The 57671-nt window shown below is 66.7% G+C and carries 45 protein-coding genes (2 of these 45 cut by a window edge); 26 read left to right on the plus strand and 19 right to left on the minus strand.

The features are described 5' to 3' along the window. Window positions 1–1315 carry the 3' portion of a DUF3999 domain-containing protein gene (locus tag HWX14_RS35290; protein WP_175886659.1) on the plus strand. The gene continues 38 nt to the left of window position 1, outside the view, so the window shows 1315 of its 1353 coding nt (coding positions 39–1353); its start codon lies beyond the left edge, outside the window; its stop codon occupies window positions 1313–1315. Between the two features lie 174 nt (window positions 1316–1489). Here HWX14_RS35290 and HWX14_RS35295 read toward each other — a convergent pair whose 3' ends face one another. After that, window positions 1490–2278, minus strand: a complete 789-nt coding sequence (locus HWX14_RS35295; RefSeq protein WP_175886660.1) for a GNAT family N-acetyltransferase — start codon at window positions 2276–2278, stop codon at window positions 1490–1492. 294 nt (window positions 2279–2572) lie between these two features. Here HWX14_RS35295 and HWX14_RS35300 point away from each other — a divergent pair, with 294 nt between their 5' ends. The 10 genes from HWX14_RS35300 to HWX14_RS35345 all read left to right on the plus strand — a co-directional run bounded on the left by HWX14_RS35300 (window position 2573) and on the right by HWX14_RS35345 (window position 20002). Next, window positions 2573–2878 (plus strand): NIPSNAP family protein, encoded by a 306-nt coding sequence (locus HWX14_RS35300; protein WP_175886661.1) that lies wholly within the window; start codon window positions 2573–2575, stop codon window positions 2876–2878. Between the two features lie 309 nt (window positions 2879–3187). Then, window positions 3188–3838: an NAD(P)H-dependent oxidoreductase gene (locus tag HWX14_RS35305; protein WP_175886662.1), complete on the plus strand. Its 651-nt coding sequence runs from the start codon at window positions 3188–3190 to the stop codon at window positions 3836–3838. 234 nt (window positions 3839–4072) lie between these two features. Beyond that, window positions 4073–4291 (plus strand): hypothetical protein, encoded by a 219-nt coding sequence (locus HWX14_RS35310; protein ID WP_006480563.1) that lies wholly within the window; start codon window positions 4073–4075, stop codon window positions 4289–4291. Between the two features lie 95 nt (window positions 4292–4386). After that, the gene (locus tag HWX14_RS35315; protein WP_175886663.1) at window positions 4387–5289 is read left to right on the plus strand and encodes a ferritin-like domain-containing protein; all 903 of its coding nucleotides are present in this window, start codon (window positions 4387–4389) and stop codon (window positions 5287–5289) included. Window positions 5290–6254: 965 nt separating this feature from the next. Next, a complete protein-coding gene (locus HWX14_RS35320; RefSeq protein ID WP_175886727.1) occupies window positions 6255–13343 on the plus strand; it encodes a YadA-like family protein in 7089 nt (2362 codons plus the stop codon). A gap of 121 nt (window positions 13344–13464) precedes the next feature. Continuing rightward, window positions 13465–14133 (plus strand): OmpA family protein, encoded by a 669-nt coding sequence (locus HWX14_RS35325; RefSeq protein WP_175886664.1) that lies wholly within the window; start codon window positions 13465–13467, stop codon window positions 14131–14133. Window positions 14134–14524: 391 nt separating this feature from the next. Then, complete coding sequence (locus tag HWX14_RS35330) at window positions 14525–15670, plus strand: DUF2827 domain-containing protein (RefSeq protein WP_175886665.1); 1146 nt, start codon at window positions 14525–14527, stop codon at window positions 15668–15670. A gap of 14 nt (window positions 15671–15684) precedes the next feature. Beyond that, complete coding sequence (locus tag HWX14_RS35335) at window positions 15685–16839, plus strand: DUF2827 domain-containing protein (RefSeq protein ID WP_175886666.1); 1155 nt, start codon at window positions 15685–15687, stop codon at window positions 16837–16839. A gap of 28 nt (window positions 16840–16867) precedes the next feature. Then, entirely contained in the window at window positions 16868–18004 is a 1137-nt protein-coding gene (locus tag HWX14_RS35340) for a DUF2827 family protein (protein WP_175886667.1), read from the plus strand. A gap of 24 nt (window positions 18005–18028) precedes the next feature. Further along, a complete protein-coding gene (locus HWX14_RS35345) occupies window positions 18029–20002 on the plus strand; it encodes an FkbM family methyltransferase (RefSeq protein ID WP_175886668.1) in 1974 nt (657 codons plus the stop codon). 60 nt (window positions 20003–20062) lie between these two features. Here HWX14_RS35345 and HWX14_RS35350 read toward each other — a convergent pair whose 3' ends face one another. The 3 genes from HWX14_RS35350 to HWX14_RS35360 form a co-directional block, all read right to left on the minus strand. Next, complete coding sequence (locus HWX14_RS35350) at window positions 20063–20479, minus strand: hypothetical protein (RefSeq protein WP_175886669.1); 417 nt, start codon at window positions 20477–20479, stop codon at window positions 20063–20065. 70 nt (window positions 20480–20549) lie between these two features. Then, window positions 20550–21353, minus strand: coding sequence for an EAL domain-containing protein (locus HWX14_RS35355; protein ID WP_175886670.1), 804 nt, complete (start codon window positions 21351–21353; stop codon window positions 20550–20552). Window positions 21354–22140: 787 nt separating this feature from the next. After that, window positions 22141–23283, minus strand: coding sequence for a DUF2827 domain-containing protein (locus tag HWX14_RS35360; protein ID WP_175886671.1), 1143 nt, complete (start codon window positions 23281–23283; stop codon window positions 22141–22143). 263 nt (window positions 23284–23546) lie between these two features. Between HWX14_RS35360 and HWX14_RS35365 the strand changes: the two genes are divergently transcribed. Then, complete coding sequence (locus HWX14_RS35365; RefSeq protein ID WP_175886672.1) at window positions 23547–23693, plus strand: hypothetical protein; 147 nt, start codon at window positions 23547–23549, stop codon at window positions 23691–23693. Then, window positions 23690–25009, plus strand: coding sequence for a galactosyl transferase GMA12/MNN10 domain protein (locus HWX14_RS35370; RefSeq protein ID WP_175886673.1), 1320 nt, complete (start codon window positions 23690–23692; stop codon window positions 25007–25009). The genes HWX14_RS35365 and HWX14_RS35370 overlap by 4 nt, the downstream gene beginning before the upstream one ends. A gap of 87 nt (window positions 25010–25096) precedes the next feature. Here the strand turns inward: HWX14_RS35370 and HWX14_RS35375 are convergent, their stop codons facing one another. The 8 genes from HWX14_RS35375 to HWX14_RS35410 form a co-directional block, all read right to left on the minus strand. Further along, window positions 25097–27211, minus strand: coding sequence for a phospholipase C, phosphocholine-specific (locus HWX14_RS35375; protein WP_175886674.1), 2115 nt, complete (start codon window positions 27209–27211; stop codon window positions 25097–25099). A gap of 42 nt (window positions 27212–27253) precedes the next feature. Continuing rightward, window positions 27254–27457, minus strand: coding sequence for a hypothetical protein (locus HWX14_RS35380; protein WP_011694854.1), 204 nt, complete (start codon window positions 27455–27457; stop codon window positions 27254–27256). A gap of 186 nt (window positions 27458–27643) precedes the next feature. Beyond that, window positions 27644–27982, minus strand: a complete 339-nt coding sequence (locus HWX14_RS35385) for a DUF1493 family protein (RefSeq protein WP_175886675.1) — start codon at window positions 27980–27982, stop codon at window positions 27644–27646. After that, window positions 27982–28413: an STM2901 family protein gene (locus HWX14_RS35390; RefSeq protein ID WP_175886676.1), complete on the minus strand. Its 432-nt coding sequence runs from the start codon at window positions 28411–28413 to the stop codon at window positions 27982–27984. The genes HWX14_RS35385 and HWX14_RS35390 overlap by 1 nt, the downstream gene beginning before the upstream one ends. A 523-nt stretch (window positions 28414–28936) precedes the next feature. Then, window positions 28937–30937 carry an acetyl/propionyl/methylcrotonyl-CoA carboxylase subunit alpha gene (locus HWX14_RS35395; RefSeq protein WP_175886677.1) on the minus strand — a complete coding sequence of 667 codons (2001 nt, stop codon included), beginning with the start codon at window positions 30935–30937 and terminating at the stop codon, window positions 28937–28939. Between the two features lie 36 nt (window positions 30938–30973). Then, window positions 30974–31759 (minus strand): enoyl-CoA hydratase/isomerase family protein, encoded by a 786-nt coding sequence (locus HWX14_RS35400; RefSeq protein ID WP_175886678.1) that lies wholly within the window; start codon window positions 31757–31759, stop codon window positions 30974–30976. Window positions 31760–31778: 19 nt separating this feature from the next. After that, complete coding sequence (locus tag HWX14_RS35405) at window positions 31779–33386, minus strand: carboxyl transferase domain-containing protein (RefSeq protein ID WP_175886679.1); 1608 nt, start codon at window positions 33384–33386, stop codon at window positions 31779–31781. 31 nt (window positions 33387–33417) lie between these two features. Next, window positions 33418–34599 (minus strand): isovaleryl-CoA dehydrogenase, encoded by a 1182-nt coding sequence (locus HWX14_RS35410; RefSeq protein ID WP_175886680.1) that lies wholly within the window; start codon window positions 34597–34599, stop codon window positions 33418–33420. A 170-nt stretch (window positions 34600–34769) separates the two neighbouring features. Here HWX14_RS35410 and HWX14_RS35415 point away from each other — a divergent pair, with 170 nt between their 5' ends. After that, window positions 34770–35516, plus strand: coding sequence for a TetR/AcrR family transcriptional regulator (locus tag HWX14_RS35415; protein WP_175886681.1), 747 nt, complete (start codon window positions 34770–34772; stop codon window positions 35514–35516). A gap of 60 nt (window positions 35517–35576) precedes the next feature. Here HWX14_RS35415 and HWX14_RS35420 read toward each other — a convergent pair whose 3' ends face one another. Then, on the minus strand, window positions 35577–36065 hold the full coding sequence (locus HWX14_RS35420; protein ID WP_126368719.1) for a MarR family transcriptional regulator: 489 nt from the start codon (window positions 36063–36065) through the stop codon (window positions 35577–35579). Window positions 36066–36266: 201 nt separating this feature from the next. Here HWX14_RS35420 and HWX14_RS35425 point away from each other — a divergent pair, with 201 nt between their 5' ends. The 5 genes from HWX14_RS35425 to HWX14_RS35445 all read left to right on the plus strand — a co-directional run bounded on the left by HWX14_RS35425 (window position 36267) and on the right by HWX14_RS35445 (window position 42142). Then, a complete protein-coding gene (locus HWX14_RS35425) occupies window positions 36267–37346 on the plus strand; it encodes an aromatic ring-hydroxylating dioxygenase subunit alpha (protein WP_175886682.1) in 1080 nt (359 codons plus the stop codon). Further along, the gene (locus tag HWX14_RS35430; RefSeq protein WP_175886683.1) at window positions 37343–38308 is read left to right on the plus strand and encodes a PDR/VanB family oxidoreductase; all 966 of its coding nucleotides are present in this window, start codon (window positions 37343–37345) and stop codon (window positions 38306–38308) included. Before HWX14_RS35425 ends, HWX14_RS35430 begins: the two co-directional genes overlap by 4 nt. 63 nt (window positions 38309–38371) lie before the next feature. Then, window positions 38372–39433 (plus strand): aromatic ring-hydroxylating dioxygenase subunit alpha, encoded by a 1062-nt coding sequence (locus tag HWX14_RS35435; protein ID WP_175886684.1) that lies wholly within the window; start codon window positions 38372–38374, stop codon window positions 39431–39433. Between the two features lie 163 nt (window positions 39434–39596). Next, entirely contained in the window at window positions 39597–40940 is a 1344-nt protein-coding gene (locus HWX14_RS35440; RefSeq protein WP_175886685.1) for an MFS transporter, read from the plus strand. Window positions 40941–41044: 104 nt separating this feature from the next. Further along, window positions 41045–42142: a porin gene (locus tag HWX14_RS35445; protein WP_175886686.1), complete on the plus strand. Its 1098-nt coding sequence runs from the start codon at window positions 41045–41047 to the stop codon at window positions 42140–42142. 26 nt (window positions 42143–42168) lie between these two features. Here the strand turns inward: HWX14_RS35445 and HWX14_RS35450 are convergent, their stop codons facing one another. Continuing rightward, window positions 42169–42615 carry a hypothetical protein gene (locus tag HWX14_RS35450; protein WP_175886687.1) on the minus strand — a complete coding sequence of 149 codons (447 nt, stop codon included), beginning with the start codon at window positions 42613–42615 and terminating at the stop codon, window positions 42169–42171. Between the two features lie 397 nt (window positions 42616–43012). Here HWX14_RS35450 and HWX14_RS35455 point away from each other — a divergent pair, with 397 nt between their 5' ends. Further along, window positions 43013–45190, plus strand: coding sequence for a TonB-dependent siderophore receptor (locus HWX14_RS35455; RefSeq protein ID WP_175886688.1), 2178 nt, complete (start codon window positions 43013–43015; stop codon window positions 45188–45190). Between the two features lie 12 nt (window positions 45191–45202). Here the strand turns inward: HWX14_RS35455 and HWX14_RS35460 are convergent, their stop codons facing one another. Further along, complete coding sequence (locus tag HWX14_RS35460) at window positions 45203–47125, minus strand: SMP-30/gluconolaconase/LRE-like region family protein (RefSeq protein ID WP_175886689.1); 1923 nt, start codon at window positions 47123–47125, stop codon at window positions 45203–45205. Between the two features lie 627 nt (window positions 47126–47752). Next, window positions 47753–48946 (minus strand): porin, encoded by a 1194-nt coding sequence (locus HWX14_RS35470; RefSeq protein WP_175886690.1) that lies wholly within the window; start codon window positions 48944–48946, stop codon window positions 47753–47755. A 301-nt stretch (window positions 48947–49247) separates the two neighbouring features. Between HWX14_RS35470 and HWX14_RS35475 the strand changes: the two genes are divergently transcribed. The 3 genes from HWX14_RS35475 to HWX14_RS35485 all read left to right on the plus strand — a co-directional run bounded on the left by HWX14_RS35475 (window position 49248) and on the right by HWX14_RS35485 (window position 51264). Beyond that, window positions 49248–49880 (plus strand): LysE family translocator, encoded by a 633-nt coding sequence (locus HWX14_RS35475; protein ID WP_175886691.1) that lies wholly within the window; start codon window positions 49248–49250, stop codon window positions 49878–49880. 12 nt (window positions 49881–49892) lie between these two features. Next, entirely contained in the window at window positions 49893–50429 is a 537-nt protein-coding gene (locus HWX14_RS35480; protein ID WP_175886692.1) for a GNAT family protein, read from the plus strand. A gap of 100 nt (window positions 50430–50529) precedes the next feature. Further along, entirely contained in the window at window positions 50530–51264 is a 735-nt protein-coding gene (locus HWX14_RS35485) for a metallophosphoesterase family protein (RefSeq protein ID WP_175886693.1), read from the plus strand. 43 nt (window positions 51265–51307) lie between these two features. Here HWX14_RS35485 and HWX14_RS35490 read toward each other — a convergent pair whose 3' ends face one another. Together HWX14_RS35490 and HWX14_RS35495 are read right to left on the minus strand one after the other, a co-directional pair. Continuing rightward, on the minus strand, window positions 51308–52630 hold the full coding sequence (locus HWX14_RS35490) for an ATP-binding protein (RefSeq protein ID WP_175886694.1): 1323 nt from the start codon (window positions 52628–52630) through the stop codon (window positions 51308–51310). Continuing rightward, a complete protein-coding gene (locus HWX14_RS35495; protein WP_175824079.1) occupies window positions 52627–53367 on the minus strand; it encodes a response regulator in 741 nt (246 codons plus the stop codon). The genes HWX14_RS35490 and HWX14_RS35495 overlap by 4 nt, the downstream gene beginning before the upstream one ends. Before the next feature lie 245 nt (window positions 53368–53612). On the opposite strand from HWX14_RS35495, the gene HWX14_RS35500 reads away from it, so the two are divergent. Continuing rightward, window positions 53613–54194 (plus strand): thioredoxin family protein, encoded by a 582-nt coding sequence (locus HWX14_RS35500; RefSeq protein WP_175886695.1) that lies wholly within the window; start codon window positions 53613–53615, stop codon window positions 54192–54194. A gap of 52 nt (window positions 54195–54246) precedes the next feature. Here HWX14_RS35500 and HWX14_RS35505 read toward each other — a convergent pair whose 3' ends face one another. Then, a complete protein-coding gene (locus tag HWX14_RS35505; protein WP_175886696.1) occupies window positions 54247–54885 on the minus strand; it encodes an FMN-binding negative transcriptional regulator in 639 nt (212 codons plus the stop codon). Between the two features lie 123 nt (window positions 54886–55008). Here HWX14_RS35505 and HWX14_RS35510 point away from each other — a divergent pair, with 123 nt between their 5' ends. Both HWX14_RS35510 and HWX14_RS35515 read left to right on the plus strand, forming a co-directional pair. Then, the gene (locus HWX14_RS35510) at window positions 55009–56544 is read left to right on the plus strand and encodes a PLP-dependent aminotransferase family protein (RefSeq protein ID WP_175886697.1); all 1536 of its coding nucleotides are present in this window, start codon (window positions 55009–55011) and stop codon (window positions 56542–56544) included. Window positions 56545–56641: 97 nt separating this feature from the next. Then, window positions 56642–57671, plus strand: the beginning of a protein-coding gene (locus HWX14_RS35515) for a transglycosylase domain-containing protein (protein ID WP_175886698.1). Its footprint extends 1199 nt past the window's final position; the window shows 1030 of its 2229 coding nt (coding positions 1–1030); its start codon is at window positions 56642–56644; its stop codon lies beyond the right edge, outside the window.

Here is a 57671-nt window from a genome sequence, read left to right on the forward strand (position 1 = left end):
CGCGTCGGTCGCGGCGGCCGACGGCGCACCGAACGCCGGACGCGTCACGCAGCGCTTCGCACTCGACCTCGACGGCAGCGCCGCGTATTACCAACTCACCGTGCCGCAGCCCGTGTATGCGGCGAGCCGGCGCGACGATCTTGGCGACGTGCGCATCTTCAACGGCGCGGGCGAGCCGGTGCCGTATTCGCTCGACGCGCCCGCGGCGGCCGCCGTGCCGCCGTCGCGTATGCCGGTGCACTGGTTCCCGCTGCCGCCCGCGCGCGCCGAGAACGGCAACGCGCCGCTCGGCGTGACGGTCGGCCCGGACGGCGCGCTGCGCGCGGCCGTCGCGACGCCTTCGCGCGTCGGGCGCGGCGCGGATCTCGTCGACCTGTCGCATACCGACGGCAGCATCGACGCGCTGCTCGTGCACGTGGACGACGACAGCTACCAGGGGCGTGTGTCCGTCGAGGCCAGCGACGACCTGCGCAGCTGGCGGCCGCTCGGCAGCACGCAGCTACTGAAGGTCGGCCGCGGCAACGACATGCTGGTGCAGGAGCGCATCGCACTCGATGGCGCGGCGCCGCGCTACCTGCGGCTGGACTGGCTCGACGGCGCACCGGCGATCGCGTCGGTCGACGTCGAGACGCATCCGCGCGATGCACGCGGCACCGACACGGCATCCGTGCCGCGCCAGTGGCGCGACGCCGTGCGGACCCGCGCCGGCGGTGCGCCGGGCGAGTATCTGTTCGACACCGACGGCGCGTATCCGGTCGACCGCGTGCGCATCGACCTGCCGCAGCCGAACACCGTCGCGCGCGCGACGCTGCAAAGCCGTGCCGATGCGCAGGCGCCGTGGCGCGACGTCGCGGCCGCCGTGCTGTTCCGGTTGCAGGGCAAGGGCGGCGAGCAGCGCAATCCGCCGCTCGAGTTCGCGGCGAATACGGATCGCGCGTGGCGCATCGTCGTCGACATGCGTAACGGCGGGCTCGGCGGCGGCCAGCCGGCGGTCGCGATCGGCTGGCATCCGGCCGCGCTGACCTTCGTCGCGCGCGGCACGCCGCCGTTTACGCTAGGCGTCGGCGACGCGTCGCTCGTGTCGTCGGCCGTGAGCCGCGACGCGCTGCTGGTCGGCATGGTGCCCGAAGTGCGGCCCGCCCGCGTCGGCGCGGCGCTGCCCGTATCGGCGGTCGCGCCGGCCGCAGCCGCCGATGCGGATGCCGGGCGTCGCTACGTGCTGTGGGGCGCGCTGATCGTTGCGGTCGGCGTGCTCGGCACGATCGCATGGCGCCTCGCGAAAGGCGGCGGCGACACGCGCGGCCGCGACGAGTGACGTCGACACGTGTTTGCATGCCGCTTGACGCCCCGTTCGCGTTCGTCGAACAGGTTCGTTCTTTGGGTCATCGCCACGCGCGATCATCGCGCCGATTCATCGAGTGGCTCGCCTTCTGCCTTTGCGTAAAGACCACGCAACGAGCCAGCCGCACGAGCCGGAATCCGCCCGCCGCTATCGCGCCACGAAGCGGCCGTGCTGACGCGGCCGCCACGGCGACGACCGGCAACTGGCCGCGCCGGCCGCGCGACGCGCGGCGAAACGCCCGGTGCGACGCAGGCCCGCATCGCGCCGGGCCATCGCGACGACGCGCGGCGCCCACGCATGCATCACACGCCGCACGGCCGCCACACGCGCCGCCAGCCGCGACGCCGGCGACACGCGGCGCGCGACACGTGCAACGGGCCGCTTGCAGAGGATCGCGCTGTCGTAGCGCTTGCCGGCGAAGCGCATCACGTCGATCACCTCGAAACCCTGTGCGCCGTAGAACGCCAGCAGGTGCGCAGCCGGATGCGGCGTATCCAGCGCGAGCAGCGCATAGCCGCGCGACGCGGCCCACTGCTCGGCGAACGACAGCAGCAACGCGCCGATTCCGCGGCTCTGGCAAGCCGGGTCCACCGCCACCTGGCGCACGCTCGCGACGCCTTCGCGCCGGTACAGCAGGCAGGCCGACGACGGATCGGTCGCATACAGCGTGGCCGTACCGACGACACGCCCGCCGCACCCGGCGACATAGCACTCGCCCGCTTCCGCGCGGCGACGCGTGACGTCTTCGTCCTGATCGACGCACGTGCAGTTGAGCCCCATTGCACCGAGCCGCGCGAACGCACGATGCAGCATCGGCGTGAGTTGGGCATAGCTGTCGAATGCCGGATCGAAACGCCGGACGATCACCCGATCGGCGCACCCGGAAGGCGGCGCGGCAGGGGTGCGTTCGGCGATCGCGTTCCAGGGTATCGACATGGCCATGCTCCGTGGTGAAGATGCACGAAGTCTAGGAGCGCGCCGGTGGCCGTCGCAAGAAAAAATGTCGTAAAAATCCTGCGGGTAACGCGGCTGCCGGCGGCGACGAGTACGGTGCGTTCCGATGCCGTGCGCACGTCGTGGCGAACGCCTCGAAGCACCGATCGTTGCTCGCGCAAGCAACGCGTCACGCAATGAAGTCGAACGGTGATGTCCCTACCCGGCGCGCACGCCGTTGACACGTACCGCCCCGCGCTCCAGACTCGCGGCTCCGTCACCGCATCGCGAGCGCCCATGATCACCTGCTTCCTTCGCTACGTCGTCGATCCGTACAAACTCGTCGAATTCGAAACCTACGGCAAGATGTGGATTCCGCTCGTCGAGCAGTTCGGCGGCACGCATCACGGCTACTTCCTGCCGTCCGAAGGGGCGAGCAACATCGCGCTCGCGATGTTCTCGTTCCCGAGCCTCGCCGAATACGAGCGCTACCGCGAACGCTCGAAGGACGATCCGGCCTGCCAGGCCGCGTTCCGCTACGCGGAGGACACGCGCTGCATCGTCAGCTACGAGCGCAGCTTCTTCCGGCCGGTGTTCGAGTAACGAGCCGCGTCGCCGCGCATCGCGCCCCGTTTTCCGGCCGAGGACGAAAAAAAGCCCCGCCTGCATCCGCGCGGCGGGGCCAACCCATGTCAGTAGAGACATCATGGAGGAGACGGGCCCATCTTATCGAGCCCGACGCACCGCCCCAACCAAGCATTTCTGCTATCTATCTGCGGGGCCGCGCACACGATTGCGTCGCCGCACGGCATATCGATAGAACGAAAAGTCGTTTTCAGAGTGGCGACAGGGTCGTTACCATCTGGTTTTAAGCCTGTGCTTAGCCGGGCAAGCCAATCCCAGGAGCGCCCCTTGACTGCATTCGATCAACACCGCCGCCCGTTCGTCGTCGGCATCGGCGGGACCACCCGAGCCGCGTCGTCCACCGAACGCGCGCTGTCGTTCGCACTGCGCGGCGCGCAAGCCGCCGGCGCACGCACGCGCCTGTTCGACGGCCCGTTCCTGCATACGCTGCCGCACTATGCACCCGAACACAAGACGCTGACCGACGCGCAGCGCGAGCTGATCGACGCCGTGCGCCAGGCCGACGCGATCATCATCGCGACGCCCGGCTATCACGGCGGCGTGTCCGGTCTCGTGAAGAACGCACTCGACACGCTCGAGGAACTGCGCGCGGACGAACGCCCGTATCTCGACGGCCGCGCGGTCGGCCTGATCGTCACCGCGTACGGCTGGCAGGCGGCCGGCACCGTGCTGACGTCGCTGCGCTCGATCGTGCATGCGCTGCGCGGCTGGCCGACGCCGTTCGGCGCCACCGTCAACACGCTGGAAACGCGCTTCGAAAGCGCCGACAGCTGCTCGGATCCGAAGGTCGTCGCGCAACTCGAGACGGTCGGCACGCAAGCGGCCGAATTCGCGCTCGCGTTCGCGTCGCATCGGGCGGCCTCGCATGCGGCATCGGTCGATGCGCTCGCGCCCGTGCTGAAGGTCGCCAACCACTAACCTCCGCATTCCGCCGCGCGCCCTCGGTCGACAGGATTCGACGAGGGCGCGCGGCGCGTCTACCGACGCGTCGCGATGTACCGGGCGCGTCATCGCTCCATCCGTAAGTAGTATTCCCGCACACCGCTCCGATAACGATTCAGCCCGCCGCGTGATTTGCATTGGCCGAAAGATTGGTTCACGTAGCCGGCCGGTTTTCGTACGCTGAAAGTCCGAACTTTTTCCGCGCACGCCATGAACCGTACGATCCGCTACAAGGGCTATGAAGTCGCTCCCGCTGCCGCCCGGTTGCCGAACGGGCTGTTCGCCGCCAACCTGACGATCGAACGCGCGAGCGGCGGCCCGTCGCCGCGCTCCGTGTCGTTCGACGCAATCGATTTCTTCTTCGAGGAAGAGCACGCCCTCGCGTACGCATCGCGCTGGGGCCGCCTCTGGGTCGACACGAACGCGTGACACGCGCGGGGCCCGCGTGCACATGGCCGCCCGAAAATACGCGATGACGGAAGCTGTGCAAGAATCTTTCGATCCGTAATCGCATAACAATAGCCATGACCGACACGCTGCAGGAAGAGCATGCAGCCGCAGATCACGCGATGCGCAACTGGACCTTCGAGAGGCAAGGTCCGGTCCGGATCGGTTCCGATGCGCACAAGCAGATGTTCTGTCGGATGCTGCTCGACACACACAACCCGTACAAGCCGGCGGTCATCGACTGGCCGGCGCTCCAGCCGGCCGAACTCCGGCGGCTCACGTCACTGCCGATCTGGGACATCGCGGTGCAGACCGAAGGCCGCGCGTCGATCCGCGTGGCGACCTACGCCGCGACGGTCGACGATCCGCTGCTGCGCCGCGCGCTCGAGATGGACGGCGGCGAGGAAGCCCGCCACAAGGTCGTGCTGTCGAAGCTCGTCGAGGCGTACGGCATCCGGCTCGCACCCGAGCCGGCCTACCCGGCGCCGACCGACCCCGAATGGTCGTGGATGATGACGGGCTTCAGCGAATGCATCGACAGCTTTTTCGCGTTCGGCCTGTTCCGCTCCGCGCAGCGCTCCGGTTACTTCCCGCCCGAACTCGTCGAGACCTTCGAGCCCGTGATCCAGGAAGAAGGCCGCCACATCCTGTTCTTCGTGAACTGGTACGCGTGGTACTGGCGCACCATGCCGTGGTGGCGCCGGCCGTGGTTCTTCGCACGCGTCGCGGCCGTGTGGGTGCAACTGATCCGCGACCGCATGAACATCGCGCGCGGCATCGATGCCGACGGCGCCGCGCGTGACGCGAATTTTCCGGCGACCGGCACCGCCGACATCGGCGATGCGCTGAACCCGCGCGAGCTGATCGAGCTGTGTCTCGTGGAGAACGACCGGCGGATGGCCGGTTACGACGAGCGCCTGCTGCGGCCGATGTTCGTGCCGCGGATGGCGCGGTTCGCGCTGCGGTTTCTGAAGAAGTAAAGTCGGGCGCTTGCCGCGAGTCAGGCGGCAAGCGGTAGGCCGCCGGGCGCTCCACGCCCGTGGGCCGAATGTGGCGCGCTCGATACATTTCATCCATCCCTATTTTTCTCGATGCGCCGGCACACCGGCGGCATGATGGGCAAATTGCCGCCTCCCGGATCTGACATTCAGGCACCCCGCCCCGGCCGCCGATCCGCACGCTTTGACGCCCTGTTCAACACCACGCGAAACCCCTGCCGCGAGCGCGCCCGCTCGACTTCCGGCATGCGCGCCGATTCCGCCTTAACGCCGATGTCGGCGCGATCGTCAATAGGACAAAACCGATAAATTGATGCGGATTGTTTCATCTGGCGCCCTGTAGCATTTTTTTACAACTTCGATGGGCCGGGCGCCCGGAACGCCCGTCAGACGGGCCACTGCGCCGGGCGAGATGCGCAAATCAGCACAACTCCATACGCTCCATATCGAATGAATTTTATTTTCAGATAATCATTAAATTCGAATACAAACTCAATTCGATTAAAAACACCGGCGAGTCGAAAACATGGCGCACGCATTATCTCCCCATGCGCCAATCAACATTACAAAAGTGAAAGACTGCGTCGACGCGCAAACGTTTGCTATTTCATTTGTCTTACTTTTCGACCGATCAAGAGTGTTACCTACCGCACAAAACTCACATAAGCTATTGATTTTTATACACAAACAACGCCGCCTCGGGGAAAATTCAAACCCTACACGACACATTCTTACATCTTTCAAATTCATTCTTCTCAAACACATCAAAACGCGACGTATTAACCATTCTTTAACTTTTAAAACACTTTATTTATCACTGTTTGTCAATCTAAAAAATACACCTCCAATAAACTCCGCCCATCAATTTTGAGATTCGCGCGAGCGCACGGAGTAATCCTCTAACAAAGAGACCGGTGTGTGGCGTGCACATTTGGAGGTAGCAGGGCATGAACCGCACATACCGCTCGATCTGGAACGAAGCTCTTGGCGCCTGGGTCGCGGCATCTGAACACGATTCGGCACGGGGCAAGCCGAACAAGTCGGCTGTCGTGGTCGCAGCCGTCGCAGCGCTGGCGATCAGCCTGCCCGGGTTGGCCGAAGCCAATACGCTCAACACACAGCAAACCTGCGTCACGGGAAGCAACAGCGCGGTCGGCCGCGTCAACCCGGGCGGTACGCAAAACCAGGCCGGCGACGGCTCCGGGACGTATTCGGTCGTAGCCGGCTGTAACTCCAACGGCAACGGCTGGACTGGCGTCACGGTATATGGCTCGTTCGCGCAGGCGACCGGCAACGGCGCTGTCGCCAACGGCATGCAGTCGTCGGCGGGCCTGTGGGGCGTCGCGGCCGGCCTCGAAACTACCGCCAGCGGCGCCGGCGCGACCGCACTCGGCTTCGGCTCGACTGCGAACGCGCTGAACTCCGTCGCGATCGGCGGCGCGGGTGGCAACGGAACGACGCCGCTGTCGCAGGCAAACTCGACCATCGCATCGGGCGCGGGCGCAGTCGCCATCGGCAGCAACGCAACGAAGGGTGCGCAGTCCGCCGCGTCGGACGGTATCGCGATCGGCGGTCAATCGTCCGTCGCATCGACCGCCACGTCGGGTATCGCAGTGGGCCGCGGTGCAACCGTCAGCGGCGCGTACGGCATCGCGCAAGGCGATGGTGCGACGGCAAGCGGCGCCTCGTCGGTCGCCCTGGGTCAATCGGCAACCGCCGGTTCGAATGGGGGCACGGGCGGCGGCATCGCAATCGGCAGCAGCGCGAATGCAGGCACCGCTTCTTCGGGCACCACAATCGCAATCGGGAACGGTGCAACCGCGACGTCGCCGACGGGTTCCGGCGATTCGCTGGCATTCGGCACAAGTGCGTCGGCCACGGGGTTAGACTCGACGGCGATCGGCGCCCAAACTACCGCCAACGGCACGAACACGATCGCCATCGGCAACAACGGCACGCTCGCCACCGGCACGGGGGCGCAAGTCGTCGGCGTCGGCTCGACGGCAAGCGGCACGAACGCGACGACGTTCGGCACGGGTTCAACGGCGACGGGTACCGGTGCGCTTGCGCTCGGCGCAGGCAGCAACGCGAAGTATGCTTCGAGCGTCGCGCTCGGCGCGGGAAGCGTCACCGGTACGGCCGCGCCGACCGGAACGGGCTATCTGACGGGCAGCGCCGCGCCGCTTTCGGAAGTGTCGGTCGGCAGCTCGAGCGCACTGCGCCGCATCACGAATGTCGCCGACGGCTCGGCGCTGCAAGACGCCGTCACCGTCGCGCAGCTCAGCACCGGCATGAGCACGACCACGAGCGCGATCGGCAGCCTGTCGACGTCGGCGTCGACGGGTCTTTCGTCGGCCAATAGCTCGATCTCGTCGCTGTCGACTTCGACTTCGACCGGCATCAATTCGCTTTCCACCGGCCTCAGCTCGGCAAACAGCTCGGTTGCGTCGCTTTCGACCTCCACGTCGACGGGTCTGTCGTCGGCTAATAGCTCGATCACTTCGCTGTCCACGTCGACTTCGACCGGCATCAACTCGCTGTCGACTGGTCTCAGCTCGGCTAACAGCTCGGTGACGTCACTTTCGACTTCCACGTCGACGGGTCTGTCGTCGGCCAACAGCTCGATCTCGTCGCTGTCGACCTCGACTTCGACGGGCATCAACTCGCTGTCGACCGGCCTCAGCTCGGCAAACAGCTCGGTGACGTCGCTTTCGACTTCTACGTCGACGGGTCTGTCGTCGGCTAACAGCTCCATCACTTCGCTGTCGACGTCGACTTCGACCGGTATCAACTCGCTGTCGACCGGCCTCAGCTCGGCAAACAGCTCGGTGACGTCGCTTTCGACTTCTACGTCGACGGGTCTGTCGTCGGCTAACAGCTCCATCACTTCGCTGTCGACGTCGACTTCGACCGGTATCAACTCGTTGTCGACCGGCCTCAGCTCGGCAAACAGCTCGGTGACGTCGCTTTCGACTTCCACGTCGACGGGCCTGTCGTCGGCTAACAGCTCGATCACTTCGCTCTCCACCTCCACTTCGACGGGCATCAACTCGCTGTCGACCGGCCTCAGCTCGGCAAACAGTTCGGTGACGTCACTTTCGACTTCCACGTCGACGGGTCTGTCGTCGGCCAACAGCTCGATCACGTCGCTGTCGACGTCGACTTCGACCGGCATCAACTCGCTGTCGACTGGCCTCAGCTCGGCTAACAGCTCGGTCACGTCGCTTTCGTCTTCCACGTCGACGGGCCTGTCGTCGGCTAACAGCTCGATCACTTCGCTCTCCACCTCCACTTCGACGGGCATCAACTCGCTGTCGACCGGCCTCAGCTCGGCAAACAGTTCGGTGACGTCACTTTCGACTTCCACGTCGACGGGTCTGTCGTCGGCTAACAGCTCGATCACCTCGCTGTCGACGTCGACTTCGACCGGCATCAACTCGCTGTCGACTGGCCTCAGCACGGTCTCGACGAAGACAGACAACCTGGGTAGCAGCACCGCGTCGGCACTTGGCGGTGGTTCGACGTACGACCCGACGACGGGCAAGGTCTCGGCTCCGGCGTACACCACGTACAACGCGAACGGCACGACATCGACGGCCAACAGCGTAGGCTCGGCGATCAACAACATCAACAGCCAGGGCATCAAGTACTTCCACGCGAACTCGACCGGCGCCGACAGCACCGCGACGGGCACCGACGCCGTCGCCATCGGCACCGGCGCTGTCGCCGGCACGAACAACTCCGTCGCGCTCGGCGCGAACGCGAAGACCGCTCCGGCCAATCCCACGAGCAGCGCGACCGTCAACGGCGTGACGTTCGGCGGATTTGCCGGCGCCACGCCGGTCGGCACCGTCAGCGTCGGCGACCTCAACAAGGAACGGCAGATCACCAACGTCGCTGCCGGCCAAGTGACCCAGACCAGTACCGACGCGATCAACGGCAGCCAGCTTTATTCCGTCGCCCAACAAGTCGGTACCGCGACCAGCGCCATTTCGTCGCTGTCGACGTCGACTTCGACGGGTCTTTCGTCGGCCAATAGCTCGATCACGTCGCTGTCAACCTCGACCTCGACGGGTCTTTCGTCGGCCAACAGCTCGATCACCTCGCTGTCGACTTCGACCTCGACGGGTCTTTCGTCGGCCAATAGCTCGATCACGTCGCTGTCGACCTCGACTTCGACGGGTCTGTCGTCCGCTAACAGCTCGATCACCTCGCTGTCGACTTCCACTTCGACCGGCTTGTCGTCGGCCAACAGCTCGATCACCTCGCTGTCGACTTCCACTTCGACCGGCTTGTCGTCGGCCAACAGCTCGATCACCTCGCTGTCGACTTCGACTTCGACGGGCCTGTCGTCGGCTAATAGCTCGATCACGTCGCTCTCGACTTCGACGTCGACCGGTCTTTCGTCGGCTAACAGCTCGATCACGTCACTGTCGACTTCGACCTCGACGGGTCTGTCGTCGGCCAACAGCTCGATCACCTCGCTGTCGACTTCGACCTCGACGGGTCTGTCGTCGGCCAACAGCTCGATCACCTCGCTGTCGACTTCGACTTCGACGGGTCTTTCGTCCGCCAACAGCTCGATCACGTCACTGTCGACCTCGACTTCGACGGGTCTGTCGTCCGCTAACAGCTCGATCACCTCGCTGTCGACATCGACTTCGACCGGCTTGTCGTCGGCCAACAGCTCGATCACCTCGCTGTCGACTTCGACCTCGACGGGTCTGTCGTCGGCCAACAGCTCGATCACCTCGCTGTCGACTTCGACCTCGACGGGTCTGTCGTCGGCCAACAGCTCGATCACCTCGCTGTCGACTTCGACCTCGACGGGTATCAATTCGCTGTCGACGGGCCTCAGCTCGACCAATAGCTCGGTGACGTCGCTGTCGACCTCCACGTCGACCGGCCTGTCGTCCGCGAACAGCTCGATCACGTCTCTGTCGACCTCGACCTCGACCGGCTTGTCCTCCGCGAACAGCTCGATCACCTCGCTGTCGACCTCGACTTCGACGGGGCTGTCGTCGGCTAACAGCTCCATCACGTCGCTCTCGACCTCGACGTCGACCGGTCTGTCGTCGGCAAATAGCTCCATCACGTCGCTGTCGACCTCGACCTCGACCGGCTTGTCCTCCGCGAACAGCTCGATCACGTCTCTGTCGACCTCCACGTCGACCGGCCTGTCGTCCGCGAACAGCTCGATCACGTCCCTGTCGACCTCGACCTCGACCGGCTTGTCCTCCGCGAACAGCTCGATCACCTCGCTGTCGACCTCGACTTCGACGGGGCTGTCGTCGGCTAACAGCTCCATCACGTCGTTGTCGACTTCGACGTCGACCGGTCTGTCGTCCGCGAACAGCTCGATCACGTCTCTGTCGACCTCGACCTCGACCGGCTTGTCCTCCGCGAACAGCTCGATCACCTCGCTGTCGACCTCGACTTCGACGGGGCTGTCGTCGGCTAACAGCTCCATCACGTCGCTCTCGACCTCGACTTCGACGGGCCTTTCGTCGGCTAACAGCTCGATCACCTCGCTGTCGACTTCGACTTCGACTGGCTTGTCGTCGGCTAACAGCTCGATCACGTCGTTGTCGACTTCGACCTCGACTGGTCTGTCGTCCGCGAACAGCTCGATCACTTCGCTGTCCACCTCGACCTCGACTGGCTTGTCGTCGGCCAATAGCTCGATCACGTCACTCTCCACTTCGACTTCGACGGGTCTGTCGTCGGCTAACAGCTCGATCACGTCCCTCTCGACTTCGACGTCGACCGGTCTGTCGTCGGCCAACAGCTCGATCACCTCGCTGTCGACCTCGACCTCGACCGGCCTCTCGTCCGCGAATAGCTCGATCACGTCGCTGTCCACGTCGACTTCGACCGGCATCAACTCGCTGTCCACCGGCCTGAGCACTACGAACAGCTCGGTGTCGTCGCTGTCGACCTCCACGTCGACGGGCCTGTCCTCGGCCAACAGTTCGATCACGTCCCTGTCGACCTCGACTTCGACGGGTCTCTCGTCAGCCAACAGCTCGATCACCTCGCTGTCGACTTCGACCTCGACCGGCATCAACTCGCTGTCGACCGGCCTGAGCTCGACCAACAGCTCGGTGACGTCGCTGTCGACCTCGACGTCGACGGGCCTGTCGTCGGCCAACAGCTCGATCAGCTCCCTGTCGACCTCGACCTCGACCGGCCTGTCGTCCGCGAACAGCTCGATCACGTCCCTGTCGACTTCGACCTCGACCGGCATCAACTCGCTGTCCACGGGCCTGAGCAGCACGAACAGCACGATCCTGTCGCTGTCGACCTCGACGTCGACCGGCATCGGCTCGCTGTCCACCGGCCTGAGCAGCACGAACAGCTCGGTGACTTCGCTGTCCACGTCCACCTCGACCGCCATCAACGCCGCGAAGACGCACTACTACAGCGTCAACGACAACGGCGTGCAGCAAGCCAACTACGCGAACGACGGCGCCACGGGCACCAACGCCCTCGCCGCCGGCGTGAACGCCAGCGCGGCGGGCGCCAGCAGCGTGGCAGTCGGCGACGGCTCGAACGCGCAGACGGCAGGCGCGGTCGCGATCGGCCAGAACGCGTCGGCAACGGGCGGCAAGGCGGTATCGATCGGCTCCGGCAACACGGCATCCGGCGATGGCGCGGTCGCGATCGGCGATCCGAACGTGGCGACGGGCACCGGCGCCGTGGCGATGGGTGCGAACAATACGGCGACCGGCGACGGCGCGGTGTCGCTCGGCAACCAGAACACGGCAACCGGCGCCAGCGCGCTCGCCCTCGGCAGCGCGAACCAGGCCACCGCGGACAACACGATCGCGCTGGGCAGCCAGGCCACGGCCAGCGCCACCGGCGCACAGGCCTACGGCTCGGCCGCCAAGGCCACGGCCGCCGACGCGCTCGCGTTCGGCACGAACGCGCAAGCGAACGTCGCGAACTCGATCGCACTCGGCGCGAACTCGGTCACGGCCGCGGCCGTCGGCACGTCGAGCGCCACGATCGGCGGCGTCACGTATCCGTTCGCGGGCGGCTCGCCGGTCGGCGTGGTGAGCGTCGGCGCACCGGGCCAGGAACGCCAGATCACGAACGTCGCCGCGGGCCGGATCTCGGCCACCAGCACGGACGCGATCAACGGCAGCCAGCTGAACGCGACGAACAACGCGATCAACACGCTGTCGACGTCCACCGCGTCGAACGTCGCGTCGCTGTCGACCGGCATCAACTCGCTGTCGACCGGCCTGAGCGCGACCAACAGCAACGTGGCGTCGCTGTCCACGTCGACCTCGACCGCGATCAACTCGCTGTCGACGGGCCTCAGCACGACGAACAGCAACGTCACGTCGCTGTCCACGTCGACCTCGACCGGCATCGGCTCGCTGTCGACCGGCCTGAGTTCGACCAACAGCACGGTGGCTTCGCTGTCGACCGGGGTGACGAACCTCGGCGATCAAGTGAGCCAGTTGTCGACGACGATCAACAACAACACGACGCGTACGGCAAACAACAACGGCGTCGCCGCCGACCTGAACGGCAAGGGCAACGACCTTCCGGTGGTCACGGCCGGCTCGAACTCGGTGGCGATCGGCGCGGCGTCGAACGACGGCGGCCGCTCGAACGTGGTGTCGGTCGGCAACGACCAGCAGCAGCGCCAGATCACGAACGTCGCGCCGGGTACGCAAGGCACCGACGCGGTGAACGTGAACCAGCTGACGCAGGTGCAGACGACGCTGTCGACGGCACTGTCGGGCCAGCAGGCGCAGATCAACTCGCTGGGTTCGCAACTGCAGCAGACCGACCAGATGGCGAAGCAGGGTATCGCGGCCGTCGGCGCGATGGCGTCGATCCCTCAGCTCGATCGCGACGCCAACTTCGGGATGGGCGTGGGCACGTCGACCTTCCTCGGCCAGAAGGCGATGGCGGTCAGCATGCAGGCGCGTATCACGGAGAACCTGAAGGCGTCGGTCAACGGCGGCTTCAGCGGCGGTCAGAAGGTGATCGGCGCCGGCATGCTGTACCAGTGGAAGTAACGCGTCGCGCCGCCCGGCCGTCCGGCTCGCCAGCCGGGCGGCCGACTGCTCCGACGGCAGGACGAGCCCGCTGCGCACCGCGCGGCGGGCCTCGGTCAACTCAAGTTTTAAGGACGTCACCGTGAACAAACTCGCTCTTGCGCTCGCGTTTTCCGCAACGGCCCTCGCCGCGTGCTCGACTGCATCCGGCCCGACCTTCAGCGCCTCCGAACTGCAACCGCGCGACGGCGTGCGCACCTTCCAGGTGGACTGCCACGGCCTGCTGTCGGGCCCGCAGACCTGCATGAAGGCTGCTCGCAAGATCTGCGGCGACGAGCCCGTGCGCGCCGTCGACTCGGCCCGCGCGCTGCGCGACCAATCCGATCCGGCCACGCTGGTGTTCCAGTGCGGCGCCGCGCCCGCCGAAGCGGCTTCGGCCGCCACACCCGCACCCGCTGCCGCCGTCGTCGAACGCGTGAACCTGTCGGGCGACGCGCTGTTCGCGACCGACCACGCGACGCTCGCGCCGACCGCGCGCGAATCGCTGGATCGGCTGCTGAGCGAACGCGCCGACCGCACGTACTCGCTGGTGACGGTCACCGGCTTTACCGACTCGGTGGGCAGCGACGACTACAACCTCGCGCTGTCGAAGCGCCGCGCCGAATCGGTCGCCGCCTATCTGAAGGCGCACGGGCTGAAGACCGACTCGATGACGGTCTCGGGGCGCGGCAAGGCCGATCCGGTCGCCTCCAACGCGACGCCGGAAGGCCGCGCCAGCAACCGCCGCGTCGAAATCCGGTTGCAGCACTGACCCGCCCGCGGCCGCCCATGCGGCCGCCGATCCGGCAGGCCGCCCGCGCCGCGCCGGAATGCCGCCGGACCACCGGGCGCCGCAACGCCGGCGCCCGCTCCCGTTGGCCGGCGGGCTATGTCAAAGTTCGTCACGTCCTGCCAAAACCGGCGGTTTCCATGCCACAATCGCCGCAGACAGTCGCCGGGGCAGCCTGCCCGACTCGCGCGCCGTGCCAGGCGTGCCCGGCGACACGCCGGAATCCGGCTGCCGCCTTCGCGAATCTCGTCGCCCGATTCGCGCATCGCGGCGCACCGGCGCGAATCCAACCAAGACAATCCACGGCGCGCCGCTGCCGGCCAGACGCTCGACGCGATGCCCGGACGCACGACGCCGCAGAGGAAACCAACCGGTGACGGACATCAATGAAGCCGCCGCGGGCGGCACCCGCAAGCAACGGCCGGCGGTCGGCATCTCGCTGTTTGCGCGCGACGGCCAGGCGATCTGGGAAAACGGCATTCACCAGAACATCGCGTTCCTCGCGATGATGCTCAAGCGCTCGGATCGCGTCGGCCCTGTCTATTTCCTGAACGGCGGCGACGCCAACGCGCTGCCGGCCGGCCTCGAACTCGACGGCCTCGACATCCCGCTCGTGAAACCCGCCGACGTCACGCACGAACTCGACGTCGTGATCGAAATGGGCGCGCAGTTGCCGGTCGAATGGCTCCGGCACATGAAGGCGCTCGGCAAGAAGATCGCCGCGTTCTTCTGCGGGCACGTGTATGCGGGCCTGTGCGAAACGCCGATCTTCGGGAAGCCGTCGGGGCACGTGTTCAACGGCGCACCGTTCGACGAAGTATGGCTGCTGCCGCAATACGACAAGACCGCCGCGCCGATGCTGCAGACGATCCTGCGCGCGCCCGTCCACCTGATGCCGCACATCTGGTCGCCGTACTTCCTCGAGCGCCGCGTGGCCGTGCTCGCCGACGAAGGCGCGACGTTCGGCTATCAGCCCGGCCAGCGGCCGTGGAAGCTGGCGATGCTCGAGCCGAACATCTCGGTCGCGAAGTCCTGCCACTACCCGATGCTCGCGTGCGACGCGTTCTACCGCGCGCGGCCTGACGCGGTGCAGCACATGTTCGTCGTCAATTCGATGCACATGAAGGAGCATCCGACGTTCGTGCACTTCGCGAACAGCCTCGATCTCGTACGCCAGCACAAGGCGACGTTCGAACCGCGACTCGACCTGCCCGGTTTCATGGCCCGTCACGCGGATGCGGTCGTGTCGCACCACTGGGAAAACGGGCAGAACTATCTGTATTACGACGTGCTCTACGGCGGCTATCCGCTGATCCACAACTCGACGCTGATCGGCGACGCCGGCTATTACTACCCGGACTTCGATTCGGCCGCCGGCGGCCGCGCGCTGCTCGAAGCGTGGCTGCATCACGACGAACGCCTCGACGACTACCGTGCGAAAGCCGACCGGCTGCTGCAGTCGGTCTCGATCGACAACCCCGCGAACCTCGACGCGTTCGTCTCGCGTCTGGTCGCCTGAACCGGAGCATACGCATGTCGGACTCCAATGCCCGTCAAGCGCCCGGCGAGGGCAAGCGTCTCGTCGTCGGCGTGTCGCTGTTCGTGCGCGGCGCCGGCCAGTCGCTGTGGGAAAACGGCATTTTCCAGAACTGCCTGCTGCTGATCCTGCTGCTGCGCCAGTCACCGCTCGTCGCGGATGCCGTGATGGTGAACGGCGGCGAACAGGTCGCCGATCCGCAGATGATGCTCGGCGAGTGGAACGTGCCGCTGCTGTCGATGGATGAAGCGCTCGAGCGCTGCGACGTACTGATCGAAATGAGCGCACAGTTCGGCGCGGACTACCTGCGCGCGTTCCGCGAGCGCGGCGGCAAGGTGGTCACGATGCGGGTCGGCAACGACTACGTGATCGACATCGAACGCGCGATGTTCGACAAGCCGTCGGGCTTCCTGTTCTCGGGCGCGCCGTACGACGCGGTGTGGACGATTCCCGAGTTCGAGCGCTCGTGCCTGCACTATTACCAGACAGGCCTGCGCGCGCCGGTCACGATCGTCCCGCACATCTGGCATCCGATGCTGTTCGACAAGGCGCGCGCGACGCTCGGCGCCGGTTTGTCGTTCGGCTATCAGCCGGGCAAGCCGCGCTGGCGCGTGACGATGTTCGAGCCGAACATCTGCATGGTGAAGACGAGCATCATCCCGATGCTGATCGCGGAAGAGGCCTATCGCGCGAACCCGGCATTCCTCGAATTCGTGCGCGTGTGCAACACGATCCACCTGAAGGATCACACGACGTTCATCCACTTCGCGAAGAGCCTCGACATCGTGAACCACGGGATCACGACGTTCGAAAGCCGCTATGCGGTGTACGAGTTCATGGCGGCCTACGGCGATGCGGTGGTGTCGCACACGTGGGAAAACGCGCAGAACTACCTGTACTACGAGCTGCTGTACGGCGACTATCCGCTGATCCACAACTCGCCGTTCCTCGGCAAGGCCGGGTATTTCTATCCGGACTTCGACTGCCAGGCGGGCGGCCGCGTGCTGCTGCAGGCGTTCGTCGAGCACGACGCGAATCTCGACGCCTACCGCGAGCAGTCGAAGCACGTGCTCAGCTCGGTCAGCATCTACAACCCCGAGAACGTCGCGGCCTATACGGACGCGATCGCCGCCCTCTATCGCGACGCGTGACAGATCCTCGCCCCACGGAGCCGATCCGATGAAACTCAATGTCGCGATAACGATGAACGTGCAGCGCGACGCGACGCAGTCGATCTGGTACAACGGCGCGAACCAGCACTGCGTGTACCTGTACATGCTGCTGAAGCAATCGCCGCTGATCGGCGAGGTCTGGCTCGCGCACGACAACGGCATCACCGAGTATCCGCCGGCGCTGATGATGGATGCGTTCGGCAGCGCGTTGCGGCCGCTGTCGGCCGTCGTCCACCAGACCGACCTGCTGATCGAGATGAACGCGTTCGTCGACCCGTCGCACACCGAGGTCGTGCGCCAGCGCGGCGGCAAGTGCGTGTCGTACCGCTTCGGCAACGACTACGTGATCGCGGTCGAGACGATCAACTTCGAGAAGAACGACTGGCGGCCGAACCCGCACCGCGTGCAGTTCGACGAGATCTGGACCAATCCGCAGCACATGCACACGTGCGCCGCGTATTTCCAGGCCGTGTACCGCGCGCCGGTGATCGAGCTGCCGCATATCTGGTCGCCGTATTTCATCGAGCGCAGCCTCGACGCCGATCCCGAACTGAAGGCGCGCTTCGGCTATCGCAACCACGGCCCGGCCAAGCGCATCGCGTTCTTCGAGCCGAACCTGAACGTGGTGAAGAGCGCGATCGTGCCGATGCTCGCCGCGAACGCGTGCTACGTCGAGCATCCGGAGCTCGTCGAGCACGTGTACATGACCAACACGTTCGACAAGAAGGAAAACGTCGCCTTCAAGCATCTCGCGCTCGGGCTCGAGATGGTGCGCGACGGCAAGGCGACCGCCGACGTGCGCGCGCCGTTCGTCGCGTGGGCCGCGCATCACACCGACATCGTCGTATCGCACCACTGGGAAAACGGCCTGAACTACCTGCTCTACGACGCGCTGTACGGCAACTACCCGCTCGTGCACAACTCGCCGTTCCTGCGCGACGTCGGCTACTACTACCCGGACTTCGAGATCTTCGATGCGGCGCGCGCGATCGCGACCGCCGCGCAGACGCACGACGCGCGGCTCGATGATTACGCGGCCGCCGCCCGTCGCTGCCTGCATCAGGTCGATACGCTCGCCGAGCACAACGTCCGCGCGTATTCCTCGCAGATCCAGCACCTGTTCGCCGACCGCCCGCTCGGCTGATTGCCTTCGCACGCGCCCCTGCCCATGAATCAGACCGTCCGCAATTTCGTCGTGATCGATTCGATCCACGGCCCGTTCGTCATCAACCGGCACTGCGCATTGCAGGCCGAGGCGCTGATCAAGACCGGCCGGCCGCATATCCAGGGCGAACTCGACACGATCCTGCAGGTGATCGACCAGTTGCCCGACGGCGCGATCGCGGTGGACGGCGGCGCGAACGCGGGGCTCGTGTGCGTGCCGATCGCGCACCGGCTGCGCGAGCGCGGCGGCCGCGTCTATGCGTTCGAACCGCAGCGCACGCTGTTCCACGCACTCGGCGGCACCGTCGCGCTCAACCAGCTCGACAACCTCCATCTGCTGAACATGGGGCTGGCCGCCGCCAACGGCACGATGAAGGTGCCCGATGTCGACTATGGGCAGGATGCCGATTTCGGTTCGGTGTCGCTCGTCGACGGGCAAGCGTCGGGCGGCACGCCCACGCCGGTCGTCCGGCTCGATTCGCTCGGCCTGCCCCGGCTGGACTTCCTGAAGCTCGACATCGAAGGGATGGAAATCGAAGCACTGCGCGGCGCGCGCCGGCTGATCGAAACGCACCTGCCATGGTGCTGGATCGAATACTGGAAAGTCGGCGAGGCGCCGATCATCGACACGTTCGCCGGTCTCGACTACACGTTCTACCGGATCGACGGCCTGAACATGCTGTGCGTGCCGAACCCGCGCTGGGACCGGCAGCGCCTGGTCATCACGGGCGAACCGCTGGCCGTCGGCTCGACGGCCGAACACGGCACGGCTCCCGCGACGGCCGCGCCCGCCGATGCCGACGCACCCGAAACGAACTGGAACCGCGCGCTCGATCACGAATCGCGCTGCGAGTGGGGACACGCGATCGACCGCTGGCAACGCGCCCGCGGCCGCGGGCTCGACGACGATGCGATCGCGCTGCAGCTCGCGTCGTGCTACGGCTTCGCCGGCGCGCCCGAGGCCGGCCTCGCGGCGCTCGACCATTTCGGTGATCCGGCCGCGCTGCCCGACGCGGCGCGCGGGCGCATCGAGCTGGCGCGCTCGGCGCTGCTGCTGCGCGCCGGCCGGCGCGACGAGGCCGCGCGCGCCACCATCGACAGCGAGAACGTGCTGACGGCCGCGCAGTTCGGGCTGCCGACGGAACGGCTTTACCAGGGCCAGCCGCTGCATGGCAAGCGGTTGCTCGTGCTCAGCTATGGCGGCGTCGGCGACCAGCTCCAGTACGCCCGCTACCTGCATGCGCTCGACGCGCTCGGTTGCGCCGGCGTGACCGTCGTCGTGCCCGACGCGCTGACGGAGCTGCTGCGCCATACGTTTCCGCGCATCGAATTCGTCGGCGCGCACGGCGCGTGGGTCGACACGTCGAATCTCGCACACGACTACTGGTGTTCCTTCCTCGTGCTCGCCGCGCAGTTCGGCTACGCGCCGGCGCCGGAAGGCGTGCCGGCGCCCTACCTGACGTGCCCGCCCGCGCATCGGGCCGCATGGCGCGAGCGCGTGTCGCACGACGGCCATGCGCCCGGCACGCGCCGCATCGGGCTGAACTGGCGCGGGCGCGACGAAAGCGACGCGCGCTTCCATCGTGCGGCCAGCCTGCGCGATTTCGCGCCGCTTGCGCGGATGCACGGCTATGCCGCGTACTGTCTGAACCGCGACCTGTCCGCGCAATCCGAGCAATCGGATCTGCCGGTCACCTTCCCTCATCAGGCGATCGGCGATTTCAGCGATCTGGCCGCGCTGATGCTCGCGATGGACGCGGTGGTGACCACCTGCACCGCACACATCCACCTCGCCGGCGCGCTCGGCGTGCCGGCCGTGCTGCTGCTCAGCCCGAAAGCCGACGCACGCTGGGAAACCGGCTCGCGCACCGCGCTCTATCCGGGCATCCGGATCGTGCGCGCCACGCACGTCGGTCAATGGGACGATGCGATCGACCGCGCGATGGCGCTGGTGCTCGGCGGTTTCGGGAAGGACTGATCGATTCGACGGGCCGCGCGACCGGGCCGCGGCAAAGGGCCCGCACCCGCGCCGCTTGCGTTACGCCAGCACCCGATCGCCGCTTTGCGCGGCGAATGCGCGGCCATGCCGCCGCCCCATGCGCGCGAACACCGCGAAACAACGGGTTGCTCGCCGGCCTACGCCGCCCGATTGCCTGACGAGGCTGTCGGATACGCCGCGCGCGATCGCCGACTCGTCGCCGCACGCGCCGGCGATGACGCCCGCGTAATAGTGCCGGGCCGCCAGCTCGCGGCCGCCCGCATCGAGCGGGCTCATCCGCTGAATGCGGCGCGCGACATGTGTCAGGCCGTCCAGATAGGGCGCGACGTCGATCGGCGCATCGGTCGATTCGGCGCCCAGTTGCCCCAGCATGTCGGCCAGCTCGGCGATCGCGACCAGGTCGCGCGCATCGGCCGCCTGCGTGCCCGTTCCGCCTCCGGCTTTCATTCCCGCCATGCCCACGCCCCTTTGCGATTCGTCTCGCCCCCGGCGCGCGCCCCGCGCGCCGCCCTGCCCGTTCCCGCGGTCACGCGGCGGCCGGCGATCGCCATGAAAAGCGGATGCCCTGCGCCCACGTGACGCCGGCATCCAGGATGATCTGCCGGTCGGTCTCGCTTTCCACGCCTTCGACGACGACGTGCCGCGCCCCTTCATGCGCAAACGCGATCAGCCGGCGAAACTGGTAACGTCCGATCGCGTTGCGCTTGATCAACGACAGGACCGACCGGTCGAGCTTCACGATGTCGGGATTGCCGACCACCAGATTGTTCAACGCGCTGAAACCGACACCGAAGTCGTCGATCGCGATCCGGCACCCGGCGTCCCGGAAGCGGTTCACGAACGACCGGCCCGCGACCGGGTTCAGCGGCCCCGTCTCCGTGATCTCGACCACCAGTCGCGCGGCCACCGACGGCTCGCGCTCGAGCCGCCTGAAAATCGCCAGCCACCCGTCGTCCACGACCGCGCTCGCCGCCGCGACGTTGCAACCGTACACGGCGCCCGGATCCGCGCGCAGCGCGTCGATCATGCGGCCGACCACCAGCCGGTCGAACCAGCGCATCAGCCCGAGCGCTTCGAGGCGCGGCAGGAAGGCGAGCGGCGGCAGCGCATCGCGCTCGCCCCACCGCAGCCGCGCCAGGCATTCGTGGTACAGCACGCCGCCCGACAGGTCGGCGCGGCACACGGGCTCGTGCGCGAATCCGAGCCGGCTTTCGACGAAACTGCGTACCGACGCAAGGTCGGGGTGATCGTCGGGCGCCCCGAACACGAGATCGATTTCATCGAGATTCGCTTTCCGATTCGCCTCCTGGCGAGCTTCGACCGCATTCATCCGGCGCTCCGGCTAATGGCGAGCCGCCGATCACGGCTCGACCTCAACACATAAGCGGAACGAGCCGACCTCGACGCGCTCCGCTGCCTACCCGGCCCATCCTGTATGTCGACTTTTTTCCGGGGAGCGTACTGTTCGCTTCGGCGCGCCGTCAAATTCGATATTTTTACGATATTCGGTTACTTGAAATACACCATGCGCGCACGATGCCGACAGTGCGACAGGTTACACAACCCAAATTGCGAAAAAACCAAAAAAAAACCGAATTGTTTATCTTTTCGTCCAAGCGGTTTTATCCGAATCGCCTTTTCCGGCTTTGCTCGTCGCGCGAACCGGAACATCGTCAATTGATCCGATAAATACCGGACCATGAAGCGCCGCACGTACTCGACAGCTCGGCGCGAAACGCCGGTCTCCGTCCATGCCGCCTCCCGCGCGAAACCTGCTGCAGCGCGTCATTCGATCAGCGCAGCATTCAATTTCCACGTTTCAAACGATATTATAAAATTCCGAAACGGAATCAATCCCCGTTTAACCGATAATACCAATTTCAATTATATGAAGATTGTCGATTGAAACATATTTAACAATCTTAAAGACTTGTTAACCTATAAACTTGTTTTTGACGGACTTCCCTCGGAGCCGTCAATTTCGTGCCTTCGAAAACCGTCGAACCGATCGGGTTCGGCGGTTTCTTTTTTAACGACATTATTTCGTCAGACATTAGGGCGGGAGAACCCCGATGGCGGCCGCGAGCGCAACGAACGTGCGCCGCGGGAATTCGGCCTTATGCGGCCGTCGCGCCGATCAGGTTCGCGAGCAGCGCGTCGTACTCGGCGACGAGCGCCGGATTCGCCGACGTGTAGCGGCGCAGGATCTCGCGCTGCCGCTGCGTGTACGCTTGCCAGTCGTCGTCGTGCGTATGCAGCGCGTGCAGTAGCGCCTCCGCGCCCTGCTGCACGTCGTTGTCCGGATAGTAGTAGCCGAGATCGGGCGCGAGACTCGCGTTGTGCACGAGCGGATAGCCCTGCCAGCACACGTCGAAATAGAAATAGTTCAGCGGGTTCGACCATTGGTGCGACACGACGATATCGGTCAGGTCGGCCAGGAACAGCGGCGTATCGAAGCGCCCGACGAAGCTCGCCTTGCCCGCGCGCACGATGTCCAGGTAGTTCATCAGCATCACGAACTCGGGGCTGTCGTGCGCGAGGCGATCGGCGTTCGCCACGTGCGTGAAGCAGATCGCATCGGGATCGCGACGATACGCTTCGTCGATGATCAGCATCGGATACACGCAGAACTTCACGACGTCGTGGTTCGGCTCCATCACCGTGAGCCGCTTGCCGGGCTCGCTGCGCGGCCGGTATTCGCCGCGCTCGGGCAGCGACTGCGCGCGTTCGGTCAGGAACATCGGATCCCACACGAACGGCACGACGCGCCCCGGGCAGCGGCGCAGCGACTGCAGGAACGGCAGCGACGACGGCGCGATCTGCGGGATCGCCCACACTTCGTCGTAGCCGCGGTTGATGAACAGCGAATCCCACAGGCGGCGGCCGAACAGTATCGACTCCATCGCCGCGATGTACTCGACGCCGCAGCAGTAGCTGACGAGCTTCGCGCCGCGCGCTTTCAGGTAGGCCGTCTGCTCGGCGTTGACCTGCCCGCCCAACTCGATCACCACGTCGAGCGTGTCCTTCATGTCGGCGAACGCCTGCGTGTCGTACACGCCGCGATCCCACGGCAACGCGTCGGTCAGCGGTACGTCGGTCGTGTTGACCAGCGTCACGCGGTAGCCGTGCGGCGACGCCATCAGCAACTTCGCGAGGAACAGCGCGTTCTGCTTGATGCCGTTGATCCACAGGCTTTCGTCGGGGGCACGCAATCCGATCGTGATACCGATGCGCAGGCCGGTCAGGACAGGAGACGTCATCGTCGGCGGGATGGAAAGTTGAACGGGGATGGCATGGCGCAGTGTAGCGCGCGAAGCGCCGGCCGCGTCAAGCGGCGGCAACCCGGCATTCTAGCGGAGCGCCGGCCGCACACTGTCAGGGATGGTCAGCGGCCGGCCAGGGCCGTGCCAATCCGCCCGATCGCTATGCGATACTCGTGCCGCCCGGCGGCCGGTTTTCTCGAGGCATTCGAGCAGGCAGCACGCGACCTCGCCGCACCACGATCAAAATCAAGGCACACAGAATGGAACACGATGCCGCGCAAGTCTTCCAGACCCTCCATGACGAACCGCGGCGGCGCTCGCAGGAAAGCGCATCCGGGCGGGGTGCCGAGCTGAAGAACACCGCGCGGATCGTGTGCGCGCTGCCCGCCCTTCGGAGCGCACGATGATCGTCCTCAGTCATTTTTGCCAGCCCGCGCCCGCGAGCCTCGAGAACCACCGCCGGTACGCGCAGGCGCACGGCTATCGTCACGAGGTCGTCGACGCATCCGCGATGCCGCAGGCGCTGCCGCTGCGGCCGCTGCATCGCTACGAATCGCTGCTTCACGTGCTGCGCGGCGCGCAACCCGACGAACTCGTGCTGCTGCTCAGCGAAGACGCGGCGATCATCGAACCCGTCGCGCTCGATCGCCTGATGACCGGGCGCGACAGGCTGTTCGTCGACGCGTTCGCGTCGCCGCTGCCGCAGGTCGACGTGCAGATCTGGCGCAACACGCCGGACGTGCGCGCGATCGTGATGCGGCTCGTGCAGCGCTGCAAGCTCGGCAGCGAGCCGAGGCTGACGTCGGAAGCCGCGCTGTTCGCGGATCTCGATACGCATCGCTACATGACGCCGATCGACGGGCTGTACGCGGTCATGCCGTCCGGCCCCGACCTCGATCCGATGTGGAGCCGCGAACCGACGTTCGCGATCAGCATCGACGACACGCCGCACGATCCCGAACGCAAAGGCGCGACGCCGCGCTTTCGCGACACGCTCGTCGCGTACGTCAACCGCTGCCGCGCCGCCGGCCGGCCGCTGTTCGCGTTCGATCACGCCGCCGCGGCACCCGACGAAACCGCCGAGCGCAGCACGTACAACCCCGGCCGCACGATTGCATTGATGATGCTGTACACGCCGAACATCGGCAGCTATGCACGCGTCGCCGAACGGAATTTCCGCCGCTACTGCGACGCGCACGGCTACACGCTGTACGTGCATCGCGACATTCCCGCCGAGATCGGGCTGAATGCGACGGGCAACTGGTTCAAGCCGTGGCTGCTGCACGCCTACCTGCAGCACCATGAATGGGTCGTGTGGCTCGATGCGGACGTGCTGATCGCGAACCAGCGGCAACCGCTCGAGCGGCTGCTCGAAGGACGCGACTGGCTGCTCGCGCAGGATATCGGCCAGTGGGCGTTCAATTCGGGCGTGATGGCGTTTCGCCGCACCGAACGCAACGACGCGATGCTGCGCGACCTGATGACGACGATCGCCGCGCTGCACGACCGCTCGAGCGTCTATGCCAGCGACGGCGACCAGCTGCATTTCATTCGCGCGATGGAGCGCGACGGGCAGTTGCAAGGTGAAGGCGTGGCCGACCTCGTCAGCTTCAACACACCCTGGCTGTTTCGCCGCGAAGGCAGCTACATCGTGCATTACTACGGCATGTGGTCCGCGATGCGTGCGCTGATGATGGCGCACGACGACGGGCTGCTGCGCTGACGCCACCGCCGCCACGTCATCGATTCGCAAACGCGACGCGCCGGCCGGATTCAACCGGCCGGCGCGTCGTCGCATCGGTTGCCGTCGTCAGATCGCCGCGATCGTCGGCGTCACGGCTGCCGGGTCGGTAAGGCTCGCCTTGCCGGTCTCGACGTGCCCCGCGATGCGGCGCGTCCAGCCGGCATTGCCCGCCACCGCGAACTGCAGGTCGTACCAGTGGCTGCTGCACGACAGGTCCCAGTGCGCTTCGACGCGCTGCCCAGCCGGGACCGTCAGCGTGCGCGCCGCGCCGCCGTATGCGACATCGGTTGCCGTGACCGTGAGCGGGCCGGTGCCTGCATTGGCGATCGTCACGTACACGTCGCCGTTCGCGGTGTCGTAGCACGGCGTGATTTCAGGCTTGGCAGCGGCATCCGCAGCAGCCGAGCCCGCGAAGCGCCGGAAATAACCGTTCGGCCCCCACACGCTCACCAGGTAGTTGCCGTTCGCATCGAGCGCCCACGTATCGGTCAATTGCTTGCCGGCTTCGACCGTATAGCGCCGCGGCATCGCGGTGGGGTCGCCCGTATAGACCCAGAAATGCGCGCCCTGCGCGCCGGTATTCGCGAACGTCAGCGCGTAGCCTTGCGCCTGCAACTGGCCGGTGACGTGCAATTCGTACGGCAGCGCGCGCGCCGGTCGCGTGCCGGGCTCCTGCGCGGTCACGACCTGCTGCGCGGTGCTGGCCGGCGCGGTCTGCGACGACGCCCGCGAGCATTGCAGATCCGCCTGCGCGACATACGCCTGCGTGCTCGGCAGGGTCGGCAGCGTCGCATCCGATTTCGAGAAGTCGAGCGCCGACGTCAGGTCGCCGCAGATCGCGCGGCGCCACGGCGAGATGTTGGTCTCCATCACGCCGAAGCGCTTCTCGATGAATTGCAGCACCGACGTGTGATCGAACACCTGCGAACACACGAAGCCGCCCTTCGACCACGGCGACACGACGAACATCGGCACGCGCGGGCCGAGGCCGTACGGCAGGTTGTCGGCCGTATAGGTGCCGGCTTGCGTCGCCGTCACGACGTTGTGCCGCTCGAGCGACACGTCCACGGTGCTCATGCCGGAGCCCGGCAGCGTCGGCGCCGACGGCGGCACGACATGGTCGAAGAAGCCGTCGTTCTCGTCGTACATGATCAGCAGGACCGTCTTGCTCCACACGTCCGGATTGGACGTCAGCGCATCGAGGATCGTCGACAGGTAGTACGCGCCGTACAGCGGCGTGAACTTCGGATGCTCGGAATACGCGGCCGGCGGCAGCAGCCACGACACCTGCGGCAGCGCATTCGCCTGCACGTCGGCCTTCAGCTGCGTGATCGGACGCGTGCTCATCCCGCGCGTCTGCAGCGACGAACCGGCCGGCGCGTTCACGAAGTTGTTGAAGCACGCCAACATGTTCGTGCCGTAGTTGCCGGTGAAGTTGTCGAACCCGGTGCCCTGCTGATAGATCTGCCACGAGATGCCGGCTTTTTCGAGCCGTTCCGGATAGGTCGTCCAGCTGAAGGGCGGCAACTGGACCTTGTCGAACTGATTGTCGATGTAGTCGGTGTTGTCGAGCAACGGGCCGCCGCCCGTGCCGAGCGGATCGACCATGCCCGTCATCAGGTACATGCGGTTCGGGTGCGTGTTGCCCGGAATCGAGCAGAAGTAGTTGTCGCACACCGTGAACGCATCCGCGAGCGCGTAGTGGAACGGGATGTCGTCGCGAACGTGATAGCCCATCGTCATGTTCGACTTCTGCACGGCCCACTGATCCGCGCGGCCGTTGTCGATCGCGCCGTGCGTCGTCGCCCACGTGTGCGGCAGGCCGCCGATACATTGCGCGTTGACGCCCGGGTTCGTCGTGTCGTAGCGGAACGGTGCGATCACGCTCGACTTGTCTTCCTGGCGCGGCTGGAACCACACCGGCTTGCCGTTCGGCAGCGTGACGGGGAAACGGTCGTTGTAGCCGCGCACGCCGCTCAGGTGCCCGAGGTAGTGGTCGAACGAGCGGTTCTCCTGCATGAACACGACGATGTGCTGCACATCCTGGATCGTGCCCGTCACGGTGTTCGGCTCGATCGCCAGCGCCTTGCGGATCGATTCCGGCAGCAGTGCGGTGGCGGCGGTCGCGCCGGCGAGGCCGGCCGAGAACTTCAGAAAATCGCGTCGCGAATGGAGGGCCATGCTGGTTGCTCTTGATGGGATTTCTGGTGGAAACGGCCGGTATCAGGAAGCGGGCGACGAAGCAGGCGCGGTGAAGCCCGGCGGGCAGCGCATCTGCGCGGTGGCCACCACGGCGCCGCCGCACGCGGCCTTCTGCTGCGCGACAGGCGCGGCGGGTGCGGTCAGGTCGTCGTTGCAGGCGCCGAGGACGGCGGTCAGCGCGATCAGGCCGACGACCGCGAAAGGCCGTAGGGCCGACGTTCGCATAACGGTTCTCCGTGAGGATGATGACGTGACGCGAACGCGAACCCCGCGCCGGTCATATCGACGCCGAGATGCTATGTTCGACTTGTTACACGACGGTGTCGCGCGACAGCAGCCGACGCGCAGGCAGATCCCCGCGTGGGTGCGGAAATCGCAGGTGCGCCATCGACTGGCCCTTTTTTGGAGCCGCTACATCGTCCACCGCCCGGTTTCAATCGCCGTCTCCATCATTTTGATGGTGAGCGGACGCTCCAGTATTTTGTCCCTGGCGTCGGCGCTGAATGGCGACCTGAATACCGTCATCAAGAATCGACCCAATCCCAGTTTCCGCGAAGGGTAATAATAATCAATGTCGAAATCGGAAATATCGACACCAAACGTTTCCGAAAATCTCCGCATCAATCTCGACATGGCCCTGTCGGAAATTTCAAGATCGATGCAGAGATCCGTGTCCTCCGTAATCTCGAGTTCGCCCCACAGTGGCGAATCGGCCTCATCCCGCACCATCTCTATCAGACGACCGTCCATTAAAAGCGATCCTCCTGCTTGACCAGGCCATTGTACGTGACTGTCGAGCGATACATGATGACTGATATATCGATCGCGGTAATGATCCAGCCGACCACCGGTATGGCCCGCCCGACAAAGGCGCCGAGCTCCCGGGTAAATTTGATCTTGAGCAGCAGGAGGCTCTTGAATGACGTTACCGTGGGCAGAATCTTGTACTTGAGTTCATAGGGCAACACCTTTCTCGATACCCTGGATGCGATCGAGGTTCCCTTGACCGCTCCGGCGAATTTCCCTCTGGTCGGCACGAACCTTTGACCTAACAAAATCATTGCAATCCCGACAGCATCATCGATACCCAATTCATCACAGGCCACGTCGATAACAATCAGGCAGAAAAGTTCTGGCGGAGTAAGGTCGATGTGAATTCCGTATTTATATTTGCTCGCCATCTCAGTCTTTCTCTCGGCTACATTGCGCAGGACACCGGGCCGCACATCCCGGCGATTACGCTAACGCAACCATGTCGAGCATGGGCAGGAACGCGCAGCCGTTTCTCCAATCGAGCGTGATTTTCCGGACACCCCGGAAAGCAGTCGCGATCGCGCGCGGCCTTTCTCCACAAGAGGAAGCAGTCAGTTCGTTTTGGCGCAGCAGTCCGGACGGGGCCGGTTTCGATCTTTGAACAACTGTTGCAACGGGCAAACCGGTGCAAGGCAGCGCGACAGCGCATATCGAGCGGCCGGTCACCGACGAGAATCCCAGGATTATTCAAAAATCCTGAAGCTGCGACATGCTAATTATTCGTTTTTGTCTACGCGCGACGAGCGCGACGATCACAACACTGGAATGCGATGTCGTCCTGATGCAGACATATCAGGTGTTCGCCGCCGGATGGTGTCGGAGACGCTCGGATTATGGGGCACGATGGCCCGTGCGTAAGAGCCGGCAACGGCCCTCACGCGTATGCAACGTTCAGCCTTCCGCCACCATCAGCAACTGCGCGCCATCCGCAACCTGGTCGCCGACGCCGTACAGCACTTCCGCGACCACGCCCGCGCTCGGCGCGCCGATCGTGTGCTCCATCTTCATCGCTTCCATCACGATCAGCGGCGTGCCGGCTTCGACCTTCTGGCCCGGCTCGACCAGCACCGCAATCACCTTGCCGGGCATCGGCGCGGTCAAGCGGCCGCCGCCCTGCTCCGCGTCGCCCGCATGCGCGAGCAGGTTGCGCCATTCGAACGTCTCGACCGCGCCCTGCGTGAACACGTGGAACGTATCGCCGTCCGCATACACGCGGCCGCTGCTGCGCACGCCACCGAGCGTCACGTCGAAATCGAGCGGCGTCGCGCCACGCGTCCATGCGAACGGCTGCGCGGCCGCATCGCCGATCGCGACGCGCGTGCCGGCGCCGTCGTCCTCGTACGTGACCGTCACGTCCGCTTCGCGATCGGCCGCGTGCCATGCGAGCGTGCGGCGATAGCCGCCGTTCAGCCGCCAGTCCGGCAGCGAACGCCACGGCGACGCGCCCTCCTGCGCGGCCGCCTCGCGTTCGCGCGCAAGCAGCGCCGCGCAGGCCAGCGCAAGCGCCGCACGCGGCGGCTGTTGCGGCGCGAACAGCGCATCGTGGTGGCGCTCGATCAGCCCCGTGTCGAGATCGGCGATCGCGAACGGCTCGCACGCGACGATCCGCTGCAGGAACGCGGCGTTCGTATGCAGGCCGACCACTTCGCACGCGCGCAGCGCACGCAGCATCAGGCCCAGCGCTTCCGCGCGATCCGCGCCGTGCACGATCAGCTTCGCGATCATCGGATCGTAGAACGGCGTGATCGCATCGCCTTCGCGCACGCCGCTGTCGACGCGCACCGACGCACCGATGTCGAACTCGACGCCTGCGGGCAAACGCAGGTGCTTGAGCGTGCCCGTCGACGGCAGGAAGCCGCGCGCCGGATTCTCCGCGTACAGGCGCGCCTCGAGCGCATGGCCTTGCACGCGCAGTTCCTCCTGCTTCAGCGGCAGCGGCTCGCCCGCCGCGACGCGCAGTTGCCATTCGACGAGGTCGAGCCCCGTGACCATCTCGGTCACCGGATGCTCGACCTGCAGGCGCGTGTTCATCTCCATGAAATAGAACGCTTCGCCCGTCATGATGAATTCGACGGTGCCCGCACCAACATAGCCGACCGCGCGCGCGGCCGCGACGGCCGCTTCGCCCATCGCCTGGCGCACGTCCTCATGCAGGCCCGGCGCCGGCGCTTCCTCGAGCACCTTCTGGTGACGGCGCTGCACCGAGCAGTCGCGGTCGAACAGGTAGACGGTATTGCCGTGCGTGTCGCCGAACACCTGCACTTCGACGTGACGCGGGCGCGTCAGGTATTTCTCGATCAGCACGCGGTCGTTGCCGAAGCTGCTTGCCGCTTCGCGCTGGCACGACGCGAGCGCCGCCGGGAAATCCTCGGAGCGCTCGACCACGCGCATCCCCTTGCCGCCGCCGCCCGCGCTTGCCTTCAGCAGCACCGGGTAGCCGATCTGGTCGGCTTCGCGATGCAGGTTGGCCGCATCCTGGTCGTCGCCGTGATAGCCGGGCACGAGCGGCACGGCGGCCGCGTGCATCAGCGCCTTCGCGGCGGCCTTCGATCCCATTGCCGCGATCGCGTCGACCGGCGGCCCGATGAACACGATACCGGCCGCTTCGCACGCGTGCGCGAAATCTTCGTTCTCCGACAGAAAGCCGTAGCCGGGGTGAATCGCCTGCGCGCCGGTCGCACGCGCGGCTTCGATGATGCGCTCGATGCGCAGGTAGCTGTCTGCCGCGGCCGATCCGCCGATGTGCACGGCTTCGTCGCACGCGGCCACGTGTTTCGCGTTCGCATCCGCGTCGGAATAGACGGCGACGCTCGCGATCCCGAGACGTTTGCACGTCGCGGCGACGCGGCACGCGATTTCGCCGCGGTTGGCGATCAGAATCTTGTCGAACATGGCTTCGATGTCGTCCGGAAGGTTGGGGTCACGCGATCATTCACGCCACGACGGCGTGCGCTTTTCGAGGAAGGACGCGATCCCTTCGCGCGCTTCCGCGCCGGCGCGGGTCTTCGCGATCCAGTCGGCGGTCTGCTCGATCAGCGTCGCGTCGAGCGCGCGGCCGGCCACGTCGGCGACGAGCCGCTTGCACGCCTTCACCGCGTCGGGGCCGTTCGCGACGAGCGTCGCGGCCAGCTTCGCGACCGTTTCGTCGAGCGCGTCGGCCGGCACCGCATCGTGAATGAAGCCGAGCGACGCGGCACGCGTGCTGTCGAACACTTCGGCCGTCGTGAAGTAGCGTCGCGCCGCGCGCTCGCCCATCGCACGCACGACGTACGGTGCGATCGTCGCGGGAATCAGCCCGAGCCGAGCTTCCGACAGGCAGAACTTCACGCCGTCGGCGGCGATCGCAATGTCGGCCGCCGCGACGAGGCCCACGCCGCCCGCATACGCGTCGCCGTGCACGCGCGCGATCACCGGCTTGCCGCAGCGATGGATCGCTTCGAGCATCCGCGCGAGCTTGCGCGCATCGGCGCGGTTCTCGTCGTCCGAGTAACCGGCCATCTTCTTCATCCAGTTCAGGTCCGCGCCCGCGCAGAATGCGGCGCCTTCCGCGGCGAGCACGATCGCGCGCACGCCTGCGTGCGCATCGAGCCATTCGAACGCGGTGGTCAGCTCGGCGATGGTCGTCTCGTTGAACGCATTGCGCACGTCGGGACGCGCGAGCGTGACGGTCGCCACGCGGCCGGCTTCGCTTACCTTGATCGTTTCGTATCGCATCGGTCGGTCCTCCCGGGCGTTACATGCGGAACACGCCGAAGCGCGTGTCGTCGATCGGCGCGTTCATCGACGCGGCCAGGCCGAGCCCGAGCACGTCGCGCGTCTGCGCGGGATCGATCACGCCGTCGTCCCACAGCCGCGCGCTCGCGTAATACGGATGGCCCTGGCGCTCGTACTGGTCGCGGATCGGCTGCTTGAACGCCTCCTCTTCCTCGGTCGACCACGAACCGCCCTTCGCTTCGATGCCGTCGCGGCGCACGGTCGCGAGCACCGACGCGGCCTGCTCGCCGCCCATCACCGAGATCCGTGCATTCGGCCACATCCACAGGAAACGCGGGCCGAACGCGCGGCCGCACATCCCGTAGTTGCCGGCGCCGAACGAGCCGCCGATGATCACCGTGAACTTCGGCACCTTCGCGTTCGACACGGCCGTCACCATCTTCGCGCCGTGACGTGCGATGCCTTCGTTCTCGTACTTGCGGCCGACCATGAAGCCCGTGATGTTCTGCAGGAACACGAGCGGGATCTTGCGCTGGCAGCACAGCTCGATAAAATGCGCACCCTTCACGGCCGACTCGGAAAACAGGATGCCGTTGTTCGCGACGATCCCGACCGGATGGCCCCAGATGTGCGCGAAGCCCGTGACGAGCGTCGTGCCGAAGCGCGCCTTGAATTCGTCGAACTCCGAATCGTCGACGATGCGTGCGATCACCTCGCGCACGTCGAACGGCTTGCGCGTATCGACCGGAATCACGCCGTACAGGCTCTTCGCGTCGTAGCGCGGCGGCTTCGGCTCGCGCAGCGCGACCGGCGGCGCGATCTTCGGCGCGAGGTGACTGACGATGTTGCGCGCGATCGACAGCGCATGCGCGTCGTTCTGCGCGAGATGGTCGGCCACGCCCGACAGGCGCGTATGCACGTCGCCGCCGCCGAGATCCTCGGCGCTCACTTCCTCGCCGGTCGCGGCCTTCACGAGCGGCGGCCCGCCGAGGAAAATCGTGCCCTGTTCCTTCACGATGATCGACTCGTCGCTCATCGCCGGCACGTAGGCGCCGCCGGCCGTGCACGAGCCCATCACGACGGCGATCTGCGCGATCCCCGCCGCCGACATCGTCGCCTGGTTGAAGAAGATGCGGCCGAAGTGGTCGCGATCGGGAAACACGTCGTCCTGGTTCGGCAGGTTCGCGCCGCCCGAATCGACGAGGTACACGCACGGCAGCCGGTTTTCCGCGGCGATTTCCTGCGCGCGCACGTGCTTCTTCACGGTGACCGGGTAGTACGTGCCGCCCTTGACCGTCGCGTCGTTGCACACGATCACGCATTCGCGGCCGGCAATGCGGCCGATCCCGGTGATCACGCCCGCGCCCGGCGCGTCGTCGTTGTACATCCCGTTCGCCGCGAGTTGCGAGAACTCGAGGAACGGCGCGCCCGGATCGAGCAGTTGCGCGATGCGGTCGCGCGGCAGCAGCTTGCCGCGCGACAGGTGCTTGTCGCGCGCGGCCTGGCCGCCGCCCTGCGCGAGCTGTTCGATCTTCGCGCGCAAGTCGGCGACGACCGCCTCGAGCGCGGCGGCATTCGCGCGGAAGTCTTCCGAACGCGGGTTCAGTTTCGATTCGATGATCGGCATCGACGGGGCTCCGTTCGCGTGACGTGGGGCGTTACATCGTTTCCGCGAACAGCTCGCGGCCGATCAGCATCCGGCGGATTTCGCTCGTGCCGGCACCGATCTCGTAGAGCTTCGCATCGCGCCACAGCCGGCCGACCGGGTATTCGTTGATGTAGCCGTTGCCGCCGAGGATCTGGATCGCCTCGCCGGCCATCCACGTCGCCTTCTCGGCCGTGTAGAGGATCACGCCCGCGCAGTCCTTGCGCACCTGGCGAATATGGTCGCTGCCCGCCGAGTCGAGATGGCGGCCCACTGCGTACAGGTACGCGCGGCATGCCTGGAACGTGGTGTACATGTCGGCGACCTTGCCCTGGATCAGCTGGAATTCGCCGATCGACTGGCCGAACTGCTTGCGGTCGTGGATATACGGCACCACCGCGTCGAGACACGCGGCCATGATGCCCGTCGGGCCGCCCGACAGCACCGCGCGCTCGTAGTCGAGGCCGCTCATCAGCACCTTCACGCCGCCGTTCAGCTGGCCGAGGATGTTCTCTTCCGGCACCTCGACGTCCTGAAACACCAGCTCGCCCGTGTGCGAGCCGCGCATGCCGAGCTTGTCGAGCTTCTGCGCGACCGAGAAGCCCTTCATCCCCTTCTCGACGATGAACGCGGTGATGCCGCGCGAATTCGCTTCGACGTCCGTCTTCGCGTAGACGACGAGCGTGTCGCAGTCGGGGCCGTTCGTGATCCACATCTTCGTGCCGTTGAGCACGTAGCGGTCGCCGCGCTTGTCCGCGCGCAGCTTCATGCTGACGACGTCGGAGCCGGCGTTCGGCTCGCTCATCGCGAGCGCGCCGATGTGTTCGCCCGACACGAGCTTCGGCAGGTACTTCTGCTTTTGCGCTTCGGTGCCGTTGCGGTGGATCTGGTTCACGCACAGGTTCGAGTGCGCGCCGTACGACAGGCCGATCGACGCCGATGCGCGCGAGATCTCCTCCATCGCGACCATGTGCGCGGTGTAGCCCATGTTCGCGCCGCCGTATTCCTCGGAGACGGTCATGCCGAGCACGCCGAGATCGCCGAACTTCTTCCACAGATCCATCGGGAACTGGTCGGTGCGATCGACTTCCGCCGCGCGCGGCGTGATTTCCTTCGCCGCAAACGTCGCGACGGCGTCGCGCAGCATCTCGATGTCTTCACCGAGCATGAATTGCACGCCGGGCAGGTTGATCATGTCTCCTCCGTCTCCAGAAAGTGTGTCGCACTCACCGATTTCTGAGTTTCGCTCAAATCGAATGAATACGTCGATTCATTGACCAATACAGCGGAAATTTTGCACAGTTTCGCGCCTCGCCGGGTTCGGCGTCAATAGTTTTCTGAGTGATACTCAGATATGATGCGAGCATGACAGCCGCTGCCGCCGACACCATGACCGCCACCGCCAAAGCCGACCGCGCCGACACGCCGCGCGCACCCGCCGGGCGCAAATCCCAGCAGCGCGTGCAGGACATCCTGCGCGCCGGCCGTGAAGTGTTCGCCGAAAAGGGTTACGAGCATGCGACGGCCGCCGAGATCGCGCAGCGCGTGGGCGTGTCGGAGGCGACGGTGTTCAGCTATTTCCGCGGCAAGCGCGAGCTGTGCGCGCGTGTGATCGCGGATTGGTACGACGAAATCATCGCCGCGTTCGAACACGGGATGCCGCGGGACGCGTCGGTGCAGCAGCAGTTCGCGTTCATCGTGCGCACGCACTTGCGGCTGATGCTCGTGAACGGCACGGGGCTGTGCGCGCTGGTGCTGTCGGAAGGCCGTGCGAAGCAGCATGCGCTGAGCGACGAGCTCACCGCGCTGCAGCGCCGCTACACGGCGCCGCTGATGGACGTGCTCGCGCGCGGCCAGGCGGCCGGGCAGGTTCGCGCGGATCTGCCGCTGAGCCTGCTGCGCTCGATGGTGTTCGGGCCGATGGAGCACGTGCTGTGGGATGCGATCCTCGGGCACCGCAAGCTCGATACGGAAACGACGGCCACGCAGTTGATCGACATGCTGTGGGCCGCCATGCAGCCGCCGGCGCCGGAGCAAGCGGCGCTAGTGCGCTTCAGGAACGAAGTCGCGGAAGCGGTGCGGCGACTGGAAGGGCAAGCGTCACGCGCGTGACGCCGGCGGCCCGCGCGGCTGCCGCCCCGCCGTAGCCCCACCTCCATTGCCTCGGAGCCGCTACGAATCCTCGCTCACCCGCAGCGGCGCGCGGCTCTGCTCGTTGTTCAAATGCACGAACTTGCGCAACAGCCGCATCAGTTCCTGCGAATCGTCTTCGCCCATCCCGTCGAACAGCCCGGCACGCAATTCCTTCACCGAAGGAATCAGATGCGTGAGCAACTCGACGCCGGCCGGCGTCAGCAGCAACCTCCGCTGACGCCGCGGCAGCACTTCGCGGACGATCAGCCCTTTCGCTTCGAGCCGGACCGCGAGATCGGCGGTGGTCGACGTGTCGAGCGCCACCCGCTGCGCGAGCGTCACCTGATCGAGCCCCGGATTCTCGTAGAGCATCCGCAGGACCGCGTACTGCACGGGCGTCACGTCCCGGCCCAGCTTCTCGTAGAACATCGCGACCGCGATCTGGTGCGCGCGCCGGATCAGGTGCCCCGGTTCGTCGTACAGATCGAGCGGGAAAGCCGGCAGGTCGGCGGGAGTCTTTTTTTCCATGGATGAGTCGATGACATAGGCGGCGCGCACCGGTTGCGCGCGCCGTCGGCATGGCGCTGCCTCGCGCCATTTCCCGGGAAAACCAGTATACCGCTCGCCTTGTATCCGCCAATCTCAATGAGTACACTGAATCTCATTCAGTACACGGAATGAAGATCGGGCCGCATCCCCGGCGGCACCGCCCCGAAGGAGACAAAGAACATGTTCCTCAAGAACGCGTGGTACGTGGCGTGCACGCCTGACGAGATCGACGGCAAGCCGCTGGGCCGCAAGATCTGCAACGAATCGATGGTGCTTTACCGCGCGGCGGACGGCCAGGTCGCCGCGCTCGAGGACTTCTGCCCGCATCGCGGCGCGCCGCTGTCGCTCGGGTTCGTGCGCGACGGCGTGCTCGTGTGCGGCTATCACGGGCTCGAAATGGGCTGCAACGGCAAGACGGCCGGCATGCCGGGCCAGCGCGTCGGCGGGTTTCCGCCGATTCGCAGCTTTCCGGTGGTGGAACGATACGGATTCATCTGGGTGTGGCCCGGCGACGCGTCCGAAGCCGATCCGGCCAAGCTGCCCGCGCTGGCATGGGCCGAGGATCCGGCCTGGGCGCACGGCGGCGGCCTGTATCACATCCGCTGCGACTACCGGCTGATGATCGACAACCTGATGGATCTCACGCACGAGACCTACGTGCATGCGTCCAGCATCGGCCAGAAGGAAATCGACGAAGCGGCGCCGAAGACGGCGAGCCACGGCGACGAAGTCGTCACGAGCCGGTTCATGCAGAACGTGATGCCGCCGCCGTTCTGGCGGATGGCGCTGCGCGGCAACGGCCTCGCCGACGACGTGCCGGTCGACCGCTGGCAGATCTGCCGCTTCACGCCGCCGAGCCACGTGATGATCGAAGTGGGCGTCGCGCATGCGGGCCACGGCGGCTACGATGCGCCGGCGAACAAGAAGGCGTCGTCGATCGTGGTCGACTTCATCACGCCCGAGACCGACTCGTCGATCTGGTACTTCTGGGGGATGGCGCGCAACTTCCGGCCCGACGACGACGCGCTGACCGCCGAGATCCGCGAAGGCCAGGGCAAGATCTTCGCGGAAGATCTCGAGATGCTCGAGCGCCAGCAGCGCAATCTCGAGCAGTGGCCCGATCGCACGCTCCTCAAGCTCAACATCGACGCCGGCGGCGTGCTGTCGCGCAAGGTGATCGACCGGCTGCTCGCCGCCGAAAACGCGGCGAGCCCGCAGCGTCCCGTGATTCCGGTCGCGCAGGTCAAGGAGGCGTCATGAGCAGCGCGACATTGACGGTGCGCGTCGCTCGCAAGTGGCAGGAAGCGCGCGACATCTGCGGCTTCGAACTGGTCAGCGACGACGGCGCGCCATTGCCGCACTTCGACGCCGGCGCCCATATCGACGTGCATCTGCCGGGCGGGCTCGTGCGCCAGTACTCGCTGTGCAACCACCCGGAGCAACGCGATCGCTACCAGATCGCGGTGCTGCGCGAGGCCGAAGGTCGAGGCGGATCGCGCACGATTCACGACGAAGTCCGGCAAGGCGATACCGTGCGGATCGGCCTGCCGCGCAATCAGTTCCCGCTCGCGTCCGACGCGCCGCACCATCTGTTGCTCGCCGGCGGGATCGGCGTCACGCCGATTCTCAGCATGGCGGAGCGGCTGTTCTCGGCCGGCATGCCGTTCGACATGCACTACTGCGCGCGCTCGGCCGAGCGCATGGCCTTCGTCGAGCGGATCAATGCGGCCGGCTTCCATGATCGCGCCCGCTTCCACTTCGACGATGGCGATCCCGCGCAACGCTTCGACCTGGCTGCCGTGCTCGCCGGCGCGCCCGACGGCACGCACCTGTACGTATGCGGCCCGCGCGGCTTCATGGATGCGGTGCTGAACGCCGCGCGCGAGCGCAACTGGGCCGACGCACGGCTGCACTACGAGTTCTTCGGCGGCGCGGTGGCGACGTCGGGCGCGGATCGCGCGTTCCAGGTCCGGATCGCGAGCAGCGGCAAGGTGATCGACGTGCCGGCCGAATGCACGGTGATTGCGGCGCTGGCGGCGAACGGCGTCGACGTGCTGACGTCGTGCGAGCAAGGCGTGTGCGGCACTTGTCTGACCCGCGTGCTGGAAGGCGAGCCCGACCATCGCGATGCATATCTGACGGACGACGAAAAGGCGGCCGGCGACCAGTTCATGCCGTGCTGCTCGAGGTCCCGCACCGACCTGCTGGTACTCGATCTGTAGATCGGTAGGCGGTAGACGGACCGCCCGACACGCGGCGGCCAATCACAATACTGGAGACGATCAATGGCGCATTCCGCCCAGCCATCAATCAATACACCTAAATTCCCGATCGACCGGTGGTGGGTCGCCGCGCTTTCATCCGAACTGACGGACCAAGCGGTCGCCCGCACGCTGCTCGGCCGGCCGGTCGTGCTGTTCAGGCTGCCGTCCGGCGAAGTCGGCGCGCTGGAGGATCGCTGCTGCCACAAGTCGCTGCCGCTGTCGTGCGGCTCGCTCGAAGCGCGCGGCCTGCGCTGCGGCTATCACGGCCTGCTGTTCGACCGCGGCGGCACGTGCGTGGAAATTCCCGGGCAGGACCGGATTCCGGCGAAGGCCTGCGTGGCGTCGTATCGGGTGCGGGAACAGGACGCCATCGTGTGGATCTGGATCGGCGCGGACGCGCACGCCGAACCGACCTGCGCGCCGCCGCGCTACCCGTTCCACTCCGATCCGCACTACCGGTTCGGCGGCGGCCACTACCACTACGACGCGCCGTATCAGCTGATCCACGACAACCTGATGGACCTGAGCCACCTCGGCTACGTGCATCTGAAAACGATCGGCGGCAACGCATCGCTGCACATGGGCGCGGACACGCACGTCAGCAGCGACGGCGACACGGTGACGCTGGTTCGCCGGATGCCGGATTCCGACCCGCCGCCGACGTACACCGCCGCCTGGCCGTTCGCGGGTCGTGTCGATCGCTGGCAGGAAATCGAATTCCACGTGTCGCATATCCGCATCTGGACCGGCGCGATGGACGCCGGCACCGGCGACCTGCTCGACCCGGCGCGCGGCGGCTTCCACATGCGCGGCTTCCACGGCATCACGCCCGAGACGGACACGACGACGCACTACTTCTGGACCGTCGCGACCAATCCGCAACACGACGTCGAACGCGTCGCGCAAACGGTCATCGAGCAATCCGCGGCGACCTTCGACGAGGACAAGACCGTGATCGAAGCGCAATACCGGAATCAGCGGCGGTTTCCGGACGGCCGCCAGATCGACATTCACGTCGATGCCGGCCCCAATCGCGCGCGGCGCGTGATCGAGCGCCTGCTGCTGCAACCGGCGCCCGCTTGACCCTCGCGCACCGGCGCGCGAACGACGCCGGCCATTCGCGGCGGGCGCCTCGCAGTTGCCCGTCATTCCCCGCAATCGCATTCGGTTTCGTCTGATCCGCTGCACCCGGCTTCGATTTCATCCCAATCAATTAGTCATACTATTCTTACGAAGGATCTTTGACGTGAGCGCAAATATCCGCAATACGATCGACGCATCGCCGATGAGCGCGTTCCAGACGATGGCCGTCACCGCCTGTGTCGTGCTGAACATGCTCGACGGCTTCGACGTGCTGGCCATCGCGTTTGCCGCGCCGCACCTGGCGGCCGAATGGAAACTGAACGGCAAGGAAATCGGCCTGCTGCTGAGCGCCGGGCTCGCCGGGATGGGTTTCGGCTCGGTGCTGATCGCACCGCTGGCCGACCGCGTCGGCCGCCGCCGCATCATCCTGCTCTGCCTCAGCGTGATCTCGACCGGGATGCTCGCGTGCGCGGCCACGCACAGCACGCTGCAACTCGCGGCCACGCGTGCTTATACCGGGCTCGGCATCGGCGGCATGCTCGCCAGCCTCACCGTGATCAGCGGCGAATACGCGTCGAACAAATGGCGCAGCGCCGCGATCGGCATGCAGTCGGCCGGCTACGCGATCGGCGCCACCGTCGGCGGCGTCATTGCCGGGTACCTGCTGTCGATATGGGGATGGCGCAGCGTGTTCGCGTTCGGCGGCATCCTGACCTTGCTGGCGATCCCGATGGTGCTCGCGCTGCTGCCGGAATCGCTCGACTTCCTGCTCGTACGGCGCCCGGACAACGCGCTGCAAAAAATCAACCACATCCTCGCGAGAATGAAGCGCGCGCCGATCGACGCGCTGCCGGCCGCGACGGCTTCCGTCGATACCGCAAGCCCCGCGTCGAACTGGACGGCCGTGATGCGCGCACCGCTCGCGCGCCGCACGATCGCGCTGTGGATCGCGTTCTTCCTCGTGATGGGCAGCTTCTATTTCGCCGTGAGCTGGACGCCGAAGCTGCTGGTCCAGGCCGGGCTGTCGGCATCGCAGGGTGTGACCGGCGGCGTGCTGCTCAATCTCGGCGGCATCGCGGGCGCGTCGCTCTTCAGCCTGCTGTCGACGCGGTTCGGCCTGCGCAACCTGCTCACCGCGACGCTGCTGCTCGGTGGCGTACTGATGGTCGTGTTCGGCGCGAACACCGGCTCGCTCGGCATCGGGATGACGGTCGCCGTATTCCTCGGCGCCGTGATCAATGCGTGTGTGGCCGGCATGTACGCACTGTCGCCGACGCCGTATCCGGCCGAGATCCGCACGACCGGCATCGGTCTCGCGGTCGGCATTGGCCGTCTCGGCGCGATCCTGTCGCCGATGACGGTCGGCGCGCTGCTGGACGACGGCTGGTCCGTGCCTCACCTCTATTTCGCGTTCCTGCTGCCAATGGCCGGCGCGGCGATCGCCGTCGCCGTGGCCGGCACGCGTGCCGCCGCGTCGCTGGGGCAACGCGACCCGGCGCTGTCGTAACGCGCGCACCGCGCGCCGTTTCACCCCATACCCGTCGTCATCCCGGCCACGTCCGGGGCATAAAAAAATCGATAAGTAGGTCTACATACTGTTTGGAGACAGCCATGAAAACGAAACTGGGCGTCGCGCTGGCGACGGCGATGGGGGTGGCGCTGGCCGCCCCGGCGTACGCGCAAAGCAGCGTCACGCTGTACGGGATCATCGATACCGGCGTGTCGTACTACAACAATGCCGCGCACGGCGGGTCGTTCACCGGGATGCCGACGCTCACCGGCGAAGTGCCGTCACGCTGGGGCCTGCGAGGCAAGGAAGATCTCGGCGGCGGCTACCAGGCGTTCTTCGTGCTCGAAAACGGCTTCCAGCCCGGCACCGGCGCGCTGAACTACGGCGGCCGCCTGTTCGGGCGACAGGCGAACGTGGGCGTGAACGGTCCGTTCGGCGCGCTGACCCTCGGCCGCCAGATGAACATGTCGATGATCGTGCTGACCAACGCCGACGTGATCGGCCCGTCGATTCATTCGATGGCGGATTTCGACTCCTATCTGCCGAATGCGCGCAGCGACAATGCGATCGGCTACAAGGGCACGTTCCACGGCGTGACGCTCGGCGCCACCTACAGCTTCGGGCGCGACGCGGCGGGGCCGGTGGGCCCGTCGGCGACCGGCTGCGCCGGGCAGGTGGCCGGCGACATCGTCGCGTGCCGCCAATACACGGCGATGCTCGCGTACGACGCGAGCAATTTCGGGCTCGCCGCATCGCACGACGTGATGCGCGGCGGCGGCGGCGCGCTCGCGCCGCTGAACAATCCGGCGTACACCGACACGCGCGACATCGTCGCCGGCTACGTGAAGCTCGGCCCCGCGAAACTCGGCGCCGGGTGGATCCGCCGCAACCTCGCGGCGGCCGAACACGTGCAGGCCGACATCATGTTCGCGGGCGGCACGTACTACGCGACGCCCTATCTCGCACTCGACGTGCAGGGCGTGCGCTACCTGCAGCGCCGCGAACGCAGCGAAGGCGCGAACGGCACGCTGCTCGTCGGCCGCGCGAACTACTTCCTGTCGAAGCGGACGACCGTCTACACGTCGGTGGGCTACATGTTCAACAGCAAGCTGGCCGCGAACGCGGTCGCGGCCGGCGGGACGGTCGGCACCGGGATGAACCAGCTCGGCGCGATGGCCGGCATCCAGCAGAAGTTCTGAACGCCGGACACCGGACGTCGATCAAGTCAATCGGCGAGCCGGCAATGCGACAGCTTCAACCCCGGCAGCACCGGCGCATCGATATAGCCTTCGTTCATGCAGCTGAACCGGAACGCCGCCGACGTGACGAACGGCTTGATCTCGCCGCCGGGGAATTTCGGCTTCAGCGCGTCCTGGTCGGCCACGTCGAAATGCGTGTCGAACTGCTCGCCGTCGGCCGTCAGCGCGCCGAAGTACGTGCCGCCCGGGTCCCCGCCCATCCGGATCACCGCGCCGACGAACGCGAGGCGCTTGCCGTCGTACTTCGTCTTCGCGGCGGCCATGTCCTGCGTATAGGCCTCGATCACGGCGCCGTAGTGCGCGTCGATCGCGGATTCGGCGTTCGACGCCGCACAGGCGGCCTGGTGAACGCCCGCCAGCAGCGCGCAGGCCGCAAGCGCGGCCGCCGCGAACGGCGCGGAAATCTTCTTCAAGGGTGGTCTCCCGTCTAGCGTGGTGGTTGAAATGATCGAAGCCCGGCGCGACGCCGGTTGAATTCGCTTGCGTTGCTTTAATCGTTCGAATGGCGGTACGCGGCTGCGATCACTTCATCGCCCGCGCGGTCGTGCGCGGTGCGCGGCGTCGCGCCGAACGCGACGGGACAGGAAGATGACATGGTGCGGCCCCCGGCTCTCTCGTTGAATTTCACTGCGTCTGATTTGGCCGCTACGGTAGCAGACGGCCGACAGGCCGGCAACCGAGCGCCGCACGTCGCCGGCCCCTCATTACAATTGCAAACGATTCTCATTACATATATCATGCGCACCCTGGCCGCAATGAAACGCGGCGGCCCGCGCCCTCATCCTTCGCACTCCATCCATTCATCGATTCATGCCATCCCGTCGATCGCCCCGCCGCGCGCGGACCTTGCGTCCGTGGCGCACGAGCCTGCCTGCCCTGCTCACCCTTTGCGTCGCCAGCGGCGCACATGCGGATGCCGAACCTGCGTCGGCGGTCTCCACGGCCACTGCCTCGTCCGCCTCGACGCCCGAACACGAACTCCCGGCGATCAGCGTCAACGCGTCGGCCGCCGTCGACCCGACGATCGGCTATCAGCCGCGCACGACCAGCATCGCGGGCGGCGACGGCCGTGCGCTGAAGGAGATTCCGCAATCGGTCGCGGTGGTCAGCAGCAGCGTGATGCAGGACCAGCAGGCGCGCTCGCTCGACGACGTGCTCGGCAACATCAGCGGCGTCACGCAGACGAACACGCTCGGCGGCACGCGCGACGCGTTCATCAAACGCGGCTTCGGGTCGAACAACGACGGCTCGGTGCTGGTCGACGGCGTGCGCACGCCGGTGCTGCACAGCTATCTCGCGACGATCGATCGCGTCGAAGTGCTGAAGGGCCCCGCTTCGCTGCTGTACGGAATGCAGGACCCGGGCGGCGTGATCAACCTCGTCACGCGCAAGCCGGAAGACACGTTCGGCGGCTCGATCTCCGCGTCGCGCACGAACCACGGCGGCAGCAACGCCCAGTTCGATCTCACGGGTCCGCTCGGCAAGCCCGGCCAGGTCGCGGGCGGCACGCTCGCCTTCCGGCTGACCGGCGAATACGACACGAGCCGCTACTGGCGCAGCTTCGGCCGCGAACGCAATGCGCTGATCGCGCCCGCGCTGTCGTGGCACGACGCGAACACGTCGATCGACGTCAGCTACCAGTACGTCGACTACACGACGCCGTTCGACCGCGGCACCGTGCTCGTGAACGGCCAACTCGACGATGCGCTGCGCTATCGCCGCTACGAGGAGGCGTGGTCGCAAAGCAGCGGCATCCAGGAAACGCTGCGTACGCGCATCGAGCACCGCTTCTCCGATGCATGGCGCGTGCGCGCGACCTACGGCTGGGGCCGCGACCGCTACGACCAATACATCACCCGCGCCACCGCGTTCAACAGCAGGACCGGCGCGCTGACGCGCTCGTCCGATGCCAACCTCGGGCGCAACGATTCCGACCAGATCGCGACGCTCGGCCTGCTCGGCAACGTGACGCTCGCGGGCATGCACCACGCGATCTACGTCGGCGGCGAATACGAGCGGCAGCGCAGCTTCCGCGGCGACACGATCCGCGGCAAGGCGACGACGGGCTTCAATCTCTACGATCCCGTGTACGGCCTGCTCGCGCCGGGCGGCGTGCCGAATCCGAAGCAGAGCGATTCGCGCTCGGTCGTGCATGCGTATTCGACGATCGTGCAGGACTCCGTCAAGATCACCGACCGCCTCACCGCGGTGGGCGGGCTGCGCTGGGAAAACTGGCAGCAGGAATCGGGGATGGGTCGGCCGTTCGTGTTCGCCGACCGCTCGCGCGGCAGCGTGTGGCTGCCGCAGTTCGGACTCGCGTATGCGTTGACGCCGGCGCTGACCGCCTACGCGAACGTGAGCCGCTCGTTCAAGCCGAACGTCGCGTCGAACGTCGCGGCGCCGCTCGCGCCGGAATACGGCCGCGTGCTCGAGGCCGGGCTGAAGTTCAGCCTGAAGCCCGCGATCACGGGCACGCTCGCCGTCTACCAGATCGACAAGCGCAACGTGGCCGTCACGGTCGGCGACCTCACGTCGACGATCGGCACCGCGCGCTCGCGCGGGATCGAGCTCGACGTCGCCGGGCAGATCACGCGCCACCTGAGCGTGATCGGCAGCTATGCGTATACGAACGCGAACGATCGCGACAGCAACACGCCGCTCGTCAACGTCGCACGCCACACGGGCAGCCTGTTCGCCGTGTACGACACGGCCATCGCGAACCTGCCCGGCCGCTGGCGCTTCGGCGGCGGCGCACGGCTCGTCGGCGCCCGGCCCGGTGATACCGCGAACAGCTTCACGCTGCCCGGCTACGTGACCGTCGACGCATTCGCGGCGTACGAAACGACGATCGGCAAGTTCCCGACCCGCTTCCAGCTCAACGTGAAGAACCTGCTCGACAAGACCTACTACCCGTCGAGCAACAACAACCTGATCGTCGCGGTCGGCGAGCCGCGACTCGTCACGCTGACGACGACGGTGTCGTTCTGACGCCCCGCGCGCTCACGGACGCCAGCGATACACGACGATGCTCGACCCGTTGTAGTTGTCCTTCGTGATCACGTATTCGCCGGTCGAGCGCAGGTACGCGCGCACGCCGTACATCGAGTCGACGTCGTTGCCGACGTCCATCGACGTGTTCGAGTTCGTCAGCGTCGTGACGAGCGCGCCGGTGTTCAGGTCGAAGATGTCGATGTTCGGCACCGTGTGCACATAGCCGACGAACAGGTAGTGGCCGGCCGCCGCGATCGATTTCGGGTTCGCGCTCGTCAGGTTGATCACCGGGTTCGGCGTGCTCGTGTTGCCGTTCTTCCAGCCGCGATAGACCTCGATGTGCCCGTTCATCGCGGTCCAGTCCCAGTTGCCGGCGAGGCCCTGCGCGAGGATCATCGTGTCGCTGTCGGCCTGGTAGATGATGCGCGTCACGGGCGCCACGCTGCTCGGCACGGCGGTCGTCACCGGCTTGCCCCATGACGGCTTGCCGGTCGCGTCGAAGCCCGTCATCGGGTAGCGCGTGATCACGTTGGAGCCGTTCAGTCCGGCCCACACGTCGCCGTTGCCGTCGATGTCGAAGCCGGCCGTCACCTGCAACGTCGTGTTGAACGGCTTGCCGGGCAGCGAGCCGGCCGGAATCGCGATATAGCCGCTCGCGGTGTTGAAGTAATAGAAGTTGAAGTTGCCGGGGTTCTGGCCCGACGCGACGAGGATCCGGTTGCCGCCGACCGTCACGAGCTGGCCGAAGTGCTGGCCGCGCTGGTAGTCGTTCATGTCGAGGCGCGGATCCTTCGGATAGGTGAACGGGTCGACCGTGTTCGCGACGAACGTGCCGCCCGCGGTGCCCGTATACACGTTGTTGCCGCTGAAGAACAACGTGCCGTCGGTCGCGGGGTCGGGTGCGGCGATGCCCTCGAAGTTCAGCGCCTGCAGCTTCCATTGCAGCGTGCCGATCGGGCTGTACGAATGCAGATCGGTACTGCCGTTGCGGCCGAGATCCCAGCCGCCGCCCCACGCGTTGTTCAGCACGTACAGGTTGCCGGCCGCATCCTTGCCGAGCGCCGCGACGCGCGTGAAGCGCTTGTCGCCGACCTGCCCCTTGATGCCCGTCGTCGTGTCGAGATAGCCGCCCTGCACGCCGAACGTGCCGACCTGCACCGGCAGGCCGGGCAGCCCGCCGTACACCTTGATGTTCATGTCGGGCCCTTCGTCGCCCACCATCAACCGGCCCATCGACGCATCGAAGTACAGCGACGCCGGCCGCGCGCCGGCCGCCATCTGGAGCGTGTTCATCGCCGCGCCGGTCGCGCTGAACTGCGCGACGACGCCCGCGCTCTTGCGCGCGACCCACAGGTTGCCGGCCGCATCGAGCGCCAGCGCGCCGGGGCTCGTGACGCCGATGTCGCGCTGCCACACGCCGTCGGTCGTGTAGACGCGCACGCGGTTGCCGTAGAAGTCGCTCACGTACAGCAGGTTGCCGCCCGTCGCGAGGCCCGTGATCACGTCCGCATACTGGATGCCCGTCCACGTGCTGACCGGAATGCGCAGGTCGCGCTGATTCGTGCTGCGGTTGTAGCGGCCCACCGAGCCGCTGCCGAACGTGCGGTTGTAGCCGAGCGCGACGAACAGCGACGTCGAATTGCCGGTGATCGCGCCGCCCTGGAATTCGTCGTGGATGCCGATCGTGCCGAGCGGCTGGCCGTTCTGGTAGATCGCGACGCCGCCCGCGTTCTCGTCCCAGCGCGACGCCGTGTAGATCACGCCTTCGGGCGCGACCCACATCGAACGCGCGCCGTTGCCGACGTGCGAGGCCAGCGTGCCATACGTGTTCGCGAGCCAGTCGGTCGAGTATTGCGCCTGTGCGTGGCTTGCCGGCGCCAGCAGCGCCATGCACATTCCCAGCAACGCCGCGCGGATTTGTTTCATTGACATGAATAATGCTCCCAGACGAACAATGGTCGACACTGTAAATCGCGGCGCATGAAATATTGGTGATTTCGGCTAATACGCATTCGCCGTTACCCCGAATTATTCACTCCGCGCCTTTTGCCGTCCGGCGCTTTTTCGTCAACGATCGAAAAATCTTCGAAACCGCGCCACGACGGCCTGCCAGCCGCGCGGTTTCGGCGCATTCCCCGGCATTTTCTTCCGGTAACTCAATGCCAGTACGTCATTTTTTCTGACATGACCGCATTGCCTTTTCATTCCCCCGGAATTCGTTTTAATTATTACAAATCGAAATTAAAATGAAAGCGAAAAAATATTATCCGGCGCGATCGGCTTTTTGCGATTTCGCGCACGGAAGGGAAAGCGGGAGGAAAACGAGGAAATGCGGCGGGGAAAACCGCGCGCCGGTCGTACCAGCACGCGGCGGCAATCGTTCAGTTCGCCGGATCGAGCGTCGGACCGTCCCAATCGTCGACGTATTTCGGCAGCGCATCGACGACATCGATCACGCGTGGCCGGTAGAACAGGTGCTTCTGTCGGCTGCAGACGAGCATGCCGACAACGAGGCCCGCAGCAACCGCGAGCCCCGTTGCACACGCAACGATCGCTACGTCAGAACTTCTGGCGCAGCCCGAGGCTCACGATCGCCTGCGACCGCGAATCGGACGAATGGCCGTTCGCCTTGTCCGACACCGACGCGGTCGCGGCCACCGGCCGGCCGAGTGCGTCGAGCGTCGTGCCCGATGCATGCTGGTACGCGCCGAGCAGGTACACGCTGGTGCGCTTCGACAGGTCGTAGACCGCGCCGAGCGTGACGTTGTGATACTGCGCACGATTGTCGATGCCGTCGACGTCGCTGCCGCGCGTGTAGCTGTAGCCGGCGAACAGCTGCGTCTGCGGCTGCACGTTCCAGCGCGTGAACACGCCCGCGACGTTGAACGTCGCGTGGCCGCTGAACAGCGACTGCGCGCCGCCGCGGTATTGCACGTTGCTGTAGTTCACGCCGACGACGGCGGGGCCGAAGTCGTACGTCGCGCCCGTCGCGATCACCTGCTGCGACTGCGCGCTCGCATAGCCTTCGTTGATCGACGAGTTGAACAGCCCGTCGTCGGTGCTCTGCCACTTGCCCGACGTCGGATCGGTCGCGCCCGTCTTGCTGTTGTCCGAGCGCTCGTAGCCGACGCCCACGCGCAGCGGCCCGGCCGCGTACGCGGCGCCGACGCTCCACGTGTTGCGCTGCTTCATGCTGCCCGGCTGGCCGCCGAAGCCGTACAGCGCGCCGAACGTGAAGCCCGAGTAGTTCGCGCTCGTGTACTTGATCGAACTGTCGACGCGCGCGGTCTGGTCGAGATCGTCGATGTCGCCCGGGTGCGCGCCGAAGCCGCCGATGAACGACGACGGGCCGACCGGGCTCACGAAATCGTCGAGCGACGTGTACTGGCGGCCGAGCGTGATCGTGCCGTAGCGGTCGCTGCCGACGCCGACGAACGCCTGCCGGCCGAACTGGCGGCCGCCCTGGCCCGACGTGCCGTTGGTGACGTCGAAGCCGTTCTCGAGGGCGAACAGCGCGCGCATCCCGCCGCCGAGATCCTCGGAACCCTTGATGCCCCAGCGGCTGCCGGACAGGTTGCCGGTCGAGAGCCCGACGCTCGAATGCCCGGTGTACGCGCCCGCCGAGCCGACCCGTTCGTTGCTGCGATAGGTGACGCCCGCATCGACGATGCCGTACAGCGTGACGGAGCTTTGCGCGGCGGCGACACCCGCGAGCGAGAGCAGCAGCGGCGCTGCGATCAGTTGCTTGTTCATGTTGTATGTCTCCGGGCGGTGAACCCGTTGTTCTGGCTGGCTGTTGCGAGTAGCGCGCGCGGGCGCCGACATCCGCCGGCGGTGCGAGGCCGGCGACGTCCGCGCGACGACGCGGCGGGCATGCCCGCTGCGGCCGGTATGGTAGTTGGAACCGGTTCCGTTCCAAAGCGGAATAATGACAACAGTTTCTTGTCAAAATTGAGATAGTCGGTGAGCGGCCTCGAGCGCGGCTGTCGCGCCTGTACACCGCGGGGTGACGCAGACGATAATCGGCTGCGCGCCGTCCACCGGGAGCTTCTTCATGCACGAAACGACCCTGCTGATCTTCGCCGCCGTCGCGTTCGTCGGCATCGCGACACCCGGCCCGACCGTGCTGCTCGCGCTGACCAACGGCTCGCGCTACGGCGTGCGCCGCGCGGCCTACGGTTTCGCGGGCGCGATGCTGTCCGACTTCGTGCTGATCGTCGCGGTCGCGCTCGGCCTCGGCGCGCTGCTGATGGCGTCAGCGTTCTGGTTCTCGGTCGTGAAGTGGCTCGGCGCCATCTACCTCGCGTATGTCGGCATCCGGCTGCTGATGTCGAAGGGGTCGCTCGACGTCGCGGCCGCGCAGCGCGGCACGGCCTCCGGACGCAACACGTCGATCTTCGCGAAGAGCTTCCTGACCGCGGTGACGAACCCGAAGGGCTATCTGTTCTTCTCCGCGTTCCTGCCGCAGTTCCTCGATCCGCTGGCGCCGCTCGCGCCGCAGTACGTCGCGCTCGCGGTCACGTTCGCGCTGCTCGACGGCGCCGTGATGTTCGGCTACGCGCTGCTCGGTGCCCGCGCGGTGCGGCTGCTGAAGCGCTCGGGCGCGCTGTGGCTCGAACGCACGTGCGGCGCGATGCTGCTCGCGCTCGCCGGTTCGCTCGCGCTGTACCGACGCCATGCCGCGTAGGCGCCGGCTTCGATGAAAATCGCTGCGCCGCCGCGCGTCGGCTTCCCCGGCCTGTCGCTCCGGCAACTCGAACGCGCGGATCTCGACGCGTGGTACGCGTACCTGTCGAATCCCGAGGTCTTCCGCCACACGAGCTGGAACCTGCGCTCGCCCGACGATCTGCTGCCGCTGTTCGACAACATCGAATCGGCCGATCCGGATTCGATCCGGCGTCTCGCGATCGTCGACACCGCATCAGGTGCGCTCGCCGGGACGGTCGGGCTGCACACGGTGTCCACCGTGAACCGCTCGGCGGAGATTGCGTACGACCTCGCGCCGTCGCACTGGGGGCGCGGCATCGCGAGCGCGGTGTGCGAAGCCGTCACCGCGTGGGCGTTCACGCACGGCGGCTTCATCCGCATGCAGGCCGTCGTGCTGACCAGCAACGCCGGCTCTGCGCGCGTGCTGCAGAAGTGCGGCTACCGCTACGAAGGGCTGCTGCGCGCATACAAGATGGTGCGCGGCACGCCGGGCGATTTCGCGATGTACGCGCGGCTCGCGACCGACTGAAGCGCGACTCCGCCGCGCCTCACGCACCGATGCCGCGACGCAATTGGACGCCCCGCGCCGAATTGGCGACAATCACCGTTCCCCCCATCGACTTGCCGCCATGAAAATCGCCGCGCTGTCCGACATCCACGGCAACCTCGCCGCGCTCGACGCGGTGCTCGACGACGTGCGCCGCCGCGGAGCGGACGTGATCGTCAATCTCGGCGACATCCTGTCGGGCGCGCTCCATCCGGCCGAAACGGCTGACCGCCTGATCGCGCTCGATCTGCCGACCATCAAGGGCAATCACGAGCGGCAGTTGCTCACCTGCGAGCGCGACGCGATGGGGCTGTCGGATCGCTGGGCGCACGACACGCTGCGCGCCGACCACCGCACGTGGCTCGCCGCGCTGCCCGAGCGCCTGACGCTCGACGGCGACGTGCTGATGGTGCACGGCACGCCGGACAGCGACCTCGTCTATTTCCTCGAAACGGTCACGCCCGACGGCTGCCGCGCGGCCACCCCCGATGAAATCGCGCAGCGCGCGGGCGACACGGCGGCCTCGCTGATCCTGTGCGGCCACACGCACGTGCCGCGCACCGCGAAGCTCGACGACGGCCGGCTGATCGTCAATCCCGGTAGCGTCGGGCTGCAGGCGTACGCGGACGACCTGCCGCATCCGCACCGGATCGAGATGGGCTCGCCGCATGCGCGCTACGCGATGGTGTCGCGCACGGCGGCCGGCTGGAACGTCGAATTCCATGCGGTCGAATACGACTGGCACGCGGCCGCCGCCATCGCGGCGTCGCGCGGACGGGACGACTGGACCGTCGCGCTGCGCACCGGCCGCTGTTGACGCGCACGCACCTGACACCGCGACGCTCGCGCGCCGCGTCGCATCACCCCGCGTTCCTCAACGTCAGCCGCGCTTCGAGCCCGCCGCCGTCCGCCCGGTTGTTCAGCGTGAGCGTGCCGCCCATCGCCAGCGCGAGTTGCCGCGCGATCGCGAGGCCGAGCCCCGTGCCGCCCGTGTCGCGATTGCGCGACGTCTCCACGCGCCGGAACGGCTCGAACACCGCGTCGAGCTGATCGTCCGGAATGCCCGGCCCGCGGTCGAGCACCGCGATCACCGCGCCGCCGTCCGGCGCCGCCTGCACGTCGATCTCGGCCGCGCCCGCGAACTTCAGCGCGTTGTCCACCAGATTGCCGACGATGCGGCGCAGCGCCTTCGGCCGCGTGACGAGCGCGAGCGGCGCGCCGCTGTGCAACGCGACGTCCTGCCCCGCATCCGTGTAGTCGTACACGATGCTGTCGAGCAGCGCATCGAGATCGATGCGGCGCGCGGCTTCCTCGGTGCCGTGCAGCGTGCGCGCATACGCGACGCCCTCCTTCACCAGATGCTCCATTTCGAGCAGGTCCTGGCGCAGCTTCGCGCCCTGCGTGTCGTCGTCCATCACGTCGACGCGCAGCCGCATCCGCGTGATCGGCGTCTGCAGATCGTGCGAGATCGACGCGAGGATCTGCATGCGCTCGGCCATGTACTGCGCGATGCGGTCCTGCATCGCGTTGAACGCCCGCGCGGCGCGCGCGACTTCCGACGGCCCGCCTTCGTTCAGACGCTCGCCCTTCAGGTCGGGGCCGAGCGCGTCGGCCGCCTGCGCGAGCTGCTTGAGCGGCCGCGTCGCAAGCCGCACCGCGAGCCAGCAGCACGCGGCCAGCACCGCGAGCTGCACCACCAGCACGGCCGGCAGCCAGCCCGACAGCGGCACCGTCGACATCGGGTGAATGTCGATCGTCAGCGGCGAGCCGTCGGTCAGCCGCAGATGCACCTGCAGATGTTCGCTGTCGCCGGGAATCGAATTCGCGGTCAGCGGGTAGTCGCCGCCGATGCCGTCCGAGATCGAGCGCTCGACGCGCGCCGACAGCCGCGCTTCCGGCGGCGTACCGGTCTGGCCGGGCCCGAGGATGAACGCATAGCTGCGCCGCGCGAGCCGCGGCAGCCACGCGGCCCGTTCGGCCGGCGGCAGATGGTCGAGCAGCGCGACCGAGCTGGCGACCTCGCGCTCGATGTAGCCCATCATCAGGTTCGTGGTCGCCTGGTCGCGCTCGGTCACGGTGAGCCAGAACGACAGCGTCTGCGCGAGCGCGAGGCCCACGCACAGGATCAGCGCGAGTCGCGCGAACAGCGAACGCGGCCAGTGCCACGGCATGCGCGCGCTCATGGCGTACCGTCGACGGCGGTGACGGCCGACGAGAACACGTAGCCCTCGTTGCGCAGCGTCTTGATGTAGCGCGGTTCGCGCGCGCCGTCGCGCAGGCGCTGGCGCAGCCGGCTCACCAGCAGGTCGATCGAGCGGTCGAACGGGTCGGACTGCCGCCCTTGCGTGAGGTTCAGCAACTGGTCGCGCGTCAGCACGCGCTGCGGGTTGTCGAGGAACACGCGCAGCAGCCGGTATTCGGCGCCGCTCAGCGCGACCAGCGTGCCTTCGGCGTCGAGCAGGTGGCGCCCGGTCGTGTCGAGCTGCCATTCGCCGAACGCGAGCAGCGCGGCCGTTTCCGTCACCTGCATGCCGGGCGGCAGCATGCGCGCGCGGCGCAGCACCGAGCGGATCCGCGCGAGCAGCTCGCGCACCGCGAACGGCTTGGCCAGGTAGTCGTCGGCACCCATCTCGAGGCCGATGATGCGGTCGGTTTCCTCGCCGCGTGCGGTCAGCATCAGCACCGGCACCGTGCGGAACTTGCCGGCGCGCAGGTCGCGGCACAGCGTGAGGCCGTCCTCGCCGGGCAGCATCAGGTCGAGCACGATCAGGTCGGGCGCGCCGTCGTCCAGCGCGTTGCGCATCTCGCGACCGTTCGCGGCGAGCGACACGCGCATGCCGTTCTTCTCCAGGTAGTCCGCGATCAGTTCGCGGATCGCGCGATCGTCGTCGACGATCAGCACGTGGTCGATCTTGTCCATGAGTCGTGGTCGGTATCGGTATCGGTGTCGGTATCGGGGTTCGGGCGGGGCGATGTCCGCTTTTATACCGCACGGCGGGCACGCGTTTGTATCCCAATGTATCGCGCCGCCGTGGCGACACACAACATTGCACACGCGCGGCGGGCCGGACACATCGCAGATACGTCGGCGCCGCCTAATGGAGCCTGTCGAAACCCGTCGGGCCGCTGCCCTCGCGCCGCGGCCCCAATGATCAGGAGAACACCATGCTGCCCCGCTTCAAGACCGCCGCCCTCGTCATCGCCCTCGCCGCCACGGCCGGGCTCGCCGCCTTCGCCGGCACCCGCGACGACGCGGGCGTGCAGGCGTCGCCGGCCGGCATGGCGGCGCCCGGCTTCACCGGCATCGACCGCTGGCACAACAGCGCACCGCTGACGCTCGACCAGTTGCGCGGCAAAGTCGTGCTCGTCGATTTCTGGACGTACTCGTGCATCAACTGCATTCATACGATTCCGTACGTGAACGACTGGTATCGGAAATATCGCGACCAGGGGCTCGTCGTGGTCGGCGTGCATACGCCGGAATATCCATTCGAACGCGACGCGAAGAACGTCGCCGATGCGATCAAGCGCTTCGACATCCGCTATCCGGTCGCGCAGGACAACCGCTACGACACGTGGCGCGCGTACGGGAACCAGTACTGGCCCGCGCTGTACCTGATCGATGCGAACGGCAAGATCGTCTATACGCGGTATGGCGAAGGCGGGTATGACAAGACGGAGGCGGCGATTCGGGGGGCGTTGGCGCAGGCGGAGGAAGGGGCGAAGGGTTCGACGCGCACGCAGTGACCGGTGCGGCGTGCGGGCGCGATACTCGCCCGCGCCCGCTCGCGTCACGCGCTCATTCGCGCTTCGCGTCGGCCTCCGCCAGCATCGCCTCGCCGATCGCGAGATCACCTTGCGCGACCAGCGCTTCACCCGCGCCGCGAATATCGGCCTCGGCCTTGTTCTGCCCGAGCTTGCGCTTGCCGACGAGCCGCGTGATCTCGATCTGCAGCCCGACGATCGATTGCAGCATCGTGTCGATATAGTCCGGCGGCGCGTCGCCCATCTTCCACGGCACCGGCTGCGACGCCTCGTGCGTGCGCGTCAGCCGTGCGACCACGCCGCGCACGAACTTCTCGTCGTCGCGCACCGTGATGCGGCCGTGCGCATGCACGACCCGGTAGTTCCACGTCGGCACCTGCCGGTGCGCGACGTGCTTGCTCGGATACCAGTTCGGCGAGATGTACGCGTCGCCGGCGCGGAAGATCACGAGCACCTCGTCGCCGTCCGCGACGTCCTGCCAGACCGGATTCGCCCGCGCGACGTGTGCATGCAGTTCGCCGAGCCCGCCGTCGTCGGGTATCAGTTCGAACGGAATGTGGTTCGCATCGAGCCCGCTCTTGCCGTGCGTGATCAGGCTGCCGAACGGGTGCTGCACGATCAGTTCGCGCAACGCGTCGGGGTTGGGTTCGTTGAAATCGGCGGGGACGTACATGTCGGCTCCACGGTCGTGCGGGGTGGGAAAGGGTGCGGGCGTTGGCCCGTCATGCGTCGATTGTGATTCCAAACTGGTTTATTCTGTAGAGCCGGTTTGAAACAATTTAAGCAGACCAGAATCATGGCAAGAACGGCCCGGATCGTCGAAATCCCGTCGCTCGGCGCGCTCGACCGCGCGGCCGGCGACCTGAGCCGCCAGCTCGCGCAGGCGCTGCGCGACGCGGTGCGCCGCGCCGACGTGCGGCCCGGCGACACGCTGCCTTCCACGCGGCTGCTGGCCGCGTCGCTGCAGGTGGCGCGCGGCACCGTCGTCGACGCGTATGCGCAGCTCATCGCCGAAGGCTTCCTCGAATCGCGCGGCGGTGCGGGCACGCGGGTCGCGGACGCACTCGCGGAGCCACCGCCCGTCGAAGCACCCGCTCCCGCTGCCAGCGATCAGCACACGGCGCGCGACGGCCTGCCCGAGCCGGCCGCCTCCTTCGCGCGGCTCGCCCGCGAATTCAGTCCGCTGCCGGCCCTGCCGTTCGCGATCTCGGTGCCGATCGGCCTCACCGCGCCCGACGACATCTGGCGCCGGCTCGGCAATCGCCTGCGCGCACGCGGCGCCGGCGCGCCGTCCGGCTATACCGATCCGCAAGGCGCGCTGCCGCTGCGCGAAGCGATCGCCGATTACGTGCGCCGGTCGCGCTCGGTGCGCTGCGATGCCGGCCAGGTCGTGATCACGAGCGGCACGCAGCAAGGGCTGCATCTCGCGAGCCAGGTGCTGCTCGGCGCAAACGACCGCGCGTGGGTCGAGAATCCGGCCTATCGCGGCATCACCGCGCTGCTCGAAAGCACCGGGCGGCGCGATGCGATGGTGCGCGTGCCGGTCGATGCCGACGGCCTCGACGTCGACGCCGGCATCCGCCTGGCACCCGACGCGCGCGCCGCATTCGTCACGCCGTCGCACCAGTACCCGCTCGGCATGCCGCTGAGCATGGCGCGGCGCAATGCGCTGCTGGCGTGGGCACGCACGCATCGCGCCTGGGTCGTCGAAGACGACTACGACAGCGAGCTACGCTACGAAGGCTATCCGTTCCCGTCGCTGCAGGGCCTCGCGCCCGACCGCGTGATCTATCTCGGCACCTTCAGCAAGATCCTGTTTCCGTCGTTGAGGCTCGGCTACGTGATCGCGCCCGACGATCTCGTGCCCGCGTTCTGCGGCGCACGCGTGCTGATGGACCGCCACGCGCCGACCGCCGACCAGCACGTGCTCGCCGCGTTCATCGCCGAAGGTCATCTCGATCGTCACATCCGCCGCGTGCGCGGCGTTTATGCGGAACAGCGCGCGCTGCTGATCGACACACTCGGCGCGCGGCTGCCGCGCGAACGCGCGTGGGTACAGCCGGGCGACCAGGGGATGCACGTCGTGCTGTGGCTCGCGCAAGGCATCGACGATCTCGACGTGGTCGCGCGCGCCGCGCAGGCCGGTGTCGCGGTGCGTGCGGTGTCGCCGATGTTCGCGCCCGGCACGGCGCGCCCCGGGCTCGTGCTCGGCTTCGGCGGGTTCGGCCGCGCGCAGATGGAAGCGGCCGCGCAGCGGCTCGCGGACGTCGTTTCGTCAGCGGAATCGCGGCCTCGCGCACGAGAAAAAGTTGGCGGCGGGCAACAAACGTAATCGTCTGTAAATCCTGCAAGCAAACGGCCGTTTCGGCCGCCGTCGCGCGGGTTCGGTTTGCTAGGATCGCGCGTCTTCCATCCGCGCTCCTGCCGCCTTGAATCGCTTCGTGCCGTTTCTCCGAAACGCGTGGCTCCGTTGCCGCGCCCGTGTCGCGCCGCTCGCCGCCGCGGGCCGCACGCGCGTCCGCGCGCTGGGCGCGGGTGCGCTGCATCGCCTGCGCCATCCGACCCGGCGCGGCGTCGCGCTGACGCTCGCCGCGATCCCGGTGCTGGGCCTGCTGGTCCTGCTCGCGTTCGTTCCGTTCACGCCGAGCATCGGCGACATCCGCAAGGCACGCATCGACCGTCCCGCGCGCGTGCTGTCGGCCGACGGCCAGCTGATCGCCGAATTCCGTCCCGTGAACCGCGAATGGGTGCCGCTCAAGCAGATCTCGCCGCACATGGTCGACGCGCTGATCGCGACCGAGGATCACCGCTTTTACGCGCATCACGGCATCGACTGGCGCCGCACGCTCGCGGCCGGGCTGCATACGTTCTCGGGCAACCGTCAGGGCGGCTCGACGATCACGCAGCAGCTCGCGCGCAACCTGTATCCCGACGAAGTCGGCCGCGCGCCGACGCTCACGCGCAAGGTGAAGGAGCTGATCACCGCGTTCAAGATCGAAGCGGTGTACAGCAAGGACGAGATCCTCGAAACCTATCTGAATACCGTGCCGTTCCTGTACAACGCGTACGGCGTCGAAATGGCCGCGCGCACCTACTTCGGCAAGTCGGCGGACCAGCTCGACATCACGGAAAGCGCGACGCTCGTCGGGATGCTGAAGGGCAACAGCTACTACAACCCGGTGCTGAATCCGGAACGCGCGGCGCAGCGGCGCAACATCGTGCTCGGCCGGATGGCGCAGATGGGCATGCTGTCGCCGCAGCAACTCGCGAAACTGCAACGCCGGCCGCTGCGCGTCGACTTCGAACCGCAGACCGCGCAGCCGGGCCTCGCGCCGCATTTCGCGGTGCAACTGCGCAAGTGGCTGATCGCGTGGGCCGATCGCAACAACTACGATCTGTACGCGGACGGCCTCGTCGTGCGCACGACGCTCGATGCGCGGCTGCAAGAGATGGCCACGC

It is taken from the genome of Burkholderia sp. BCC0044, from assembly GCF_902832955.1.
Taxonomy (GTDB): Bacteria; Pseudomonadota; Gammaproteobacteria; order Burkholderiales; family Burkholderiaceae; genus Burkholderia.

Excerpts from the sequence above, each read along its gene's own strand:
- HWX14_RS35340 (WP_175886667.1), top strand. The coding sequence starts at position 16,868 with ATGAAACTCAATGTCGCGATAACGATGAACGTGCAGCGCGACGCGACG.
- HWX14_RS35485 (WP_175886693.1), top strand. The coding sequence starts at position 50,530 with ATGAAAATCGCCGCGCTGTCCGACATCCACGGCAACCTCGCCGCGCTC.
- HWX14_RS35355 (WP_175886670.1), bottom strand. The coding sequence starts at position 21,353 with ATGAATGCGGTCGAAGCTCGCCAGGAGGCGAATCGGAAAGCGAATCTC.
- HWX14_RS35370 (WP_175886673.1), top strand. The coding sequence starts at position 23,690 with ATGATCGTCCTCAGTCATTTTTGCCAGCCCGCGCCCGCGAGCCTCGAG.
- HWX14_RS35480 (WP_175886692.1), top strand. The coding sequence starts at position 49,893 with ATGAAAATCGCTGCGCCGCCGCGCGTCGGCTTCCCCGGCCTGTCGCTC.
- HWX14_RS35345 (WP_175886668.1), top strand. The coding sequence starts at position 18,029 with ATGAATCAGACCGTCCGCAATTTCGTCGTGATCGATTCGATCCACGGC.
- HWX14_RS35395 (WP_175886677.1), bottom strand. The coding sequence starts at position 30,937 with ATGTTCGACAAGATTCTGATCGCCAACCGCGGCGAAATCGCGTGCCGC.
- HWX14_RS35390 (WP_175886676.1), bottom strand. The coding sequence starts at position 28,413 with ATGGCGAGCAAATATAAATACGGAATTCACATCGACCTTACTCCGCCA.
- HWX14_RS35510 (WP_175886697.1), top strand. The coding sequence starts at position 55,009 with ATGGCAAGAACGGCCCGGATCGTCGAAATCCCGTCGCTCGGCGCGCTC.
- HWX14_RS35400 (WP_175886678.1), bottom strand. The coding sequence starts at position 31,759 with ATGCGATACGAAACGATCAAGGTAAGCGAAGCCGGCCGCGTGGCGACC.
- HWX14_RS35505 (WP_175886696.1), bottom strand. The coding sequence starts at position 54,885 with ATGTACGTCCCCGCCGATTTCAACGAACCCAACCCCGACGCGTTGCGC.
- HWX14_RS35475 (WP_175886691.1), top strand. The coding sequence starts at position 49,248 with ATGCACGAAACGACCCTGCTGATCTTCGCCGCCGTCGCGTTCGTCGGC.
- HWX14_RS35300 (WP_175886661.1), top strand. The coding sequence starts at position 2,573 with ATGATCACCTGCTTCCTTCGCTACGTCGTCGATCCGTACAAACTCGTC.
- HWX14_RS35500 (WP_175886695.1), top strand. The coding sequence starts at position 53,613 with ATGCTGCCCCGCTTCAAGACCGCCGCCCTCGTCATCGCCCTCGCCGCC.
- HWX14_RS35410 (WP_175886680.1), bottom strand. The coding sequence starts at position 34,599 with ATGATCAACCTGCCCGGCGTGCAATTCATGCTCGGTGAAGACATCGAG.
- HWX14_RS35380 (WP_011694854.1), bottom strand. The coding sequence starts at position 27,457 with ATGCGAACGTCGGCCCTACGGCCTTTCGCGGTCGTCGGCCTGATCGCG.
- HWX14_RS35310 (WP_006480563.1), top strand. The coding sequence starts at position 4,073 with ATGAACCGTACGATCCGCTACAAGGGCTATGAAGTCGCTCCCGCTGCC.
- HWX14_RS35350 (WP_175886669.1), bottom strand. The coding sequence starts at position 20,479 with ATGGCGGGAATGAAAGCCGGAGGCGGAACGGGCACGCAGGCGGCCGAT.
- HWX14_RS35335 (WP_175886666.1), top strand. The coding sequence starts at position 15,685 with ATGTCGGACTCCAATGCCCGTCAAGCGCCCGGCGAGGGCAAGCGTCTC.
- HWX14_RS35385 (WP_175886675.1), bottom strand. The coding sequence starts at position 27,982 with ATGGACGGTCGTCTGATAGAGATGGTGCGGGATGAGGCCGATTCGCCA.
- HWX14_RS35470 (WP_175886690.1), bottom strand. The coding sequence starts at position 48,946 with ATGAACAAGCAACTGATCGCAGCGCCGCTGCTGCTCTCGCTCGCGGGT.
- HWX14_RS35415 (WP_175886681.1), top strand. The coding sequence starts at position 34,770 with ATGACAGCCGCTGCCGCCGACACCATGACCGCCACCGCCAAAGCCGAC.
- HWX14_RS35455 (WP_175886688.1), top strand. The coding sequence starts at position 43,013 with ATGCCATCCCGTCGATCGCCCCGCCGCGCGCGGACCTTGCGTCCGTGG.
- HWX14_RS35445 (WP_175886686.1), top strand. The coding sequence starts at position 41,045 with ATGAAAACGAAACTGGGCGTCGCGCTGGCGACGGCGATGGGGGTGGCG.
- HWX14_RS35360 (WP_175886671.1), bottom strand. The coding sequence starts at position 23,283 with ATGACGTCTCCTGTCCTGACCGGCCTGCGCATCGGTATCACGATCGGA.
- HWX14_RS35490 (WP_175886694.1), bottom strand. The coding sequence starts at position 52,630 with ATGAGCGCGCGCATGCCGTGGCACTGGCCGCGTTCGCTGTTCGCGCGA.
- HWX14_RS35495 (WP_175824079.1), bottom strand. The coding sequence starts at position 53,367 with ATGGACAAGATCGACCACGTGCTGATCGTCGACGACGATCGCGCGATC.
- HWX14_RS35425 (WP_175886682.1), top strand. The coding sequence starts at position 36,267 with ATGTTCCTCAAGAACGCGTGGTACGTGGCGTGCACGCCTGACGAGATC.
- HWX14_RS35315 (WP_175886663.1), top strand. The coding sequence starts at position 4,387 with ATGACCGACACGCTGCAGGAAGAGCATGCAGCCGCAGATCACGCGATG.
- HWX14_RS35365 (WP_175886672.1), top strand. The coding sequence starts at position 23,547 with ATGGAACACGATGCCGCGCAAGTCTTCCAGACCCTCCATGACGAACCG.
- HWX14_RS35295 (WP_175886660.1), bottom strand. The coding sequence starts at position 2,278 with ATGTCGATACCCTGGAACGCGATCGCCGAACGCACCCCTGCCGCGCCG.
- HWX14_RS35375 (WP_175886674.1), bottom strand. The coding sequence starts at position 27,211 with ATGGCCCTCCATTCGCGACGCGATTTTCTGAAGTTCTCGGCCGGCCTC.
- HWX14_RS35460 (WP_175886689.1), bottom strand. The coding sequence starts at position 47,125 with ATGTCAATGAAACAAATCCGCGCGGCGTTGCTGGGAATGTGCATGGCG.
- HWX14_RS35405 (WP_175886679.1), bottom strand. The coding sequence starts at position 33,386 with ATGCCGATCATCGAATCGAAACTGAACCCGCGTTCGGAAGACTTCCGC.
- HWX14_RS35420 (WP_126368719.1), bottom strand. The coding sequence starts at position 36,065 with ATGGAAAAAAAGACTCCCGCCGACCTGCCGGCTTTCCCGCTCGATCTG.
- HWX14_RS35320 (WP_175886727.1), top strand. The coding sequence starts at position 6,255 with ATGAACCGCACATACCGCTCGATCTGGAACGAAGCTCTTGGCGCCTGG.
- HWX14_RS35430 (WP_175886683.1), top strand. The coding sequence starts at position 37,343 with ATGAGCAGCGCGACATTGACGGTGCGCGTCGCTCGCAAGTGGCAGGAA.
- HWX14_RS35435 (WP_175886684.1), top strand. The coding sequence starts at position 38,372 with ATGGCGCATTCCGCCCAGCCATCAATCAATACACCTAAATTCCCGATC.